Consider the following 57,671-nt stretch of genomic DNA (forward strand, 5'->3'; position numbering starts at 1 on the left):
GATCTTCAATCTTGCCCAGCAGCTGGACGGGATTACGTCGCTCGCTATCGGCGAGCCAGACGTCGCCGTCGCACCGCACATTGCAGCGGCCGCGCGGCAGGCGTGGGATGAGGACGAGACCAACTACACGGACAACGGCGGACTGCCCGCGCTGCGCACCGCGATCGTCGAGAAGCTCGCCCGCGAGAATTCCCTCAGGGTGGATGTCGAGCGAGTCTGGGTCACCGTGGGCGCGACCCAGGGCCTCCACCAGGCGATGCACCTGCTGCTGGCAGCCGGCGACGAGGTCTTGATTCCGGATCCCGGCTACACCACCTTCACGATGACGGCGCGCATGCTGAACGCGGTTCCGGTGCCGTACGCGCTGCGGGTAGAGAACGGCTTCCTGCCAAAAATCGCTGACCTCGAGCTGCTCGTCACGGCGCGAACCCGCGTGCTGATCGTGAACTCACCGTCCAATCCACTCGGTACCGTCATTCCCAAGGCCAACCTGGTCGAGCTGCTCGAGTTCGCGCGCCGCCACGACCTGTGGATCATCAGCGACGAGGTCTACGAATACTTCACCTGGGCAGAGCCGCACGTCAGCATCGCGAGCCTCGACCGTGACGGCCGCGTGTTCTCCGCGTTTTCCCTGTCCAAGACCTACGCGATGACCGGAATTCGGGTTGGCTATCTGGTGACCCCTCCCGGAATGGCCGAGACAATGCGCACGGTGCAGGAGGCGGCTATCAGCTGCGTCGACACCCCTGCGCAGTACGCCGCGATCGCCGCAATCACGGGCGATCACAGTCACGTCGTCGCGGCGCGGGAGCACTACCGTCAGAACATTGACCTCGCGACGGCAATCCTCGATGCCCGCGGCATCCGCTATCTGCAGCCGAATGGCGCGTTTTATCTCTGGATCGATGTCAGCCACGCGTCCGGGGGCGACGTCGCGTCCTGGGCCGAGACATTCCTCGTCTATAGCCGGGTTGCTGTGGCGCCCGGAAGTGCGTTCGGCAGGTCCGGCGAGGGCTGGATCCGGATCTGTCTCGCGGCCTCGCCCGAAGACATCACGACCGGGCTCAGCCGACTTCCGGCGCCAGCGGTCACCCAGTAGCCGACCGGTAGTAGTCGGCAGGAGGCCGAGCGATCAGACGAGAGCGGGCTCCAGATTGAGCAGGTCCACGCCGCGCGCCACGAGGGTGTCGAGCAGTTCGTCTGACGCGCTTGCCCGCATGACGAATTCGGCGAAGTAGATCGGGCCCACCACGGCCTCGAACTGCTCCGTTGATATGGGCGCAACGCGTTCGCGGAACTGGGCGATGCGCGCATCCACGGTCTCACCGAGCGAGTCCGCGGCGTTGTGGTCTTGCGGCGCCTGGCCCACGAGCGAGGCGAGCGCGACCGCGGTGACGGGATCGGCAAGGCTATCCCGCACGGTATACAGAAAACCCGACAGCCTCTCGCGGGGAGTCAGATCGGACTGGTCGGGAAGGACAACCGCATCGAGCGTTGTCACCGATGCACTGATGACCCGTTCGATCGTGCCCCAGTGCGTGTAGAGCGTGCGCCGCGAGACCTGCGCCTCCTTGGCCAGAATCGTGAAGTTCAGGGGTTCCCCGGAGCGCTCGACAAGGAGCCGTCTCGCCGTCGTAAGGACGTGGAGCTGGGTTCGGAGAACTCGAGGATCAGGCACATCGCGATTATAGACACGCCGTATGTTTTGATTCATCGGCTTGACAAAGGCCGCTGGTTGCCTCGTTCCTGGGGTCGCGCGCGGTCACAAGTTGGCCGACCTTCAACAGGCGTGCGCGCTCACTTCAGTGGATGTGTGCGGCTCCCGCGCGCCGCCGTGGGACAATTGCACAAATGTCTCCCCGCGCACTCCAGGCCCTCGCGCCTGCCTCGACAGACCCCGCGTTCATCCGCAACTTCTGCATCATCGCCCACATCGACCATGGCAAGTCGACTCTGGCCGACCGGATGCTGCAGATCACGGGGGCCGTCAGCGACCGCGATATGCGGGCGCAATACCTCGACCGGATGGACATCGAGCGTGAGCGCGGCATCACGATCAAGAGCCAGGCCGTGCGCATGCCGTGGGAGCTCGACGGCCAGACCTACGCACTGAACATGATCGACACACCCGGTCACGTCGACTTCACCTACGAGGTGTCGCGTTCGCTCGCCGCGTGTGAGGGCGCAATTCTTTTGGTGGATGCTGCGCAGGGTATCGAAGCCCAGACGCTCGCCAACCTGTACCTGGCGCTCGAGAACGACCTCACGATCATTCCGGTGCTCAACAAGATCGACCTCCCGGCTGCCGACCCGGAGAAGTACATCAAGGAGATCGTCGGACTCATCGGCTGCAAGCCGGAGGACATCCTGCTGGTCTCCGGCAAGACCGGTGTCGGTGTCCCCGAGCTGCTCGACCGTGCCACCCAGCTGATTCCCGCGCCGGTCGGTGACGCAGATGCTCCCGCGCGCGCCATGATCTTCGACTCCGTCTATGACGCCTACCGCGGCGTAATTACCTACGTTCGCATGATCGACGGGTCGCTGAAGCCCCGCGAGAAGATCATGATGATGAGCACCAAGAGTGCTCACGAGGTGCTCGAGATCGGTGTCAGCTCGCCCGAGCCGTCCCCGTCCAAGGGGCTCGGTGTTGGCGAGGTGGGATACCTGATCACCGGCGTGAAGGACGTGCGCCTGAGCAAGGTCGGCGACACGGTCACCAGCTTTGCGAAGCCGGCCACCGTTGCGCTCAAGGGCTACTCCGAGCCGATGCCCATGGTGTTCTCCGGTGTCTACCCGATCGATGGGTCGGATTACCCGGTTCTGCGCGAGGCGCTCGACAAGCTGAAGCTCAGCGACGCTGCACTGGTCTACGAGCCCGAGACGTCCGTTGCCCTCGGCTTTGGATTCCGCTGTGGGTTCCTTGGACTGCTGCACCTCGAGATTGTCACCGAGCGCCTCGAGCGTGAGTTCGGTCTCGACCTGATCGCCACCGCACCCTCGGTGATCTACGAAGTCACGACCGATGACAAGCGCACCACCACCGTCACCAACCCGAGCGAGTTCCCCGGCGGCAAGATCGCCAGCGTCAGTGAGCCGATTGTCAGCGCATCCATCCTCACTCCCAAGGACTTTGTCGGCACCGTGATGGAGCTCTGCCAGGGTCGTCGCGGCACCATGCTCGGTATGGAGTACGTCGGTGAAGACCGGGTCGACCTCAAATACACGATGCCCCTCGGCGAGATCGTGTTCGACTTCTTCGACCAGCTGAAGAGCCGCACTGCCGGATACGCCTCCCTCGACTACGAGCCGTCCGGCGACCAGGTCGCCGACCTGGTCAAGGTCGACATTCTCCTGCAGGGGGAGGCCGTGGACGCGTTCAGCGCCATCGTCCACCGCGACAAGGCCTACGCCTACGGTGTTCTGATGACCGAGCGACTGAAGAAGCTCATCCCGCGCCAGCAGTTCGAAGTTCCTATCCAGGCGGCCATTGGCGCCCGGATCATCGCACGAGAGAGCATCAGTGCCATGCGCAAGGACGTGCTCGCGAAGTGCTACGGCGGTGACATCACCCGCAAGCGCAAGCTCCTCGAAAAGCAGAAAGAGGGCAAAAAGCGCATGAAGATGGTCGGTCGCGTCGAGGTCCCGCAGGAGGCGTTCATCGCCGCGCTCTCGGGCGACACCGAAGCGAAAAAGGAAAAGAAATAGTGGCCGACCTTCCCCTCTGGGAACGCCCGGTCAGCTACGGCGCCGTGGGTGCAACCCTCGCCGCCGACCTGATGCATTACCCGCCTCGGGGGTTCCGGCCCGCGGCAAGCCGGGTTCGCCTCGGTTTCGGCGACGCCCGCTGGGCCTATGCCTGCACAGCGACTCTGAGTTGGGCCATCCAGCGCGGGAGCGGATTCGCGGTGGAGTTGGCGGAGTCCCCGACCGATGTCACCGACCGCAGCTACTCACCCGTGGGGTTCGATGCGGACGGCACGCCGGTGGATGCGGCGAGCATTGACGGCGGTGGAGACATCCACCTCGCCTCGGATGGAACGGTTCTGCTGAAGGCAGGCGACACGGCCAACCTCGTCTCGAAGCTCGGGCCCCTCACCATCAACGCCCCGGTGCGCGTCGTCTACGTCATCGACGAGCCCACCCGAAAGGGATTTGCCTACGGCACCCTGAGCGGCCATCCCGTCAGTGGCGAAGAAAGCTGGATCGTCGAGCGCGAGGACGACGGCTCGGTCTGGTTGACCATCCGCGCGTTTTCCCGGCCTGCCCGCTGGTACTGGTGGATTGCCTACCCGGCGGTGCGCGTGATGCAGCGGATCTCCACGCGGCGGTACCAGCGAGCCCTCACGGGCCCCATCCCCGAGTAGGTCCGACCGCCGTGCCCAGCGCTCTTCCGCTCGCCGACCCTGCACCGCTCGACGGACTCCTCCCGGCGTCCGCCGCCGAGGGCGCTTCGTCCCGCAACTTCGGCGTGTACCTGCACGTGCCCTACTGCCGCGTGCGGTGCGGGTATTGCGACTTCAACACCTACACGGCCGACGAGCTGCGCGGTGCCAAGCGCAGCGACTACGCCGGACAGGCGATCGAAGAGGTGCACCAGGCGCGCGCGGTGCTCGACGCGTCCGGACTACCCGACCGCGCCGTGTCCACCGTGTTCTTCGGCGGCGGCACCCCGACCCTGCTGCCGGTGACCGATCTGGCCGAGATGCTGCACGCCGTGGTCGGCACGTGGGGCCTGGTGCCCGGCGCTGAGGTCACGACAGAAGCGAACCCCGATTCGGTGGACCTCGACTACCTTCTCGCCCTCCGAGCCGCAGGCTTCACGCGCGTGTCCTTCGGGATGCAGTCTGCGGTGCCCCACGTGCTGGCGACGCTCGAGCGAACCCACGATCCGGCCCGGATTCCGCTCGTGGTGGAGTGGGCGAGGCAGGCGGGGCTGCAGGTCAGCCTCGACCTCATCTACGGCACCCCGGGTGAGACCCTGGCCGACTGGCGGGTGTCGGTGGAGCACGCTCTTGCGCAGCGCCCTGACCACATCTCGGCGTACGCCCTGATCGTCGAAGACGGAACCAAACTCGCCAGGCAGATTCGGCGCGGAGAGGTCGAGACGCCAGACGACGACACCCAGGCCGACATGTACGAGCTCGCCGACCGGCTTCTCGCTGCCGCCGGGTATTCCTGGTACGAGGTCAGCAACTGGGCACGCGTGGATGAAACGGATGCCGGGGGCCAGCGCCATCGGTCGCGGCACAACCTCGCGTACTGGCAGGGACATGACTGGTGGGGCGTCGGCCCCGGGGCGCACAGCCACGTCGGTGGTGTGCGGTGGTGGAACGTCAAACACCCCGCCGCGTACGCGGAACGAATCGCTGCCGGTCACTCTCCGGCAATCGGGCGGGAGACCCTGGACGACGAAACCCGCCGGGTCGAGCGTGTCTTGTTGCTCGTCCGGATCCGCGAGGGCATACCGACCAGCGAACTCACCCCCGCGGGGCGCCTCGCGGTTGCCGGGCTCATCGCGGACGAGCTGATCGTCCCGGCCGACGCGCTCCGCCGACGGGTGACCCTCACCCTGCGGGGGCGTCTGCTCGCCGACGCGGTCGTTCGTCGGCTCCTCGAGGCGTAGCTAAGCCGCTCGGCCCGTCGTTGTACGGCACGGCCGAGCACCGCGTGGGCTCCGAAGCGTCAGATGGCAGGTGACTGCGCCCGTGGCATCCGCCTGCCCATAAATGCCGCTATTTGATGAACTCGATGGTCAGAGGGTACTTGTAGGTCTGACCATTGTTTGCGGCGACGGCGGCGATGATGCTGAACACGAGTTCCACCACAACGACGGCGAGCAAAATGAATACACCGATCAGGATCACGCTCGTGACGATGCCGATCACGTAGGCGATCAGCATGGTGAGCTGGAAGTTGAGCGCGGCCGTGGTGTGCTGCCGCACGAACGGACCGCGGTCTTTCAGCAGCAGGTATCCGACAAGTGCGGGGATGAAGGAGAAGAAGATTCCCAGGATGTGCACGAGGGTAGCCCACAGCTTCTCGTCGCTCGGGCTGAGCTGCGCGGCGGACTGGTAGGGGTTCTGCGGGGGAGGTGTCTGTGACATGGGTCCATTAAAGCAACTGCCCCGCGATGTCTGGACCCCTTTTTCGATAAATCTTCGGGCAATGTTGTCCACGACGCGGGTCACGCGCGCAGTGGGGCAGTGGGATGCTACGAGATGAGGCGCAGGGCGACGGGGTAGCGATAGGCCCCACCCGCGTTGACGCGAATGCCGCCGAGAATCGAGAACACGGCGTTGACGATGTACAGCAGGTAGGGGAGGTAGCCGAGCAACTGAGCGAGCGGGAAGGCGCCGACCAGGACAAGCAGCGTGCCGATGACCGATATCGCGAGCGTGAGGGCGACAATCGCGATGCTGTAGGTGATCTGCCAGTTGAGCGCTTCTTTCGACTCCTGGCGGGTGAGCTGGCCCCGGTCTTTGTACACCAGGAAGATAATCAGCGCCGGCAGGAACCAGAGGACGCCACCGAAGTGAGCGAAGGACGCCCACTGCTTGTCTTCCGCAGGCGTCAGAGGCGCCGCGGGCTGCACCGGGGGAGCAGGGTTGGACACGCAGTACCGCCTTTCGATCGGAACACGAGGCCACGGTAGCCTGTCGCAATCCCGACGCGCAACGTTCTGGATTCTGGTTCGAGGGCCGCAGACCGCGCGATTTTCGATGCGGCGTCCCGGGTGAATTTGCGCGGTAGAATTGGCAGTCATAAACGGCGAGTGCTAAGTCAGGGGAGGCGGTTCGTATGGTTTCGGAACGCGGTCTCGAGGTTCTGCGCGTGATCGTGCAGGACTATGTCGCCTCGCGCGAGCCGGTCGGTTCGAAGTCGATCGTCGAGCGCCACTCATTTGGTGTCTCTGCTGCGACCATTCGCAACGACATGGCGCTGCTCGAAGAGGAACAGCTCATCGTCGCCCCGCACACCTCGTCCGGCCGTGTCCCCACGGACAAGGGGTACCGGGTTTTCGTCGACCAGCTCGCCGACCTGCGCCCGCTGACGTCCGCGCAGCGCCACGCGATCGAGGCGTTTATGGGCCAGTCTGTGGACTTAGACGACGTGCTCGGGCGCACCGTGCGATTGCTATCGCAACTGACGCATCAGGTGGCGCTCGTGCAGTACCCCTCCCTGTCCCGTTCCCGCGTTCGCCACATCGAGCTCGTCCCACTCAGCCAAACCCGCGTGATGACGGTGTTTATCACCGACAGCGGTCGGGTCGAGCAGCGAATCCTCGACATCGCAGTGCCCCTCGAGGACCACTTCCTCAGCGAGCTGCGGTCGCGATTGAACTCGACGCTCGGTGGCCTGGGGCTGGCTGAAGCTGCCACGATGCTCGTGGCGCTCCCCGAGACGTTTCCGCCCGCGCAGCAGGCGATGGTGCGGCAGATCGTCGCCAGCCTGGTGGAGCAGGTTGCGGCGAACCGCCAGGACAAATTGGTCATGGCTGGAACCGCTAACCTCGTGCGCACGGAGGACGATTTCTCCGGCAGTATCTTTCCTGTGCTCGAAGCAATCGAGGAACAGGTTACGCTGCTGAGGCTGTTTGGTGAGATGGCGGTAGACCAACACGGTGTCTCCGTCAGCATCGGACGAGAGAACGCAGAATTTGGACTGGGGGAGACCTCGGTTCTGACGAGCGGTTACGCGGCATCCGGTGGAAGCCTCGCGCGACTTGGCGTATTGGGACCAATACGCATGGACTATTCGAACAACATGGCCGCGGTGCGAGCAGTAGCTCGCTACCTGACGCGGCTGCTCGGTGAGGAATAAGTGGCAGACCATTACGAAGTACTCGGTGTCGCACGCGACGCGTCCGCGGACCAGATCAAGAAGGCTTATCGCCGTCTTGCGCGGGAGCTGCACCCCGATGTGAACCCGAACCCGGAAGCATCTGACCAGTTCAAGCTGGTCACCCACGCCTACGACGTGCTGAGCGATCCCCAGCAGCGCCAGCAGTACGACATCGGACCCCAGCCGGGCTTCGGTGGCGCGGGCGGAGCCGGCTTCGGCGGCTTCGGCGACATCTTCGAGACCTTCTTCGGCGGTGGCCAGCAGAGCCGTGGCCCCCGCTCGCGCCGCGAACGCGGCCAGGACGCACTCGTGCGGGTGGAGATGGACCTGGACGAGGTCGTGTTCGGGGCGACCCGCGACATCGAGGTGAACACCGCGGTTCTGTGCGAGACCTGCGACGGAAGCTGCTGTGCCCCCGGTACCTCACCCGCTACCTGTGACATCTGTCACGGAAGCGGTCAGATCCAGCGCGCCGTGCGCAGCCTGCTGGGCAACGTCATGACGTCGAGCCCGTGCGGTACGTGCCGCGGTTACGGAACGGTCATCCCGCACCCGTGCCCGACCTGCCAGGGCCAGGGGCGCGTTCGCGCTGCCCGCACCCTTTCTGTCGACATTCCGGCCGGTGTCGACACCGGTCTGCGTCTGCAGATGCCGTCGCAGGGCGAAGTTGGCCCCGCGGGCGGACCGCAGGGCGATCTCTACCTCGAAATCAAGGTGCGGCACCATGACACGTTCAGCCGCAACGGCGACGATCTCCTTGCCACGCTCGAGGTGCAGATGACCGACGCGATCCTGGGCGCCACGTCGGTGCTCAAGACCCTGGACGGCGACATCACCATTGAGGTCAAGCCGGGCACGCAGAGCGCCGAGGTGATCACCATTAAGGACCGTGGCATCACCCACCTGCGCGGCAGCGGTCGGGGCGACCTGAAGATCGGCATCCAGGTGGTGACGCCGACGAAGCTGAACCACAAGGAACAGAACCTGATCAAGGAACTCTCGAAGTCGCAGAAGAACGTGCCTCCGCACCTCGCGCAGTTCCAGCAGGGCCTGTTCTCGAAGCTGCGCGATCGCTTCCACGCGTAGCCAGCACGCGTAGGTAGCTGTCGCTCGGCACCCGCACCGGCACCGGCACCCGCACCGCACCGGCACCGGCACCGGCACCGGCGCGGGTGCGCGACGTGAGCGTTGTGCCTCCACCCTTCGGAAATTCAGGAACTCGCGCACGCGGGAGACACTGGTAGCCAGCGCTGCCGGGGTTCGCGCGAGCAGACGCTGCGCGAGTTCCTGAGTTTTCGAAAGGGTGGCGTCGCCGACGGCATCTACGGCAGCATCCGCAAGCATCGTGCCCAACCCGAGGAGGATCCACGTGGCGCATTTCTACCTGAATGAAGACCTGACGGATCTCTCCGTCGGTGCGACCGCGCAACTGACCGGTGGAGAGGCGCGCCACGCGGTGACCGTCAGCCGGCTGCAGCTCGGCGAGCGGGTGGAGATCGGCAACGGCGCTGGGCTCCGCGTTGTCGGACCCATTACCCGCGCGGAGCCCGCTCGTCTCGAAATCGAGATCGAGGAGTTGAGGGTCGATTCCCCGCCCACACCGGCTATTTGGCTCGCGCAAGCGCTGGCTAAGGGAGACCGCGATGAGCTTGCGGTTCAGGCCGCGACCGAGCTCGGAGTCGACGGCGTCATTCCGTGGTCAGCCCAGCGCAGCATCTCGCGGTGGGAGGGTGCGAAGGTGGCGAAGGGTCACACCCGCTGGGAGGCTGTTGTTCGCGAGGCCACAAAGCAGTCGATCCGGTCCTTTGTTCCCGAGGTCGGCGAACTTGTCAGTTCCAAGCAGCTCGGGGCGCTTGCTGCAACCACCCGGATGCTGGTTCTGGATCCCACGGGCGACACCGCGCTGACCGAACTCGAGCTGGACGGTCGGGACGTGGTTCTCGTAGTGGGTCCGGAGGGAGGAATCGCGCCGGCGGAGCTCGCCCTGCTCGGCTCGGCCGGAGCAACAGTTGTGCGCCTCGGTGACACCGTGCTGCGCACTTCGACCGCGGGTCCGGCTGCGATCGCTGTGCTCAACGCGAAACTCGGCCGCTGGTAGCGGACGATGGCTTAAGCTGGAAATATGCCTGAGTCCGAACCGTCGATCTTCACTCGAATTATCGCGCGTGAAATTCCCGCGGACATCGTCTTCGAAAACGAGACGCTCATCGCCTTCCGCGACATCAACCCGCAGGCCGCGGTGCACCTGCTCGTAGTGCCCAAAACCGGCGCGTATCCGAGCGTTGTGGAGTTGGCCGCAGCAGAACCGCAACTGCTCGCGGAGATCGTCGCGGTTGCTCGTGATCTCGCCACAGAACATTCGAACGGTGAGTTCCGTCTCGTGTTCAATACCGGAGCGACCGCCGGCCAGACCGTTCTTCACGCGCACGCCCATGTTCTCAGCGGCGCCCTCCCGGAAGGCACACTTGCCCAGTAGCAACAGGCCGGAAAAGTTCGATCCAGCCCAGTCGGCGCCGTCGGAGGCGGCTCCCGCGGCGCAGACAGAGCCCTCGGCAGACGCCGCTCGGCCGCGGCGGGTTGCTTCCGAGGACGACCATGTTGTCATCCTCGTGGATGGCGTCGCGATGGTGCGATTGCTTGGTCCCCAGGACCGGCTACTTAAGACGATTGAACGACAGCATCCGCGGGTCTCCGTGCTGGTGCGCGGAAACGAGATCTCCCTCGGGGGAGCCAGCGACGATGTGCAGGCAGCGCAGCGACTCGTTGAGGAGCTAGTACAAATGGTGCGAAACGGAGCAGATTTGGACACCACCGACGTCACGTCATCGGCCTCGATCCTGGACTCGCGGGCGGGCAGCCCATCTGACCTGCTTGGCCAGCCGATCCTGACAAGCCGCGGCAAAAGCCTGCGGCCGAAGACGCTCGGGCAGAAGGAGTACGTCGACGCCATCGACACCCACACCATCGTGGGGATTGGTCCCGCGGGTACCGGCAAGACGTATTTGGCGATGGCGAAGGCAGTGCAGGCCCTGCAGCGCAAAGAGGTCGAGCGCATCATCCTGACCCGTCCCGCGGTCGAGGCCGGCGAGCGACTCGGCTTCCTCCCGGGCACCCTCACCGACAAGATCGATCCGTACCTTCGCCCGTTGTACGACGCGCTCAACGAGATGATGGACCCGGAGATGGTGCCGAAGCTTCTCGCGGCGGGCACCGTCGAGGTGGCGCCCCTTGCGTACATGCGCGGCCGCACCCTCAACAACGCGTTCATCGTGCTCGATGAGGCCCAGAACACGAGTCCGGAACAGATGAAGATGTTCCTGACCCGCCTCGGATTCGGTTCCAAGATGGTGATTACGGGCGATGTGACCCAGGTCGACCTGCCGACGGGCGCCAGCGGACTCCAGCTCGTCACCCGGGTCCTCGACCAGATCGACGACATCCACTTCTCCCGACTGACGAGCGCCGACGTGGTGCGCCACACGCTGGTCGGCCAGATCGTCGACGCGTATACCCGGTTCGATGCCGAGCGACAGGTTGCGCGCTTCGAGCACCAGAGCCCCACGGGCGCTGAGCCCGTGAATCGCGCGGATCGCCGCGGAAACAATCCTGCGGACCACCAGCGTTCGACAAGACCAGACAAAAGGTGGGGTCGCTAAGTGTCGATCGAGATCAACAACGAATCCGGCGTTCCGGTAGACGAGCTCGCGATCCAGCGCCTCGTGACGTACAACCTCGACCAGCTTCATGTGCACCCCGACGCCGAGCTGGCGATCGTGTTGGTCGATGAGGCCGCGATGGAGCAACTTCACGTGCAGTGGATGGATGAGCCCGGCCCCACGGACGTGCTCAGCTTCCCTATGGACGAGCTGCGGCCCGGCACCGAAGACGCACCGACCCCCGCAGGTCTCCTCGGCGATATCGTTTTGTGCCCTCAGGTCGCGATCGGTCAGGCGGAGACCGCCGGCCACAGCATCATCGAAGAGCTCTTCCTCCTGACGACGCACGGCCTCCTGCACCTGCTCGGTTTCGATCACGCTGAGCCCGAGGACGAGAAAGAAATGTTTGGCCTTCAGCGCGACCTCCTCGTGGGGTTCGCGATGTCCGAACGACGCAGGTAACCGGCCATGGTCGCGACCTTCGTCGTAGTTGCCGCGGTCCTCGTTGTATTCGGCGGGCTGCTCGCCGCCTCGGATGCGGCACTTCAGGTGCTCAGCCGCACCGACCTCGTCGACCTCGCCGCGCACAGCCGCCGGCGTCGGTCGATCCTCGCCATCTCGGACGATTTCGGCGCCCACATCAATGCGCTGAACTTCATGCGCGTGGTCTCCGAGACGACCGCGGCGGTGCTGGTCTCGCTCGCATTCGCCTACTCGTTCGACGACTGGTGGTGGGCGTTCCTGTTCAGCGCCCTCATCATGACGGCGGTGTCGTTCGTATTGGTGGGCTCGAGTCCGCGCAGCGTCGGACGTGCCCATTCGCGCGCCATCATCAGATTCAGCGCGGGCACGATCCGCGCGGTACGCCTGTTCCTTGGCCCCCTCGCCAATGCTCTCGTCGCCATCGGAAACCGCGTCACTCCGGGACGGCCCAAGGGGGCAACCTTCTCTAGCGAGGAACAGTTGCTCAGCATGGTGGATGAAGCGACCGAACTAGACGTGCTCGAGGAGTACGACCGCGAGCTCATCCACTCGATCTTCGAATTCAACGAGACCGTGGTGCGCGAGGTCATGGTTCCGCGCACGGACATGGTCACGATCGACGGGGACGACTCAATTGGCACCGCCATGGGCCTGCTGCTCAGCCGCGGAATCTCCCGGATGCCGGTTCTCGGCGAGGACATCGATGAGGTCGTCGGCGTGCTGTATCTCCGTGATGTCGCGCGCCTCGCCTATGAGCAGTCGGATGGCAGTGAGACGGTGACGGCCGCGGAACTCGCCCGCCCTGCGTTGTTCGTTCCAGAATCCAAGAAGGCGGATGACACGTTGCGACAGATGCAGCTGGAATCCAACCACCTCGCCATGGTGGTCGACGAATACGGTGGCATCGCCGGGCTGGTCACTCTCGAGGATCTGATCGAGGAACTGGTCGGCGACATTTCCGACGAGTACGACCGCGAGGTCGCTGACTTCGAGGAGATCGAGGCGGGACGGTTCAGGGTCAGCGCGCGGATGCCCGTCGACGAACTGGGCGACCTGTTCGGGCTCGAACTCGAGGACGACGAGGTCGATTCGGTGGGCGGTCTGCTGAGCAAGGCGCTCGGTCGACTCCCGGTCGCTGGGTCGGTCGCGACCACGTCCGGCCTTGTGCTCACGGCCGAGCGCACGGAGGGCCGCCGCAAACGCGTGAGCACGGTGCTGGTCGAACGCGACCAAGCACTCGTCGAGGCGCAGGACGCCTTCCTGGGCGATTCCGACGCCGGATAACCGGCCACCCCATCTTTCCCCCACAGAACCTAGGACTTCACTTATGACGAGCCAAGAATCAGCTCACCCCTTCCGCGCCGGCTTCGTCAGTTTTGTCGGTCGCCCAAACGTCGGTAAATCCACGCTCACCAACGCGCTGGTCGGTGAGAAGGTTGCGATCACTTCATCGAAGCCGCAGACCACGCGCCGAGCCATCCGCGGCATTGTCCATCGCCCGCAGGGGCAGCTCATCATCGTCGACACCCCGGGCATGCACCGCCCGCGCACGCTGCTCGGGGAACGACTGAACAGCATCGTGCAGGACACCCTGAGCGACGTGGATGTCATCGGGTTCTGTGTTCCGGCGAACGAAAAGATCGGGCCAGGCGACAAGTACATCAGCGAGCAGCTCGACAGCTTTCCGCGTGCGAAGAAGGTTGCGATCGTGACAAAAATCGACGCAGCGAGCCGCCCCGCCGTGGCAGAACAGTTGCAGGCGGTGAGCGCTCTGCGCGAGTGGGACGCGATCATCCCGGTGTCTTCCACCGGCCAAATCCAGTTAGACATCATCACGGACGAACTGATCAAACTCATGCCGTTGTCGGAAGCGCTGTACCCCTCGGACGCGACGACTGACGAGGCGATGGAATCCCGGGTTGGCGAGCTCATTCGCGAAGCCGTGCTCGAAGGCGTTGAGGACGAGTTGCCCCACTCCATCGCGGTCACGATCGACGACATGATCGAGCGTGAAGACAAGGATCTGCTCGAAATCTACGCGAACCTCTTCGTCGAGCGTGACAGCCAAAAGGGGATCATTATCGGGCATAAGGGCGAGCGGTTGCAGGATGTCGGCGCGCGAGCCAGAGTGCAGATCGAGAAACTCGTGGGCAAGCAGGTCTTCTTGTCGATCAGGGTCAAGGTGGCGAAGGATTGGCAGCGCGACCCGAAGCAGCTGGGGCGACTCGGCTTCTAACGTCGACCTGCCCGGGCGTCTGGTCGAGGTTTCCGGGCACCGTACATCGCTGGGATGATCTTGCGCGGAGTGGACCGGCGGGTCAGGTTTGTGCCCGTACCGTGGAGACATGTTCCGATCATTGCGCCCGTACCAGGTGGCGGTCGACTGCCTGGTTGCCGCGGTTTTCTTCCTTGTCGCGGCCGTCACTGGTGACGGCTCAGGAGGCTACACCGCTCTGACGGTCGTCCTCACCTCGGCGCTGCTCCTGCGGAGACTGGCTCCCGGCCTCGCGCTCGCGCTGTCGTGGGTCGCGGCTGTCGCTCAGATGTACGCGATTGAGCTCGCACCGGTGGTTGCCGACTTCGCCATCCTGGCGGTGGTCTACTCCACGTCTGCTTACGGTGGACGGGTTGTCAAGTGGCTCGGCCTCGCCTCAGTTGGTCTTGGCGCGCTGCTCGGCAGCGTGTTCCTCACGTTCACCTCCATGTTCCTCTTCGGACCGAGCGCTACCGACAGCCTGGCCACCATCGTTCTCCAGTTCTTTTTCCAGCTGGTTGCGATGCTGGTCCTCCTCGGGCTGCCGTGGACGGTAGGACTGCTCGTTCGCACCCGGATAGCCGCGCGCGAGAGCAGAGAGGCCGAGCGCGCCGCCCTTGCCGAGGCCGAGCTGGCCGAACGGGAAGTCATTGTTGAGCAGGAGCGCAACCGGATTGCGCGCGACATGCACGACGTCGTCGCGCATTCCCTTGCCGTGGTCATCGCGCAATCGGACGGCGCGCGGTATGCCCGGGCTCAGGACCCCGCAGCCGTCGATGGTGCGCTGACCGCAATCTCAACCACCGCTCGCGAGGCGTTGGCGGATGTGCGCCTGCTTCTCAGTCAGCTCCGTCACAGCCAGAGCGCCGGACCCCAGCCCGCCCTCGCAGACCTGGAACGGCTGCTCGAGCAGATGCGCGGGTCGGGCCTCACCATCGTCGACGAGGTGAGAGGGCAGAGTACGACACTCGGCACCGGACACCAGCTGGCGGTGTACCGCATCGTGCAGGAAGCGCTCACCAACGTCCTCCGCCATGGCGATGTGACGCAGCCCGCCCGAATGCTCTTTACCTGGTCGGAAAATTACCTGGAGGTTTCCATCACAAGCACCCTGCTGTCATCCCCCCATACGGGAGAGTTGCGCATCGGACACGGCCTGGCGGGAATGCGCGAGCGCGCTGCACTCGTCGGCGGTTCCCTGACAGCTGAACCCCGGAACCGGGAATTCGTCGTGACGGCCCTCATTCCCGCGGCACGGGCGATACGCGCATGAGCGACAGGATCCGGGTCGCGCTCGTCGATGACCAGGCGCTGTTTCGCGCGGGCATTCGCATGCTTATTTCGTCGCAGCCCGACTTTCTCTTCGTGGGGGAGGCGGGTAACGGCGCGGAAGGAATAACGATGGCGGCGGAGGCCCTGCCGGACGTGATCCTCATGGACATCCGCATGCCGGTGATGGACGGGATCGACTCGACCCGCGAGATCCTCGCCGCGGCTGCCGCTCGCGGGCAAGCCCAGCCTCGCATCATCGTCCTCACCACCTTTGACCTCGACGAGGCGGCCACGCGCGCGATCCGCGGCGGCGCGAGCGGGTTCCTCCTGAAAGACACCGACCCCGAGTTCCTTCTCGCTTCGATCCGTACGGTCCACGCGGGGACGGCCGTCATCGCCGCCGCTGCGACGCGCGAGTTGTTCAGACACTTCGACTCCCAGGCGCCCGGTCCGACGGCGCCCGAATCGTTTAGTTCACTCACGGCCCGCGAGCACGATATTTTCCTCCTCGCGGCGCGGGGGCTGAGCAACTCAGAGATCGCTGCGGGGGAGTTCCTCAGCGAGGCAACGGTCAAGACGCACATCAGTCGGATACTAGGGAAGCTCGGGCTGCGCGACCGCGTGCAGCTGGTCGTGTTCGCTTTCGAACACCGCATCGTGGACTGACGATCGCGGCAGCACAGGGGGGCGAAAGCCGTCGCCTCGTGCGGTGAGGCCCGCCCGGATCATCCGCTCGGCGTATTGAATGCGCGACCAGCGCCCGATTCGAACCAGCCTCGGGATTCCTAGCGTGGAACCATGACAACTTTCCCTTCACCACCAACGGCGTCCGCGGCCAGCGGAACTGCGGCGCCACGAGCATTGGTCGCCCGCGTCGAACACCTCACGAAGTCGTACGGTTCCAGCGAAAGCGCCGTAGTCGCCTTAGCCGGGGTCACCTTCGCGCTGCACCGCGGCGAATTCACCGCGATTATGGGACCGAGCGGTTCCGGCAAGTCCACCTTGATGCACATCATGGCGGGCCTCGACACCCCGTCGAGTGGGCGGGCCTGGCTCGGCGATACCGATGTGACTGCCCTGAACGATACGGAATTGACGGTTCTGCGTCGTCGTCGGGTCGGGTTTGTGTTCCAGGCGTTCAATCTGGTGCCCACGCTCGACGTCGAGGGTAATATCCTGCTGCCCTTCGAACTCGACGGACGACGTCCCACTACGACCGAACGCGCGTGGATCGACGACCTCATCATCTCGTTGGGACTCACAGACCGGTTGCGGCACCGCCCGCACGAACTGTCCGGCGGGCAGCAGCAGCGAGTGGCGATAGCGCGGGCGCTGGGCAGCCGACCTGACCTCGTGTTCGCGGATGAACCGACAGGAAATCTGGACTCCCGATCGGGTAGGGAGGTTCTGGCGCTGCTGCGCACGGCCTGCGCCGAGTACGGGCAGAGCATCGCGATGGTGACGCATGACCCGGTCGCGGCCAGCTACGCGGATCGGATCGTGTTCCTGGCCGACGGCGAAGTCGTCCGCGAGCAGGGCCGCTCGACCCCCGAGCAGATCAGTTCACTCATGCTCGCAATGGAGCGCGCCTGATGTGGGTCGATCGTGTGCGTGATCACGGGTCGAGCGTGCTCGTGGCTGGGCTGAGCTCCGCGTTCGGTGTCACGCTCCTGCAGGTGAGCGACGCGATCGCGGCGATCGTGGCGGTGGACGACACCACCGGCTCGAGCGGTTCGGCCGCGGTGATGCTCCAGCTCGCATCGGCCGTGTTCATCGTGATTGCCGTGTACGTCGGAGCGGTGGTCACCACCAACACGTTCGCGACCATCATCGCCGGGCGGACGGGCACCATCGCGCTGATGCGTCTGCTCGGGTCGACCGCCTCAGCCCAGCGCGCGGCGGTAAGCCGGGAGGGGCTGTGGGTTGGTGTCATCGGGGGCGGTCTGGGTCTGCTCGCCGGAACGGCAGTCACGTGGATAGCGCTGTCGGCGGTTGAGGCTATCGGGGCCATCACGGTGCCCGCCTTCGCTCTGGTTTCGCCCGTGCTGGCCGCACCGATTGTCGCGGTGATCGTGACGACGTGGCTGGCGTCCTGGGTCGGTTCACGTCCGGTATTGGGGGTGTCGCCGATGCAGGCCACGGGAGCCGCCCAGGACAAGAGTTACGAAGAGACCGTGTCGCGCCGCTCCCGAAACGTGGTGGCGGTCATCGCGTTCGTGCTCGGGATCGGACTGCTCGTTGGCGGCGTGGTGGTCGGGCTCGTCACCCCCGCGGGTGTGCTGATCGGGGTAGCGGGTGGCGCGCTCTCGTTCGCGGGACTGGCGTTCGGAGCGCACCTGGTCATTCCGCGGGCGCTGCGAGTCGTCGGACGCCTGTTCGGTGGTGGCGCCACGGCCCGTCTTGCCGCCGAGAATGCCGTGCGCTATCCGGAACGCACGTCCCGCAACATGATCGGTGTTGTGATCGGCGTCACTCTGGTGACCATGTTCACTGTCGCGCTGTCGAGTTTCGCGGCTCTGATGGAAAGGGTCACTGATGCGGATCCCGCGGCCTATTCCGGCGCGGACGACGTGCTGCTGGCGATCACCGCGGTATTCGCGGCGCTCACCGGTTTCAGCGCGCTGATCGCTGCGGTGGGGCTGGTGAACAACCTCTCGCTGAGCGTCTTGCAACGGACGCGGGAGCTGGGCCTGCTCCGCGCGCTCGGGCTCACCGCCGGGCAGGTGCGCCGCATGGTCGTTCTGGAGAGCGCCCAGTTGACCGTGACTGCCGTTTTACTCGGGCTTGCGCTCGGCACCTTCTACGGCTGGGCGGGCGCTCAGTCGATGTTCGGGTCGCTCGATGGTGGGCAGTTTGTAACACCTGTTCTGCCTCTCGGCCTGGTCGTCGCGCTGGCGGTATGTGCTGCGGGACTGACCGCGATCTCCTCCGTCGTCGCCGCGGGCAAGGCCACGAGGGTCACGCCTGTGGCAGCGCTTGCCGCGATTTAGCCAAGGTTCCGGCGCGGTTCCGGCGCAGTTTCGGCGCAGTTCCGGCGCGGCGGCTCGTCGCCAACCGGCAGCCTTCGGAAACTCAGGAACTGGCGCACGGCGCCTCGGCTGCCGATGGCTACCGCGGCGGCGGGGCGCGGTGCACCCTCGCTGCGGCGTTGCCATCTCCTGAATTACCGAAGGCGACCGCGACCGCTGCCGAGTCCGCCAACCGCGACCGCGACCGCTGCCGAGTCCGCCAACCGCGACCGCGACCGCTTCCGCTCCCATTCCCGTGCGATCAATGCCGCACGGTGCTACCCTCGGAGGGTGTTGTTCGGTCTGCTTCTCCTTAGCTGCCGCGACGAGTCCTAGCCAGGCCTCCCTCGTCGCGGAGTTTGCTGTTGGCTGACCACTACGACCGGAAGAGATCCTGATGCGCAACGCACAAAAGCCGTCCGCCATGCCGACGCACAAGTACCGCCCCTACAACGAGCAGTTTTCCGTCGATCTGCCGGACCGCACCTGGCCCACGAAGCAGATCACGACCGCGCCGATCTGGTGCGCAGTCGACCTGCGAGACGGCAACCAGGCCCTCATCGATCCGATGAGCCCCGAGCGTAAGCGGATCATGTTCGACCTGCTTGTTCGGATGGGATACAAGCAGATTGAGGTCGGCTTCCCGAGCGCCAGCCAGACCGACTTCGACTTCGTCCGCTCCCTCATCGAAGAGAACCTCATCCCGGACGACGTCACCATCCAGGTGCTGACCCAGGCCCGCGAGCACCTGATCAACCGCACCTACGAGTCGATCCGCGGGGCCAAACAGGCGATCGTCCACCTCTACAACTCCACGAGCGTTTTGCAGCGGGATGTCGTCTTCCGCACCGGCAAGCAGGGCATCATAGACATCGCCCTCGAGGGGGCTCGCCTGTGCAAGGCCGCGGAGGCAACCGTTCCGGGCACGACGATCTACTACGAATACTCGCCAGAGAGCTACACGGGCACCGAGCTCGACTTCGCGCTGGAGATCTCGAACCAGGTCATCGAAGTATTCGAGCCGACCCCGGAGCGCAAGGTCATCATCAACCTGCCCGCGACCGTGGAGATGGCCACGCCCAACGTGTACGCCGATTCAATCGAATGGATGTCACGGCGCCTGGTCCACCGCGAGAACGTATTGCTCAGCCTCCACCCGCACAACGACCGCGGTACGGGTATCGCGGCAGCGGAGCTGGGCTACATGGCGGGCGCAGACCGCATCGAAGGATGCCTCTTCGGCAACGGCGAACGCACGGGAAACGTTGACCTGGTCGCGCTCGGCCTGAACCTCTTCACGCAGGGGATCGACCCTCAGATCGACTTCAGCGACCTCGACGAGGTACGGCGCACCGCGGAGTACTGCAACCAGCTCAAGGTGCACGAGCGCAGCCCATGGGCGGGGGACCTCGTGTACACGGCCTTCAGCGGCTCGCACCAGGACGCTATCAAAAAGGGTTTCGAAGCGATGGCCAAGGATGCCGCAGAGAAGAACGTCTCGGTAGACGAGCTGCTCTGGGCGGTTCCGTACCTTCCGATTGACCCGAAGGACGTGGGGCGCGGTTACGAAGCGGTTGTGCGGGTGAACTCGCAGTCCGGTAAGGGCGGCGTGGCCTACCTCCTGAAGACCGACCACAAGCTCGACCTGCCGCGCCGCCTGCAGATCGAGTTCAGTGGTGTCGTGCAGGGCAAGACGGACTCCGAGGGCGGCGAGGTCACAAGCGAGCAGATCTGGACCGTGTTCCAGGACGAGTACCTGCCGGCCCCCGCTGACCGTCCGGAAGACAAGTGGGGTCGGTTCGAGCTGACTCGCATGAATACCTCCAGCGATCTCTCGGGGAGCATCTCGCTCCAGACGCAGCTTCGGATCGGCGACGAAGTGATCGACGCCAACGCCACCGGCAACGGACCGATCGCCGCGTTCCTCGGCATCATGGCCGACCAGGGCATTGAGGTGGAGCTGTTCGACTACGTCGAGCACGCACTCAGTGCAGGTGGAGACGCGTATGCGGCCGCGTATGTAGAGCTTCGCGTGAACGGCAAGACCCTGTGGGGAGTCGGTATCGACGCAGACATCTCCACTGCGTCACTCAAGGCGGTGGTCTCGGCAGTCAATCGTGCGGTGCGCGCCGAGGCGGGCGATCGCGAGCTCGTCGCCGTTTAGTCGGCTCGTACCCTAACCGACGGGGGTATCCCGAACGGCGTGATTAGTCGATCTGTTCCGGTTGGCGTGGCCGGTCGGGGTATCCCCGACGGCACAGGCGCGTCCGGGCGTAGTGCTATGGCTTTCGCCGAAGTCCGCGCGGCAGACGGGCGGTGGACGCGGGGCGGGTGGCCGGCGCCTGTTTCGGGATGGACCCCGTGCGCGGCTGTGCGTTGGTGACGCGCGGTATCGAGCCTGTCGTCGGACCCGCACTCACGCGGGCGATCGATCCGGTTTGTGTGCTTGGACCCACCCGCGGTATGGCGCCGGTGCGGGGAGAGCCCGCGCGCGCTGCGGCGTTGCGATCCTTGCTGCTCCGCGGGAATCGAGCGATCCGTGGGATCCGCGGCAGCCGCGGTATCCGCTCCAGCCGCCGCTGTTCGGGCAGGCTCCAGTTGAACAGCACGGCGAGGATTCGCACGCCGAAAGTGACGACCACGGACGCGATCGCGGCGACGATAACGGGAACGCCCGCAATCGCGAGGCCGACCAGGGTGACGCATCCGAATAGCGCGGCTACGGCGTACAGGGATCCGACGTGCATAAGGGCGATGGGCGTGTTGAGCAGGATGTCACGGAGGATAGATCCGCCCACCGCAGACACCACGCCCACGAATACCGCCGGCACCTCCGGCACTCCCAGCGAGAGCGCTTTGGTCGTTCCGATTACGCCGAAGAGGCCAATGGTCAGCGCGTCGAGCGCTGTGATCAGCGCGTTCAGGCGCGAGAAAACCCGCTCGAGCAGCATGCCGAGCAGGGCCGCCGCCACCGCGACCGGGAGGTACCAGTTGCTCTGCATCGCGGCAGGAACCTCGGAGAGCAGGATGTCGCGGATCAAACCTCCACCGAAGCCCGAGGCGATCCCGACAATGGCAACGCCCAGCAGGTCGAGCCGCCGGTCACGATACTGGGCTGCGAACAGCGCTCCCTGCAGCGCACCGATTCCGATGGCGAGAATATCCGCCCAAAAAGGGATGACGAAGGCGGCGGAGATCACGCTCTGTTTCTACCACGTCCGCTGCGACAGCGTTCCCACCGCCCCACCACCGCACGCCCCACCATCGCACCGCCGCACGCCGCACGCCGCACGGCCGCACCGCCGCACGCCGCGCGCGCCCCGCGCCTGACCGACAATGTCTGCCGCGGGAGCGATACTGGAGCGGTGCCCCTTTATCGTGACGAAGCCGTGGTGCTGCGGACCCATAAATTGGGTGAAGCAGACCGCATCGTCACCATGCTCAGCAGGGAACACGGCAAGATCCGTGCGGTGGCCAAGGGTGTGCGCCGCACCGCCTCCAAGTTCGGTTCGAGGCTGGAGCCGTTCATGGTGGCCGATGTGCAGCTTTTCGAGGGCCGTAGTCTCGACATCATCACGCAGGCCGAGACGATCGGCCCCTACGGAGCAGCCATCGCCTCGGACTACTCCAGTTACACCGCGGCAGCCGTAATGGTTGAGACGGCAGACAAGGTCACGGACGACGACGGCAGTCTGCAGCAGTACCTGTTGCTCGTGGGCGCGCTGCGCTCGCTGTCGCGCCGCGAGCACCCCGCCGGACTCACCCTCGATTCCTACCTCCTGCGCTCGCTCTCGATCGCCGGATGGGCCCCGAGCTTCGTGGACTGCGCCGTCACAGGCGCGCCCGGACCGCATTCCGCGTTCGTTGTGCAGCTGGGCGGGGTAGTGGCGGATGGCGTCGCGCCGCCCGGCGCACCGCGTCTGGATGCCCCCACACTGCACCTGCTTGCATCGCTGTTGTCAGGGGACTGGGCAGTCGCTCAAGCCGCCGGTGAGCGCACGCGCAGCCAGGCCAGCGGTATTGTCGCTGCGTACACTCAGTTTCACCTGGAGCGGAGCCTTCGTTCCCTGCAGCACGTCGATCGAAGTCCCGATCTTCGGCCCGCCTTGCCTTCCCACACCGATACCGCTGCCGGAGCCGCTCAATGACACCCGTCGCCAAAACCCATCGCGATGCGGTCGATTTCAAGCCGCTCGACTGGACGGGTTTGTATCCACCGAGCATCCCGAAGCGTGCCGTACCGAATCATGTCGCAATCGTTATGGACGGCAACGGGCGCTGGGCGAACGGCAAGGGGCTCACGCGGATTGAGGGCCACAAGGCCGGGGAAGCGGCACTGCTCGACGTGGTCGCGGGCGCCATCCAGATGGGTGTGAAGCATCTCAGTGTCTACGCCTTCTCGACCGAGAACTGGCGGCGCTCACCCGACGAGGTGCGGTTCCTGATGGGCTTCAACCGTGACGTCCTGCACCGCCGGCGCGACCAGCTCAACGAGTGGGGCGTGCGCGTGCGCTGGGCCGGACGCAAGCCCCGCCTCTGGGCGTCGGTCATCTCCGAGCTGCAATTTGCTGAGAAACTGACCGAGAACAATGACGTTCTGACCTTGACGATGTGCGTCAACTACGGCGGCCGCACAGAGATCACCGACGCGGTGCGGCACCTCGCCGACGAGGTCGCGGCTGGCCGGCTGAAGCCTTCCGGAATCACTGAGAAGGCGATCGCTCGAGCCCTGTACCAGCCGCAGATGCCGGACGTCGACCTCTTCGTACGCAGCTCCGGCGAGCAACGCACCAGCAACTTTCTCCTCTGGCAGAGTGCGTACGCCGAGATGGTTTTTCTCGATACGCTGTGGCCAGACTTTTCGCGGACGCAACTGTGGGATGCCGTGTCCCTGTACGCTTCGAGGGATCGTCGTTTCGGTGCCGCAATTGATACACCGTCTACCTAGGGAATTCGCTTTATGAACCGCAAAGTCGTCCTGATCACCATCGTTGTGTTCCTGCTTTTCATTGGAGCCGGTGTCGTCGGCGTCCTTGCGTTGGGCACTTCGACGGGCTTGGCGATGGGCGGCACAACCACCGCGATGGCCGTCGCCAGCGCTGAGGCTCCACTGCGGTCGCAGGCCGGGTTCATCCGAAACAATTCGCCGTGGCCCGTCACAATTACCTCTATTGAGGTGGATGATGCGGGCGCAGCTGAGGCGCCCCTGATCTACCTCAGCGAGAACAACGACGAGCCGCCGCCCGCAGCTGGCGTGGTCCCGGTGTGGGCCACTACGCCCGTCACCCTTCCGTACACCCTGCCTGGCGGCGAGATTCGTTTTTTCGGGTTCGCGATGGTGCCCCAGCCGGCGGCGTTGGCCACGTTCGACACCATTACCGTGAAGTTCGAGGGTCCGGTCCCGTTCGAGTTTGAGTCCAGCTACTCCGGGGTGGCGCTGGCCGCCAGCGCCGGAGACTTTCCCGCGGATCTTGTTGCAGACGACCCGCGTGAGGACGAATCATCCGTCGACCTCTACCTCACGGTGTTGCGCGCGGCGATTCTCAGCCGCGACGTCGCCCAGATCCAGCGTGTGATCGGACCGGACGCAACGGAGGCAGACGCCACCGCCATCCGCGACTCGCAGGCCGCCTACGTCGCGGACATGCCCGTGGATTCTGAGAGCATCGACGACGATGCGCGTGCGTGGCGCGTGCAATTCTTCGCCACCGATGTTGCGGTCGACGCTCTGCCCGCGATGCGTCTCACCTGGAGCGACTTCCGCTGGAGCGCCGCCCTCGCGAACTAATCGGCGGCTTGAGCGGGTAGCCGTCGAAGCCACAGCTCGACCTCTCGCGGGGTTCGCAGGCGGACGACCTGGAGTCGAGGCGCGGCGTTCTCGAGTTCGAGGATGAGTGTGCGATAGTCGCGGTGGGTGCGGACAGTCCACGCGAGAACGTGATCGCGGCCCGTGAGCAGGTGCCAGAGGGGAGCCTCAACGTTGCCGGCCCAGAGCACTTCTGCGCCTCGCCGTCGCTGCACACGCCGGCGCACGAGCCGCGGCATCCACACCCTGATTGGAAAATCCAGCCACACTAGGATGTCCGCCCGCGCCGCCAAACGGGGACGCACGCTGCGGTATTGCCACTCGGTCACCCAGGCGGGGCCGCCGATCATCGCGTCGACGTCGGCGTAGAACTCCTCCCGCCGCGTCCAGTTCGGACCGTGATAGAGCGCGTCGATGTCGGTGTACGGAATGCCCAGGCGGGATGCGAGCTGGATCGCGAGAGTGCTCTTGCCCGCGCCGCTCACCCCGGCGATGAGAATTCGCCGCGGAGCGCGGGGGAGTGTGTCCGTCGGGCCCAACATCGGACCAGTCTAGGAAAGACCCGGCGCGCAATTTGCTGCGCGACGTTTGGGGGTCGATGCTGGACGTATGACTTCCGAACCGGACTCGTACTCGACCGCCGACGCGCACTCGGCCGCGGTGCCGACGACGGCAGGGGGTTCGGCGGCCTTTCGCGCCGCTGTTGAGCAGTTCCCGAACGGCCGCGGCTACCTGGCCGCAGCGTCGATGGGGCTGCCCAGTCTCGACACCGTCGCGGCCCTGACGGCCGACCTGCAGGCCTGGGCGGGGGTGAAGCGCAGCCCCGCGGGATACGGAGAGCTGGCCGAGCGAGTGCGCGCGCACTACGCCCGACTGGTCGCGGTTCCCGGAGATCGCGTCGCGATCGGCGCCCAGACCTCGGTCTTCGCGGGCGTGATCGCGCAGGCTGTGCCGCGCGGAGCCGAGGTACTGTGCGTCGACGGCGACTTCAGTTCGATGGTCTTTCCGTTCCTGCAGCGGTCGGACATCACGGTCAGGCACATCCCCCTCGCCGAACTGGCTGACTCTATAACGGATGCCACGTGGCTGGTGTCGTTCTCCCTCATCCAGTCCGCGACCGGCGAAGTGGCGGATGTCCCGGCGATCACCGCCGCCGCCGCGCACCACGGCGCCCGCACCTTCTGCGACACGACCCAGGCGGCCGGGGTGTACCCGATCGATGCGAGCCTCTTCGACTCGACCGTGTGCCACAGCTACAAGTGGCTCTGCGCACCGCGTGGCGTCGCCTTCCTCACCGTCTCGGACGAGTTTCAGCAGAGCCTCACGCCGACATTTGCGAGCTGGTACGGCGGAGAGAGCGTCTGGGAATCCTGTTACGGACCCACGATGCGGCTCGCCCGCGATGCGCGACAGTTTGACCTTTCCCCGGCCTGGCATGCCTGGGCGGGAGCGGAAGAATCAGTGCGCATGTTTGCCGATCTGGACGTGTCCGAGGTGTGGTCACACGCGGCCGGGCTGGGTAACCTCCTCTGCGACGAGTGGGACATTCCCCGAAAGAATCAGGCCATCGTGACACGGGCCGATCCGGGTGGTGCCGACCTCGCGCGGCTTGCGGCGGCCGGGATCGTCGCCTCGGGCCGCGCCGGCAGGCTCAGGGTCGCGTTCCACCTGTGGAACACCGCAGACGACGTGGAGCAATTGGCCAGCGTGCTGCGGGGGTAGACCGTGGCGCGGCGGGGAACCGTGCGGCGCGCGGCAGGACCACAGGACCGCAGGGCGCGCGGCAGGACCGCAGGGCGCGGCGTTCGCGCCTAGGCTGAGGTCATGGCTTCCAACGCAGTAATCCGCACCGGTCTCGTCGGCTTTGGGCTGGCGGGGCGTGTGTTCCACGAACCGTTCCTGGCGACTAACCCGGCCTTTCGCCTGGAGGTCATCGCCACCGGCAATCCAGAGCGCCAGGAAGAAGCGCGTGCACGAGGCGACTACGAGATCGTCAGAGCGCCGGACGCACTCCTCGGCCGCGACCTCGATCTGATCGTGCTCGCGTCCCCTCCGGCTGCTCACTTCGCCCAGGCAACCGCGGCGCTCGAGTCTGGGGCGGCGGTCGTGGTCGACAAACCGTTTGCGGCGTCGGTCGCGGAGGCGGAGCAGCTCATCGACACCGCAGAACGCGTCGGGCGACCGCTCATCGTGTTCCAGAATCGGCGGTGGGACGGCGATTTCCTCACGGCGAAGAAGCTGATCGAATCCGGCAGGCTCGGTCAGGTCTTCCGGTTTGAGAGCACGTTCGAGCGCTACGCGGGTGCGGCGCGCGACCGGTGGCACGACACAGCGACGGTAGCCCAGGGCGCAGGAATCACCTTCGATCTCGGCAGCCACCTCGTTGACCAGGCCCTCCACCTCTTCGGTCCCGCGACCCTTGAACGGGCAGAACTGCGCGTCGTTCGACCGGGAGGGCCTAGCGAAGACGATGCGTTCCTCTCGCTCGCTCACGTCAGCGGCGTGACATCCCACATCACTGTCAGCAGGATGGCCGCGCAGACGGGACCGCGTTTCCGCGTTCTCGGTACGGACAGCGCGTACATGGTCTACGGACTGGACAACCAGGAGGACGCGTTGAAGCTCGGCGCCCGCCCAACGGACGCGGGCTTCGGCGTTGTGCCGGAGGAGGATTGGGGGCTCGTCGGTGGGGAAAAGGGCGCTGCCCCCACACCGCATCCCACGGAGCGCGGAAATTACGCTGGCTTCTACGCGGGGGTTGCCAAGACGCTGACTACGGGGGCGCCGTCGCCCGTTGACCCCCGCGAGGCGCTGGCCACAATGCGCATCCTGGAGCTCGCACACCAACTGTCTGCCTGAGTTCACTTGCAGGTCGCGATTGTGGAGCGGGCGGCATCCCACCTCTTCGCATTCTGAGACCGTCTGTATTCTGAGACCGACGTATTCTCGGACCGTCTGAATTCTGAGACCGTCTACATTCTGAGACCGTCGCGGCTCCGCTGTGCCGTTGGGCCGATGGCCCCCGTTAGGCTGGGGGTTCGCATTTCACCGGGCATCCAGCTCGGCGTTCAACACAGGAGTTACACGTGGCCACGCCAAATCCCCTCGACGCCGTCATCGCACTCGCCAAAAGGCGAGGCTTCGTTTATCAGGCTGGTGAGATCTACGGGGGCTCTCGTTCCGCCTGGGACTACGGGCCGCTCGGTACCGCCCTGAAAGAGAACATCAAGCGCCAGTGGTGGCAGTTCATGGTCCAGGGTCGGGACGACATCGTCGGCATCGACTCGTCCGTCATCCTGCCGCGCAAGGTGTGGGAGGCTTCCGGGCACGTCGAGGTATTCTCCGACCCGCTGGTCGAATCTCTGCACACCCACAAGCGGTACCGCGCCGACCACCTGCTCGAGGCGTACGAAGAGAAGCACGGACATCCGCCGGTCAATGGGCTCGCGGACATTCGCGACCCCGACACCGGGCAGCCCGGCTCGTGGACCGAACCGCAGAACTTCTCGGGCCTCCTGAAGACCTTCCTTGGCCCGGTCGACAATGAAGAGGGCATGGCGTACCTGCGGCCCGAGACGGCGCAGGGGATCTTTGTGAACTTCGCGAACGTGCTCGGTTCCGCCCGAATGAAGCCTCCGTTCGGAATCGCCCAGATCGGCAAGAGCTTCCGCAATGAGATCACGCCCGGAAACTTCATCTTCCGCACCCGGGAGTTTGAGCAGATGGAGATGGAGTTCTTCGTCGAACCCGGCACGGACGCGGAATGGCACCAGTACTGGATCGATGCCTCGCACGATTGGTACGTGGGCCTCGGGATCAAGCCCGAGAACATCCGTCTGTACGAGCACCCGGCCGAGAAGCTGTCGCATTACTCCACCCGCACGGTTGACGTGGAGTACCGTTTCCGGTTCGCCGGCAGCGAGTGGGGCGAGCTGATGGGCATCGCCAACCGCACCGACTTCGACCTGAAGACGCACTCGGAGGCGTCCGGCGCCGATCTCTCCTACTTCGATCAGACCAAGGACGAGCGCTGGTTCCCCTACGTCATCGAGCCGGCGTTTGGGCTTACCCGCGCGCTGATGGCGTTCCTGGTGGACGCGTACTCTGAGGACGAGGCACCGAACACCAAGGGCGGCGTCGACAAGCGCACGGTTCTGCGACTGGACCGCCGTCTTGCGCCGATCAAGGTCGCCGTCCTTCCACTGTCGCGCAACGAGCGGCTGTCGCCGCTCGCGAAGCAGGTCGCGGCGGACCTGCGCAAGTACTGGAACATCGACTTCGACGATGCCGGCGCAATCGGCCGGCGCTACCGCCGCCAAGACGAGATCGGCACGCCCTTCTGTGTCACCGTCGACTTCGAGTCGCTGGATGACAACGCGGTGACCATCCGCGAGCGCGACACGATGGCGCAGGAGCGCGTGTCTCTCGATCGGCTGCGAGGCTATCTCGCGGAGCAGCTGATCGGAGCGTAGCGCTCGGGCTCTGCGCCGGGACCCGCGCGGGAGCCGCGCGGGAGCCGCGCGTTCGGAGGCCGCACCTCGCCTCGCACGACGTCCCGTCCCCGCACCCCATCCGTGCCCGTCCCCGCACCACATCCGTGCCCGCACCCGCACCACATCCGTCCCTACCTCCGCGCCCCGCATCCAGCACCACGCATCCGCATCCGCACCACGCACCTTCGGAAACTCAGGACTCGGCGCACTTCCACCGGCTCGGCCAACCGCCGAGCCGGGTCAGGGGCGTGCGCTCGCTCGCGAACTCCTGAGTTTCCGAAGGGTGACGCGGTCCAGCTCCCGCGGCGGCGTGTTTGGCCGATCCTCCACAGTTGATCCCGCGTCGAATCGGCCCACCTTTACCTGGACCAGCTGTCCCGCCAGCGTCATCGCCGGGACGATGGCTGCATGTCCGATATCGCAGCGCTCGTCGACGCAGTCGGCGGGGTGGCGCACAAGCGCCAGCTCGTTGCACTGGGAGCGCGCGATCACGAGCTCACCCGGGCGGTGCGCAACAAGGACGTGATCCGTGTCCGCCAAGGGTGGTACTCGACCCTTCCGCCAACCCTGCCAGAGCTCCGCGCTGTCCGTATCGGCGGTCGTCTGACGGGAATCTCCGCGATAGCCGCGGCAGGGGGCTGGGTGCTCGATACGCCAACGCTTCACGTCTCCGTCCCCAAGAACGCAGCGCGACTTCGCTCGCCCGTGAATAGATTTGCGTCCTTTGCGGCCGCGCGCACCCGTGGCGTAAGGCTGCACTGGGATGCCCCCCGCGTTGGGAGATTAGGCACGGTGATGCGCGTGGGGCTCCTCGATGCATTGGAACGCGTCGTGCTCGACGAAACACTGGAGGTTGCCGTCGCAGCCCTCGACTGGGCTTTGCATACGCGGCACATCGACTCAGGTGACCTCGACACTATTTTCGACCGATTGCCCGCGATCAAGAGTTCCCTCCGCGGGTGGATCGACCCGAAGTGCGAGTCTCTCCCCGAGAGTCTTGCCAGGACACGATTGCGACTCCGGGGGCATCACGTGATTTCTCAAGCAAGGGTGGGTGAGAACCAGCGCATCGACATGGTCGTTGACGGTGTGGTGGCGCTCGAGACAGATGGCGAGGAACACCATCGCGACCGCTTCCACGCCGATCGGGCGAAGGACCTCACCATGACCATCCACGGCTACCACGCATTGCGAGCGACGGCGGTGATGGTGTTCCGGGACTGGGGCAGGGTGGCCGCGGCGATCGAGAGCGCACTTCTCGGGCGCGGAGTGTCCCCGCCTCGCCCGCTCTCGATGGTGCGAGGCCGGGTCCCGCCACTCACCCAATGGGTACCCGTTTGATGAATGTTCGAGTGCTCGGGAATTCTCGCGGGGTGGCCCTCGTTGCGTCCAACGTGAGTGAACCTATCAAAGTAGACATCTGGTCCGACGTTCAGTGCCCCTGGTGCTACATCGGCAAGCGCAAGTTCGAGGCCGGCGTGGCCGAGTTTGACGGCGAGGTTGAGGTGGAGTACCACTCCTTCGAGCTCGCCCCGGACACCCCGGTCGACTTCGACGGAACTCCGGTCGACTACCTCAGCCAGCGCAAAGGCATCCCGCTCGATCAGGTCGAGAAAATGCTCGAGAACGTCACCGGCATCGCTGCCGATGTGGGTCTCGACTACCACTACGAAGACGTCCACCAAACGAACACGGTGAAGTCGCACGAGCTGCTGCACTATGCGAAGTCGCAGGGCCGCCAGCTCGACATGAAAGAGCGTCTACTGAAGGCCTACTTCGTCGATGGCCGCCACGTTGGACGCGTTGAGGACCTCGCTGACCTCGGGGCCGAGATTGGCCTGGACCGCGCTGAGATTGTGCGGGTGCTGACGGCAAACACTTACCTTGCTGATGTGAAGGCGGATGTCGCGCAAGCCCAGGCCTACGGAATTCAGGGCGTCCCGTTCTTCGTAATTGACGGCAAGTATGGTGTTTCCGGCGCTCAGGATCCGACGGCGTTCACGGGAGTCCTTGAGCAGGCACGGCTCGAGAAGGAAGAAGTCCGATGAGTGGGCCGTCCGCGGTTCCGCTTCAGATGGTTGGCGATTCGGGCGTCGTCTGCGTCGGTGACGTGTGCGAGGTCCCCGCGCCGAGCGATCAGCGGGTTGTCATCGACCTACTCGACTCTGGCGACATCTAGCGTCAGTCGCTACTGAATATCGCACCCGCAGCGGGGCGCCGCGGGGTGCTGCGCCTCACCGCGCTGCGGCCTAGCGTCAGTCGCTGATGTCCGCGACCGTGGCATCCAGACCTGAGATCAGCGCACCCGCATCGACGAAAGCGCTGAGGCCCTGTGCGCCGGCGCCCATCGCAATTCGCGTGCCCACTATGCGCGCGTCCGCGAACACCGGCCAGGGGGTACTGCTTCCGAGCGGGGTGATGGTGCCGCGCTCGTACCCCGTCGCTTCCAGCGCGATGGCGGCTTCTGGCAGCCGCAACTTGTTGACTCCGACGACCGACCGCAGCTTCGCCCAGGAGATCTGGCGGTCACCGGGAACCAGCGCAAAAAGAAACGTGCCGTCGTGCCGTTTGACCACGAGCGTCTTTACAATCGTGGAGGGCGCGATTCCGAGGAGCGCGGCCGCAGCCTCGAGCGAGTCGGCCGCGGGACGGTCAACAAACTCGATTGCGATTCCGCGGGCCGCGGCGTCTGCTGCAACCCGTGCTCGTCCGTCCGAAGTTGCTCCGACCGGACTCTCCGCAGTGGTTGTTTCTGTCATGGTCATTTCGCTCTCTGTACACGTGTGCGTCTTGTCCTCCCCAACGAAATTCGCCCGACTGACGAGGCCCATCGGGTAACGCGCCGGTGGTCGAGACGACTTTCTGGGAGAATTGGTGCAATGTCCACTCTCACTACCGTTACCGCTGCCAACGCTCCCGTCGCCGCACGCATTCCCGCGGCGACCACCGAGCCTCTTCGTATCGGAAATATCGAGCTGGACGTCCCCGTCGTACTAGCCCCTATGGCGGGCATCACCAACACCGCATTCCGCCGCCTGTGCCGTGAATATGGTGCTGGCCTCTACGTCAGCGAGATGATCACCAGCCGGGCTCTGGTCGAGCGCACGCCTGAAAGCATGCGGCTCATTCGCCACCATGAGTCCGAAACCACACGCAGCATCCAGCTTTACGGGGTCGACCCGAAGACCGTGTCCGAGGCGGTGACCATGCTTGTCGCTGAAGATCGAGCTGATCACATTGATCTGAATTTCGGATGCCCCGTTCCGAAAGTCACGCGCAAAGGCGGCGGTGCTGCGCTCCCATGGAAGCTTGGACTATTCCGCGAGATCGTCGAAGGTGCCGTCGCTGCGGCGGGAGACATCCCGCTGACGGTAAAGATGCGTAAGGGAATCGATTCTGATCACCTGACCTATCTCGAGGCGGGTAAGGCGGCAGAGGGTGCGGGCGTCGCGAGCATCGCGCTACACGCGCGAACCGCCGCCGAGTTTTACTCCGGAACGGCGGACTGGTCGGCAATCGCGACCCTCAAGGGCACGATTACCAGCGTGCCCGTTCTCGGCAATGGCGACATCTGGAGCGCACAGGACGCATTGCGGATGGTGGCAGAGACCGGATGCGACGGGGTCGTCGTTGGGCGCGGATGCCTCGGGCGCCCCTGGTTGTTCGGTGACCTGGCCGCTGCGTTCCGCGGCGAAGAGATGAAGGCGCAGCCGACGCTCGGCGAGGTGGCTCGCGCGTTCAAGCGTCATGCTGAATTGCTCGTCGAGTTTTTCGAGGAGGAGGACCGTGCCTGCCGTGACATTCGTAAGCATGTCGCCTGGTACTTCAAGGGATACTCCGTGGGCGGCGACCTGCGCGCACGTCTGGCCATGGTGCAGACGCTCGCGCAGCTGGATGACCTGCTGGGCACGCTCGACTGGGAGCAGCCTTACCCGGGTGCCGACGCCGAGGGGCAGCGGGGTCGCGCGGGTACGCCGAAGCGCCCGTCCCTGCCAGACCACTGGCTTGACAGTCGCGAGCTTCAGGAGACTCATCGTGCAGAACTCACCGAGGCGGAGCTGAACACCAGTGGTGGTTGACGACATGTCTCAGGGTCAAACTGGTCCGGGCGCCCTCGCTTCGGACCAACTGGTTCCGGATTCACACGCTCACGACCAGGTTTCTGCGCGGCGATACACCGTCGCGGATGCCGAGCGTTGGCTGCCCGAAGAACATTCCAGCCCCCGAAGCGACTTCGCGCGGGACCGCGCGCGGCTGCTGCACTCGAGCGCCCTGCGTCGACTGGCTGCCAAAACGCAGGTGTTGAGCCCCGCAGCGGGGTTAGATTTCGCCCGGAACCGGCTGACCCACTCCCTCGAGGTTGCTCAGGTGGGTCGGGAACTTGCGTCCAGCCTCGGGCTCGACCCGGACGTCGTCGACACGGCCTGCCTCGCGCACGATTTGGGACATCCGCCGTTCGGCCACAACGGTGAAAAGGCATTGAATGACTGGTCCGTCGACATCGGCGGATTTGAAGGAAACGCACAGACATTGCGCCTGCTCACTCGGATCGAGCCGAAGGTGTTCGGCGACGATGGCCAAAGCTACGGACTGAACCTGACACGGGCGAGTCTCGATGCGAGCTGCAAGTATCCGTGGCCAGCCTCGCAGGGGATTCCGGATCCGAGCGGTCGTAGCAAATTTGGTTTCTATGCCGAGGATTTAGCCGCGTTCGAATGGTTGCGGGCCGGCGCGCCTGACCGCCGACGTTGCGTGGAGGCGCAGGTGATGGACCTCAGCGATGACATTGCCTACTCTGTTCACGACTTCGAGGACGCGGTGGTGAGCGGCTTCATCGACGTCTCTGCGCTGGGAGCACGCGTGGACCACGACGAGCTCGTGGATTCCATGTTTTCCTGGATCGGCGGAGAGATCAGCCACGATGAACTCATCGCGGCGTTCGACCGGCTCGACAACCTTGCGATCTGGCTCGAGTCATACGACGGGAGCCCACGCGACCAGGGCCGCCTGAAGAATCTGACGAGCGAGCTCATCGGCCGCTTCGCCGCCGCCGCGACGGATGCCACGCGGGAAGCGTATCCGCAGACTTCGCTCATCCGCTTCCAGGCAAATGTAGTGGTGCCACGCGAGATCCAGGCTGAGATCGCGGTACTCAAGGGGATCGTTGCTACGTTCGTAATGTCGACCAACGCGCGCCGTCCTATCTATACGGAGCAACGTGAGGTCCTCACCAAGCTTGCGGATGTTCTCTACTCGAGCGGTCCGTCCGGGCTGGACCTCGGCTTCTCCGCAGAGTGGACTGCGGCGAACACAGACGCGGAGCGTAAGCGTGTCGTTGTCGACCAAGTTGCTTCGCTGACCGACCAGTCGGCGATCGCGTGGTACGGCCGCCTCGTGACGGGGTAGTCCCCACGCGGTAGATTCCTTCACCTGCTCGCCTGCTCGCGCGCTCGTACGTGTCGCCGCATGCCCGCGACCGGCGCGACCGGCGCGACCGGCGCGACCGCCGTGACCACCGTGACCGCCGCGAGTGCGCGTCGGCGTCCGCGGCGGCTACCGCTGGCGGCTCGTTCGGAGATATCGCATGCTCCACGTCCGTAATGGTCGGACCATGCCAACCCGTGTGCACGCGGTACCACGGGTCGGACGTTGCGCACGGCGTGGACCTCTCCCGGTTCGTGCAGCTGCTCAGGCGCGCTAAGGCGGCCCGTCGGCCATGCCAAACCGCGCCACCCGAGCTGAGCCGCGACGTGAGTCTGGAAACTCAGGAACTGAGAACGAACCGTCGCCGGAGCACGAGCGGTCTTCCCGTGATTCCGGCTATTGCCGCCGGACCGGCCCGTCGGTCGGTTGTGGTCTCCTGAATTGCCGAAGGGTGAGTGCAGGGTGCACGGGTGCCGTGGCGGCCGCGCGCGGTGTCCCCAGTTAGTGCGCACGGCGGGGCGAGCTGCGCTCACAAACGTAGACTTGGGGTGTGGCTGGCCTAATCCGACGAAATGACATCGACGAGGTCAGGTCGCGCACCAATTTGGCCGACATCGTGGGCGATTACGTCACCCTGAAGAACGCCGGCGTGGGTTCCATGAAGGGGTTGTGCCCGTTTCACGAGGAGCGTAGCCCGAGTTTCCACGTTCGACCGCAGGTCGGCTTCTACCACTGCTTCGGTTGCGGTGAAGGTGGGGACGTGTTCACGTTCCTGCAGAAGATGGACCACGTCACCTTCTCCGAGGCCGTCGAGCGCCTGGCGGGGCGGCTCGGCTACGAGCTGCACTACGAAGACGGCGGCCAGGCTACCGATCACGGAAACCGTGCTCGCATCCTCTCGGCGAACAAGGCCGCTGAGGACTTCTTCCAGGCCCAGCTGGCAACCAGCGAAGCCGAGCTTGGTCGGGTTTTCCTCGGCCAGCGCGGGTTTGACCAGGCGGCCGCGGAACGTTTTGGGGTCGGCTACGCTCCGCGCGGAGGCGCGCTGGGCAAGCACCTGAAAACGCTGGGTTACACCGAGGAAGAACTGGTCACCGCGGGGCTCCTGGGCCGCGGAGATCGCGGGGATGTCTACGATCGATTCCGTGGACGTCTGGTGTGGCCGATTCGGGATGTCACGGGGCAGACTCTCGGGTTCGGCGCACGAAAGCTCCGCGAGGACGACACGGGCCCGAAGTACCTGAACACACCTGAGACGCCGGTCTATCACAAGAGCCAGGTGCTGTACGGGCTCGATCTGGCCAAGCGCGATGTTGCGCGTGGCAAGCAGATTGTCGTTGTGGAGGGGTACACCGATGTCATGGCGTGTCATCTCGCCGGCGTGACGACGGCCGTGGCGACCTGCGGAACGGCATTCGGCGTTGACCACGTCAAGATCGTTCGACGTGTTCTCGGCGACTTCGACAACGCGGACACCACGGCTACCGGTGAGGTCATCTTCACGTTCGATCCCGACGAGGCCGGGCAGAAGGCGGCGAGCCGCGCTTTCAGCGAGGAGCAGCGATTTGCCGCACAGACGTTTGTCGCTGTCGCGCCCGATGGGCTTGATCCATGCGATCTCCGTCTTCATCGGGGGGATGACGCGGTCCGAAGGCTCGTGACGACGCGGAAACCAATGTTCGAGTTCATGATCCGGCGCACGCTCGCAGACCACGACCTCGAGACGGTAGAAGGGAGGGTCGCTGCGCTGCGAGCCTCCGCTCCGGTTGTGGCCGGGATCCGGGACCAGGCGATGGGTGTGGGCTACAGCCGCAACCTCGCGGGTTGGTTGGGCATGGACCCGAGCGAAGTAGCCCGAGCAGTGTCCACTGCGCGCAGTGCCGTCACCAAAAGCGCGGGGGACTCAGCGTCGTCGCGACCGCGGTCAGCAGCAGGGTCCCGCGCAGGCGATAGTCATGGCGCCTACGGCAGCCGGCCTGGCGCAGACCGCGGGGGAGACAGTCGGGACGGCAGGGACCGCGGGGGAGACAGTCGGGACGGCAGGGACCGCGGGGGAGACAGTCGGGACGGCAGGGACCGCGGGGGAGAGAGTCGGGACGGCAGGGACCGCGGGGGAGACAGCCGCGGCGGTGTGACGCAGGGTGCGAGCGCGGGAGCTGCGTCACCTGGCTATCCCGGAGCCGGATCGGTGGAATCCCGATCCAACCCATCTGGTGGGATAGACCGGGCTGTCGGTGGAGCGGGACCGAACGGAGACGAGCAGACGCGACTGACCGAGGATTCGGGTGGCGCGCAGTCCGGGCGTTCGCATGACTCTCGGGACAGAGAGTCGTGGCGCGCCCCGGATTCTCGGGATACGCACTGGGACCAGGAACCGCAGCAGGAGGCGGGCCCATCAATAGTTGACCTACCCACCGATCAGGCGACACGGCTCGAGCGGGACGCGCTTATGGCCATGCTGCAGCATCCGACCGACATCGGACGCGAGATGCTCGCCCGCGCGACCCAGGTGGGATTCTCGAACGCAACGCTCGGGGTGGTGCGGGACGCAATCGCGATCAGCTTGGATGCGATGGAGTCGCCGGAATGGGTCGCGACGATCATCCGGGAAGTGCCGCAATCGTTTGCGTCGCTCGTGCAGCAGCTGGCGATCGGGCCGATCCCGCAGCGGGCTGAGCAGATCGCGGTGTACTGCCAGGAGATCGCAGCCTCGCTGGTCGGCCTCGATCTGCTTCGGGCGAAGGCCGATCTGCTCGGGTCACTCCAGCGCACGGATCCCGTGGCGGACCCGGAGCGGTACGCCAGGATCCAGCGCGATCTCCTGAGCGTTGAACAGGAACGCCGCAGCTTGCGCAATGAATAGCGGATTAGCCCGCGCGTCACGCATCTAATCGCCAGTGTTTGACGGTCTGCGCAATAAACCGCCCAAAAGGTGCTCGTATATTTCGGTCAGGTTACCAAACAGGCCCACAGCGCTGGCGTGGCCCGATCTCCGCGCGGTCGTGTGTTAGACCTGTTTTACTGCAGAGTGGTCTGCGCCTTCGGCGTGGCCGCTTTTCGCTACATCACATTCCCTTTACAGCACTGAGGAAGAGGTAGGCGCACATGACGTCCACATCTAAAACAACCAAGCGCGCGCTTGGTGTAGTCGCCGGGGGTGCCGCGTTCGCGCTCGTGCTCGCTGGCTGCGCCACTGGCGGAACCGAAGGCGGAGACGGCGGCGAGGCGCTGATCGTCGGCACCACCGACAAGGTCACGTTCATCGACCCCGCTGGCTCCTACGACAACGGTTCTTTCGTTGTAATGAACCAGATCTACCCGTTCCTGATGAACTCGATGCCGGGCACTGCCGACGTCGTTCCCGACATCGCCGAGTCCGCTGAGTACACCGCGCCGAACGACTTCACCGTCGTCCTGAAGGAGGGGCTGACGTTCGCCAACGGCAACGAGCTCACCTCCTCTGACGTCAAGTTCAGCTTCGACCGCCAGACCGCGATTGCAGACGAGAACGGCCCCTCGGTGCTTCTGGGCAACCTGGAAAGCGTCGAGGCCGTGGATGACACCACCGTCGTGTTCCACCTCACTGCCGGTGACGACCAGACTTTCGCCCAGATCCTCTCCAGCCCAGCAGCGCCGATCGTCGACGAGGAAGTATTCTCCGCCGACTCGGTCACCCCTGACGACGACATCATCGCCGGGAACGCATTCGCTGGCCAGTACACGATCACCGACTACGACTTCAACAACCTCATCGCCTTCGAGGCCAACCCCGACTACGACGGTGTGCTTGGCGCCCCGGAGACCGATGTTGTGCAGATGAAGTACTACACCGAGGCCTCCAACCTGAAGCTCGACGTGCAGGAGGGCGGCGTTGACGTCGCGTACAAGAACCTCTCGGCAACCGACATCGCTGACCTCGAAAGCGACGAGAACGTCAATGTTGAGATCGGTCCCGGTGGAGAGATCCGCTACATCGTCTTCAACTTCGACACCCAGCCGTTCGGTGCTTCGACGCCGGAGGCCGACGAGGCGAAGGCACTCGCCGTTCGCCAGGCTGCGGCCAGCCTCGTTGACCGGGACGCCCTGTCCGAGCAGGTCTACAAGGGAACTTACCTGCCGCTGTACTCCTACGTTCCCGAGGGACTCACTGGTGCGACCGAGGTCTTCAAGGACCTCTACGGCACCGACGGTGCTCCGGACGCAACCAAGGCAGCCGAGATTCTGACCGCCGCAGGCATCACCGAGCCGGTCGCACTGAGCCTGCAGTACAACCCTGACCACTACGGCGAGTCCTCGGGTGACGAGTACGCGCTCGTGAAGAGCCAGCTCGAGGAGAGCGGCCTGTTCACGGTCAACCTGCAGTCGACGGAATGGGTCCAGTACTCGAAGGACCGCACGACCGATGTCTACCCCGCGTACCAGCTCGGCTGGTTCCCGGACTACTCCGACGCAGACAACTACCTGACACCGTTCTTCACGACGGACAACTTCCTGGCGAACCACTACGACAACCCGGAAGTCAACTCGATGATCACCGCGCAGGCGACCGAGACCGACCCCGACGCTCGCGTCACGATGATCGAAGAGATCCAGGCCGCTGTCGCCGCCGATGTCTCGACCATCCCGCTGCTCCAGGGTGCTCAGGTTGCAGTAACCGGAACCGATGTCAGCGGCACCACGCTCGACGGTTCATTCAAGTTCCGCTTCGGAACGATGTCGAAGGGCTAGCAGTAGCCAGCTAGAGTTTCTCTAGCAAGTTAACGGTCGGGGGCGTCTCGCACGAGTTTGCGGGCGCCTCCGATCGTTTTGCGCGTATCGACGCATCCCGCGCGCATCTCGACCGATCCGCGCGTCTCTCCAGGTTGCGCGCGCCCCACCAACGCACGTGGATTCATCCCCGCATCCCCGTATTCCCGTATCCCCGTACCCACGTATTCAAAGGCAGTCATGACTACGACCGCACCAGCCGCGGCATCCGCTTCGGATGCTCCGCACACGCCACCGTCGGCGGGTGGCGCCAGTAGCTCGAGCAAGGGCAAGAAGGCACCAAACGCTTTGGGCCGGTACATCATCGTCCGGTTCCTCCTCATCATTCCCACGGTTTTCATCCTGGTATCGATGGTGTTCCTGTTGATGCGGGTCATCGGCGACCCGATCACGGCCGCACTCGGCGGGCGGCTCACGGCTGACCAACTTGCGGAGCGCATCCACCAGGCCGGATACGACCGGCCGGTTTTCGTGCAGTACTTCGAGTACCTCGGTCAGGTGTTTACCGGCAACTTCGGCAACTCGATCACCGATGGACGCCCCATCGTCGAGATCCTGGCGACGTACGGACCAGCGACCTTTGAACTCGCGTTTTACGCGTTGACGGTCGCCCTGGTCGTGGGAATTCCCCTCGGGATGCTGGCAGCATACTTCCGCGACCGGTGGCCGGACGCGTTCCTGCGCATCATCGCGATCCTCTGGTACGCGACCCCGGTCTTCTTTGCCGGCCTCCTGCTCAAGCTGGTCTTCTCCGTCTGGCTCGGCTGGCTCCCGGTCGCGGGGCGAGCATCCACCCGGGTCGAACTGAACCTCTCGTCGATGGAGAACGGCACGGGCATCTACCTGCTGGACGCCATCCGGATCGGAAACAGCGCCGCCGTGGTCGACGTTCTGCAGCACGCCGTCCTGCCCGGCATCGCGCTGGGGCTGCTCACTGCCGGAGTCTTCCTCAGGCTTGTCCGCACCAACGTGATCGGCACGCTCTCGATGGACTACATCGACGCGGCCCGGTCACGGGGCGTCAGCGAGTTCCGTCTGGTTCGCCATCACGCTTTCAAGCCCGCACTCATCCCGATCATCACGGTAATCGGCCTGCAGATCGCGGTGCTGCTGGGCGGCGCGGTGCTGACCGAGACAACATTTGAGTGGAAGGGTCTGGGCTTCCAGCTCACCCAGTACCTCACCGCGCGGGACTTCGTCGCGGTGCAGGGCATTGTGGCCCTGCTCGCCGTGATCGTCGCGCTGACCAACTTCGTCGTCGACATCATTGCGGCGCTCATCGACCCGAGAGTGAGGTACTGATGACTTCGCTCAGTTCCGCCAGCGTTTCCCCGCCCAAGGTGGCGTGGTGGAAACGCCTGCCCGTCGTCCATCAGCTGCGCCAGAGTGTTGGCCTCCAGCGCGGCATGCTCATCGCCGGTCTGATCATCGTGGGTGTGTTCCTGCTCGTGGCCGCGTTCGCGCCGTGGCTCGCACCGTACGGCTACTCCCAGCTCAAGGACGCCGACGGCAACTTCGGCGCCCAGCAGCCCCCGGGCGGTGACCACATCCTCGGCACCACCGTCGGAGGCTACGACGTGCTGTCCCGGGTCATCTGGGGAGCACAGACCGCCCTGCTCGTGATTGTGGTCGCGGTTGTGCTGTCGATCTTCCTCGGCATCGCCCTCGGCGTGATCTCGGGATATATCGGCGGGTGGCTCGACCGCGTGTTGGTCGTCATCGCTGACGCGGTCTACGCGTTCCCGTCGTTGCTGCTTGCCATCGTCGCCGCGATCATCATCAGCGGAGGGCAATCCAACCTGTGGTCCGGGATCTTCTCCGCGGCGGTCTCGATCACCGTGGTGTTCATTCCGCAGTACTTCCGCGTGATTCGTGCAGAAACGGTGCGCATCAAGTCTGAGGCCTACGTCGAGTCCGCGAAGGTGGTCGGCACGAGTTCCGTGCGGATCATGTCCCGCCACGTGCTGCGCAACGCCACCCGGTCGCTCCCGCTGATCTTCACCCTCAACGCCTCCGAGGCGATCTTCACTCTCGCCGCACTCGGGTTCCTCGGATTTGGTATTGAACCGACATCCGCCGCCGAATGGGGATACGACCTCAACAAGTCGCTGTCCGACGTGACCAGCGGAATCTGGTGGACCTCGGTCTTCCCCGGATCCGCGATCGTTCTCGTGGTGCTGGGGATGACCCTGGTCGGCGAGAGCCTCAACGACCTCGCGGACCCCCGCCTGCGTACCCGAAAGCGGGCGAGTGGCACCCCCGCTCCCGCCGCTGAAACGACCGTTGTGCCCGGCGGAAGCATCGAATCGGCCGCGGACATCGCACACCTCGAGGGACGCCCATGAGCACCGTTGTAGACATCCAGAACCTCGCCGTCACCTTCGCCACGGATGGCACACCTGTGCGGGCCGTCGACGGCGTGAGCCTGAACGTTCAGGCTGGCGAAGTGCTCGCCATCGTCGGCGAATCCGGCAGTGGCAAGACCGTCACGGCGAAGACGATTCTCGGGCTGTTGCCGTCGACCGCCACGGTGTCCGGCGTGGTGATGCTCGGCACCAATGACGTCGTGCAGGTGAGCGGTAAGCGCCTGCGCGAAATTCGCGGCACGGACGTGGCCATGGTGTTCCAGGAGCCGTCGACCGCACTGAACCCGGTCTTCACCGTCGGCTGGCAGATCGCCGAGGGGCTGCGCGCGCACGGCAAGTACAGCAAGAAGGCGGCGCGGGCGAAGGCCATCGAGATCCTCGGCAAGGTCGGTATTCCCGAACCCGCGGAGCGCGTCGACTACTACCCGCACCAGTTCTCGGGTGGGCAAAAGCAGCGCGTGGTGATTGCGATGGCGCTCGTGCTTGAGCCCGGCGTTATCGTCGCAGACGAGCCGACGACCGCGCTCGACGTCACCGTGCAGGCCGAGATTCTTGACCTGCTTCGACGCTGTCGGGATGATTTCGGCGCGGCGATCGTGCTGATCACTCACAACATGGGTGTGGTCGCGGACCTCGCCGACCGTGTTGCCGTGATGTACAACGGCTCCGTTGTCGAAGAAGACAATGCACGAAGCCTGTTCGCGAACCCGAAGCACGAGTACACCCAGAAGTTGCTGGGCTCGGTACCGAAGCTCGGCACCGGTCTCGCGCAGACGCAGGCGCGTGCCGCCGCCCGCCCGATCGTGGAGAAGGACCCGGTCGTTGTCGCAGACAACCTCGTCATCGAGTACGCGGGCCGATTCGGTCGTCCGGGATTCCGGGCCGTCGACGGTGTCAGCTTCAAGATCCACGCGGGCGAGGTGCTCGGCCTGGTCGGCGAGAGCGGATCGGGAAAAACGACGATCGGCCGCACCATCGGCGGACTCACCAAGGCCACGGGCGGATCGCTCATGGTGTTGGGCCGCGAAATGCGTGGCATCCGCGAGCGCGACTTCAAGCCGCTGCGCAGTGATATCGGCTTTGTGTTTCAGGACCCGGCATCCAGCTTCAATCCGCTGCTCACAATTGCTGAAGCAGTAGCCGAACCCCTTCTGGTGCATAAGAAGGCGGGGGATGTCGCGGCCGCGCGTCCCCGTGTCAACGAGCTCCTCGAGGCCGTGCAGTTGCCCCGCGCGTTTGGTGATCGCTACCCGCACGAGCTCAGCGGCGGTCAGCGGCAGCGCGCCAGCCTTGCCCGTTCTCTCGCGCTCGACCCGACGCTGCTGATCGCCGACGAGCCGACGAGCGCCCTGGACGTCTCCGTGCAGGCGAAGGTGCTCGAGCTGTTCACCGAGCTCCAGCGCGACCTCGGCTTCGCGGCGCTGTTCATCAGCCACGACCTCGCGGTGGTCGACCTTCTCGCCGACCGCATCGCGGTGCTGTACCGCGGCAAGCTGGTCGAGGAGGGCACGGGCGCCGAGGTGCTCGGGGCCCCGCAGCATCCGTACACCCAGCGCTTGCTGGCGTCGCTGCCCGTGCCCGACCCGGTAGAACAGGCAGAGCGGCGCGAGGTGCTGCGCGCACTGCGAGAAGCCGAATAGCGTGGGCTCCACCGGAGCGGTGCGCGCCGAAGTGCTGGTTTCAGCCGACGACCTGTCGGTGGCCTACCGGGACCGCCGGGCCGCGCCCGGGGAGTTCGCCGTCGGCGGCGTAACGTTCACGCTGGGCGCCGGAGAGATACTGGCGGTCGTCGGTGAGACAGGTTCGGGTAAAAGCACGCTCGCGCGCACCGTGGCGGGGCGCGCGGGTGCCGAAGCGGGGAGTGCGGGAGCGGCACCGGCGGGAACACCCGGTGTCGCCGAGATCACCGGCGGTGCTCTGACGGTGACGGGAGTGGCCGTGCGCGGGATGCGCCGCCGTGCCCGCGACCGGCTCACGCTTCGGGTCGGCTACATCGCACAGGACGCGGGATCGCTGCTGTCCCCGAACCTGACGGTAACCGAGACGATTGCAGAACCGATCTTCGTGCGCGACCACCGCTTCGATTCCCGCGAGGCAACCGACGCCGTAGCCACCCTGCTCGACGCGGTGCGCCTACCCCTCGGCATCATGGACCAGTACCCCTACGAGCTCAGCCGCGGGCAGCGCCAGCGCGTGGCGATCGCCCGGGCGCTCGTGCTCGATCCCGTCGTCCTGGTGGCGGACGACCCCACCGCCGGGGTCGACGTGCTCTCGCGCGGGCCAATCGTCGACCTGCTGCACGACCTGCGGGTCTCCCGCGGGCTTGCCACCCTCCTGATCAGTAACCGCATCACCGAGGTGCGGCGGATCGCCGACCGCGTCGCTGTGATGCAACGCGGCACGTTTATTGGTTTCGGTACCGTCGACGAGGTGCTGAATGATCCCCGGCACCGCCACCTGGAGGAGCTCAGTGCACACTGACGACCTGTGCCGCCGACTGTGGGTCGGGGGATATACGGCTGAGATGGATGGCTCGGCCGCCGGTATTGGGCTGATCGAACGGGGCCCGCGGGGCGAACTCGAATACCGCGGCACGGCAGCAATCACCGAATCACCGTCGTTTCTGGGCCTCGCGGGCGGCGTCATCTACGCGACGGGCGAGAGCGGGCAGGTCGTGTCCGCGTTCCGTCGCGACGGTTCCGCGCTCACACCGCTGGGGCAGCAACCCGCCGCCGGCCCGTTTCCGTGCGCTCTTGCCGTGGTGAGCTCTGACCGGGGCGCGTCGCATCTCGTGGTCGCGTCCTATGGCGATGGCGCGATCGGGGTGTTTCCGCTGGACGACGCCGGCTCAGTACTCCCGCTCGCGCAGGCGCTACGAGCCGAAGCCGACGAGGCGCACGACGCGCAGCACGGCCCCCACGAAGCGCAGGACGGGCCGCACGCCCACGACGTGCTGCAGGTGGACGCCAGTACTGTGCTGACGACTGACCTCGGTACCGATTGCGTCTACGTGCACACGCTCGGGTCGGCGCCTGCGCTGACGCGCGTGCGAGACATCCGCCTCGCCCCCGGCACCGGCCCGCGTGACCTGCTGCTGCGCCCCTCAGGGGACGTCTGGGTGGTGGGGGAGCTCAGCTGCCAGGTCGTTGTGCTGCGCCCGCAGAACGGCGAGTACAGCGTCGTGGCGCAGGTGCAGCTACCGGGCGCAGCTGCGGGCGACCACGCCTCGGCGATTGCGGTGAACTCGGCGGGCACCCACGCCTACGTCGGGCTACGGGGGAGCAACCGCGTCGCCACCCTGCGTCTGAATGACTCGGGGGCGCTGGAGCCGGCGACGTTCACCTCGTGCGGCGGGGATTGGCCGCGCCACCTCGTGGTGGTGGGGGAGCACCTGTATGTCGCGAACCAGCGTTCGGGAACCGTCTCGTCATTCGCGGTCGCAGCCGATGGCGCCCTGATCGCCGAGGGCGCTATCGCCGTACCGTCGCCGACCTACCTTCTCGCCGACTGAGCGGAGTCTCGATCGGTGCGACGGGGTGGATTTGGAGATACCGGATTTCTTGATAAGGTTGCAGAGCTGTTTCAGCAGTTTCAGCAATCCTCGATAGCTCAATTGGCAGAGCATCGCACTGTTAATGCGGCGGTTCTTGGTTCGAGTCCAAGTCGGGGAGCTAAGCCCCCAGCCCTCCACGGCTGGGGGCTTTTTTCTGCCCCCGATCGGGGATATTTGCGCATGCTCGCAGGCGCGGTATCGTTCCGATGGGTCGCCCAGGCCCATGAGGAGGCCCTTATGTCCTGGCTCGAGACCCTTCCCGCCGACGCCCTCGGCGTTTTCGCCGTCGCTTCGGCGGTGCTTCTCCTGACCACCGTCGTGTTGCTGGTGGCGTGGCTGCGGTCGCGGTATCTGCGGAGGGTCGAGCAGCTCGATCGTCACGACACGCAGCTCGACGTCCGCGATCTGGAGTTGGCTCTCGCCGAGCAGACCGCACGATTGCGCATGATCCGTGAGTTGCACGACGTGGCGATCCACTCGATGTCGGTCAGGATCAGCCAGGCCGAGAGTGTGCGGTACTCGGCGGAATCCGATCCGGGCACCGCGCTGCGTTCGGCCGCGGCCATCGAAACCGCCGCGCGCAGCACCCTGGCCGACCTCCGCCGGGTGATGACGGTTGTGGGCGACGGCGACGCCGACCTCGACGGCCCGACCCGTCTCGAGGCGGCCACCCAGCTGTTCGCGGAGATGCGTAAGGCCGGGCTCACGATCGTGGTCTCGGAGTCTGGCGAGCGATTTGCGCTGGTTCCCGGCGCCGAATTGGCGGTGCTGCGCATTCTGAAGGTGTCGCTCGACAACGCGCTCGAACACGGCGGCGAGGGCACCGAGGTCGCGGTATCGCTCAACTGGAGCGGCGAAGGCTTGCGCGTGCAGGTCGATGACGACGGCACCCGCGCCACCGCGCGCCGCGCAGGACTGGACCCGAACCGCATCGCACGGGAGCGCACCTACAGCGTCGACGACGACCTGAACGCGTTGACCGAGGAGATCACCGGCGCGGGCATCACCGAGATGCGCGAGCGCGCGACCCTGTTCGGAGGGGTCTTCAACGCGTACTCCGTTCCGGGCGTTGGCTTCTCCGTCTCGGCGGTCTTTCCCGCGCTGCGGTTCCACAACGGTGTGCACGGGGTCAACCTCGACGCGTGAGCGTGAGCGTGAGCCCCCGCGTTAGTGAAACGTGCGTGCCTCGTCCCGCAGCGCCTCGAGCACAATCTGCACCGCTCGACGGGCGGCGCGATCCGGACGCAATAGCGCCTCAATCCGTCGCCCCGCGCGAAGATCGGACAGCGGTACAAGCCGGAAGTGCCCCTCGGCACGCTGCAGTGAGGTGTGGCGGGGGAGCAGGGCGATCCCGTGGCCGGCGGCAACAAGTTTCTCGGTGAGCGGCAGGTGGGTCGTGCGGTACACGATTCTGGCCGTGGTGGACTCGTGCGCCGCCATCGCCCCGAGCACCCGGTCGAGCGGGTAGTTCTCCGGTACGCCGATCCAGGCCTCGCCGATCACGTCGGCGGCGGACACGCTGGCGCGGTGACCGAGCGGGTGATCGAGTGGCAACGCGACATCCAGCGGCTCCCGCAGCAGGGGGACCACTCTCAGCGCGCTCCGCTCCGGCGGAAGCACGTCATCGGACCGGTGGGCGACGACGATGTCGTGGTCGGCGGTGAGGGCGGCGAAGTCGTCCTGCGAGACATCCTGATCCTCCACCTTGAGATCGATAGACGGATGCTCCTTCAGCCGAGTCATCAGGCCGGGTACGAGCAACTCGGCTGCTGAGTAGAACACGGTCAATCGCACCGTGCCGCTCGCCTCGCCCCGGTACGCGTCCCAGGTCGCCTCCGCCTCGGCCATAGCCGTCGCGATCTGGACGGAGCTGCGCGCGAGCGCGTGGCCCGCGTCGGTGAGCACAACACCCCGCCCGACCCGCTCGACGAGGGGCACGCCGGTCTGCCGCTGCAGCGTGCGCAGCTGCTGGGAGACCGCGCTGGGTGTCTTGTGCATCGCGGCGGCGACCGCGGTGATGCTTCCGCGCTCGGCCAGTTCGCGGAGCACCGCGAGCTGATCCACATCCATGAAGGGAGCCTACAAGAACAATTCAAAACAATGCAATTGTCCTTAGGTGCGCCATAGGCCACGATGGAGCAATGCCTCTCCGAGATCGATTCCTTGCCGCTTTCGTTGCGATCTGTTGGGGGATCAATTTTCCGGCAACTGCCCTCGCGCTCGAGCACTTCCCGCCGTTCTTTCTCGTCGCGCTGCGCTACACCCTGCTCGCGGTTCCCACCCTGCTGTTCATCCCGCGTCCGAAGGTGCCGCTGCGATGGCTGCTCGGCGTCGGTGTCGGTATCGGCATCCTGCAGTTCGCCTTCCTCTACCTCGGCATGGCGAGCGGAATGCCGAGCGGCCTCGCCTCGCTGGTGCTGCAGGCCTCTGCGCCATTCACGGTGCTCATCGCGGGCATCTGGCTGCACGAGCGCATCTCTCGCCGTGCCGCGATCGGGGTCGCAATCGCCGTACTCGGCCTGGCTGCGATCGCGGTCCACCGTGCGCAGGTGGCCGCGCTCCTGCCGGTCATCCTCACCCTCTGCGCCGCGCTTGGCTGGGCGATCGGCAACGTGTCCAGCCGCCAGGCGAAGGCGCCGAATCCGCTCCACCTGACGCTGTGGACGTCGGTGATTCCGCCGGTGCCGATGCTCATCCTGTCGCTCGCCGTGGAGGGTCCGGCGCGCATCGGCGAGTCTCTGGCGACGGCGTTCACGGTTGAGGCCCTTCCTGCGGTGCTGGGGCTGCTCTACGTCGTGCTGATCGCTACGGTCGTCGGCTACGGAATCTGGAACAGCCTGCTCGCGCGGCACCCGTCCAGTGTCGTGGCACCCTTTTCGATGCTCGTCCCGGTTGTGGGAGTGCTCGCGTCGTGGATCGCGTTCGCCGAAGCGATCGACCTGATCGAGCTGATCGCGGGACTCGCCGTGGTGGGCGGGGTGCTCTATGCCAGCAGTGGTCGGCGACCAGCAGCGAGTCCGCTGGCAGAGCCCGCCGGGCAGTCCCCGTCGGCGTCGGCGCCGCTGCCCGAACCGACGCGCCCGATCGTCGGCCGGTAGCTGGTTATACGGGTAGCCAGATAGCCCGGTCGCCCGGTAGCCGGGTACACGGGTAGCCCGGTATCAGCCGCCTAGGACGCGGGCGCCCGGGTCAGTCGTCCAGGTTGTCGACTCCGGGCATCCAGGACTCGCCCGGGCGGCCCCACCCGCTTTTGCGGATCGCCTTCGTCGCCGCCTTCGAGTGGAGGTGCTCGAGCCGGTCGGCGTAGAGGATTCCGTCCAGGTGGTCGAACTCGTGCTGGAAGATGCGCGCGAGCCAGCCTTCCGCGCGAATCTCGAACGGCACGTTGTTCGCGTCGACCGCGCGCAGAATGGCGAGCTCCGACCGGCGCAGCGGAAAGCGCTCACCCGGAATAGACAGGCACCCCTCCGAATCGTCGTCCTCGTCGGCCGCGCCGATCAAGGGCGGGCTGATCCACAGTTCGGGATTGATGGCTGCTCCACGCCAGAGTTTGCCCGAGTCATCCGCCCAATTAAAAACAAAGATGCGACGCCCAACGCCCACCTGCGGACCCGCGAGACCGACGCCGGGCGCCGCCTCCATGGTCTCGAACATGTCCTCAACGAGACTGCGCAGAGGTTCGTCGAAATCGGTGATGGGGGATGCGACGGTGTGAAGCACCGGATCGCCAGTAATGAGGATAGGAAGTACGGCCATTCACACAGGTTATCCGGCGCGCAGCGAGTAGATTCGACCCGTGACACCCGATCTAACCGACCTCGCTGATCAGATCTCCCTCTCCCCGTACCAGGCGATAGGCATCCCCATTGCGCTCGTGGGTGCAGTGTTCCTCGCGCTGGGAGCCCAGTTCCAGCATCGTGGGGTGGGAAAGGTGGATGCCGCAAGCGCGGCCACTGGCGAGCGCGGGCTGAGCCCCCGCCAACTGATTCTGCTCCTGCGACGCCCCTCGTGGGTGCTGGGCACTGTCATGCTCGGGCTGGCCGTCGTGCTTCAGCTCACCAGCCTCTATTTCGCACCGCTGATCGTGGTGCAGCCGCTCGGCGCCGTCGCGTTGGTCATCACGGCCATCGTCAACGCGCGGGTGAGTCACGTGAAGCTCGACGCGATCTCGATCCGCGCCATCACTCTGTGCGTGGGCGGTGTTGCGCTGTTCGTTACGGTTGCTGCATTTAACGCCAAGTCCAAGCCAGTTACCGAACGCGAGCTGGTCATCGTGCTCGTCATCCTTGCGGTGGTGCTCGTCGCGTTCGCCCTACTTTTCGCGTTGCTGCGAAACCGGATCACGCCGATTTTTTACATTGTCGGGGCAGGCGTGTTGTTCGGCTTCGTGGCGACTCTCGCCAAGGTGGTTATCGACCGGCTGAAGACCCTCGCCCTCACCGACTTTGACCTGACTCCCACGGAGTGGCTGACCGGCCTGTGCATCGCGGCACTTATCGCCGCGAGCGCGCTCGGGTCGTACTTCGTGCAGACCGCGTACTCGTCCGGGCCTCCGGATCTGGTGGTCGCCGGTCTCACGGTCATCGACCCCGTGGTCGCTGTATCCATCGGTGTTGTCGTGCTCGGCGAGGCCGCTGGAGCACCGGCCTGGTCCTTTTTCGCCTTCCTTATTGCCGGTGCGGTGGCTATTTACGGCGTGTTCCAGCTGGCAAAGCATCATCCTCAAACGAACCGTTAGGGTGGTTGCAGGTAGACATCCGCTCGGCTCTCACCGTCGTGAACCCTCGAGCGGACCGATCGCAAGGAACCCTGGAACTTGACTGAAACGCCGCAGGACGTAAGCCCCGTGAGCCAACCGTTGCGCATCGTAATCGGTGCAGACACTTTCGCCCCCGAGATCAATGGCGCGGCGAACTTCGCTGCGCGGCTGGCTGCTGGGCTCACTGAGCGCGGGCATGAGGTGCACATGGTTGCCCCGGCTGCGACCTACCGCGGCCACGGGGTGTTCTTGGAGACGCACGAGGGGCAGGAGTTCACCGTGCACCGCCTGTTCAGCGCACGCTGGTACCCACACCCGTGGTTGCGGTTTGCTATGCCCTGGCGGATCGAGCAGAACAGCGCGCGGATCCTCGACGCGGTGCAACCCGACGTCGTGCATTTCCAGTCCCACATCATCATCGGTCGTGGCCTGTCGCACCAGGCCGTCAAGCGCGGCATCCGCGTCATCGGCACCAACCACTTCATGCCCGAGAACATGCTCGAGTTCACCCTGCTCCCGAAGTGGGCGCAGGCCCGCGCGGTGGGGCTCGCATGGAAGGCGGCCGCCCGTTCGTTCGGTCGCGCAGAGGCTGTGACGTCGCCGACCCGCAAGGCGGCGGACTTCCTGGAGTCGAACACCCGACTGCGGGGTGTCTACGCGATCTCCTGCGGCATCGACGCACGCCACTACACTCCGAGCTTCGAGCCGCCCGCCGAAAAACTGATCACCTTCGTTGGCCGCATTACCGGGGAGAAGCAGCTCGACGTGCTGATGCGCGCCTTCGCTCAGCTCGACAAGTCGCTCGACGCAAAGCTCGAGCTGGTCGGCGGCGGCGATCAGGTGGCGCACCTCAAGTCGCTCGCAACCTCACTAGGAATCCGCCACCGGGTGAACTTCGCCGGCTACGTCGATGACGCGTACCTGCGCAACGCTCTGACACGGTCGACCGTATTCGCGATGCCGTCCATCGCCGAGCTGCAGAGCATCGCGACCATGGAGGCCATGGCCAGCGGACTGCCGATCGTTGCGGCCGACGCCATGGCCCTGCCGCACCTCGTTCATGACGGCGAGAACGGCTTCCTGTTTGAGCCCGGCAATGTCGTCGAACTCGCGGAGCGCCTCACCGATGTGCTCACCATGCCCGAGGGCGAACTGCACAGGATGAAGCGGGAGAGCCTCCGGATTGTGGAGGATCACGACATCCAACGCACCCTGACGACCTTCGAGGCTCTGTACCGGGGCGAACTGGTCAGCGACACCATTGTGGAGCCGATCCCGCCGCGTCCGCATCGCACGGCCTGGCGGGAACGCCTCGCCAAGCTGCGCGACAACAGCTGAGTGTTCGATCAGAGGTGCCCCCACTCGGACTTGAACCGAGGACTACCGAATTATGAGTTCGGGGCTCTAACCAGCTGAGCTATAGGGGCTTGCGCCTGACAAGCATATCGGTGCTGAAGCTATCCTCGACCAGGCTGGGTGCGACCACTCTGGCCGGATGAGGGCGGTTCGCTGGCAAAAATATCCTCAGGAGCGGGATGCTGGACTTGAGTTAATTTCGCTACTGGGTATGTCGGTGATGTCGGCACCGACATGACGTTCATCGCCAGCGAGTTCGAGAACGCCAATACCAACAGCGACACGGACGCCCAGCTGGCGCAGGCGATCACTGACGACAGCGGACCCACCATGGTGGCCACAAAGAGAGCCGTCTGATGCGCCACCGTGAGCCGTGCTTATCTGCGCTACTCCAAGGTGGGCAACGCGTTGATGGCGTATGCCCCCGCGCTCGAGTCGGCCCAGCGTGAGTCCGCTGACGCGCTGCTCAGCGCCCTTCGGCTTAGGCCCGCCCACGTGCGGCAGTACATTGTTGACATGCGCACCCCGGTACCCCAGCCCACACAAGGTATGACGATAAACCGTCTCTACGGTAACGGGGCACGACCAGACGGCCGGTCGTGGAGTAGCGGCGACCCGAGCGATCTCGTTAATCCCCGCATGCAGCTGGGCTTGCCGAACTACAACTTGATGGAACGCGTTGCGTTCGCCCGTATTGACGACATCAGCGTGGTGGAGAAAGCGCGCCACGCACTTCCCTATAACGGCAACCTGGGCGGTGCTCCCGAGTACCTCCTCGGGAAGGAGGCGGTCTCGTCGGGAGGAATCACGGTGATCGGCGACCTGCCGTTTGTTCTGCCATGATCTGGCCGAGAAGAAGGATCGCCGATCTGGAGTTTCCGGTGGTCGTCGGCGCGTACTCCAGCCAGCCCGAGTTTCAGGGGCGGCGGCTGTTCGCGTCGTCGGAATTCGGTGGGTGGCACGACGTATTCCTTCGCAGCGACGACTCCGCCGCGAGCTACTTCTATGCCGAGCAGTTCAATTTCAGCCCGGCCGATGCTACGGAGGCGGGTTCCTGGGAAATGGAGTGCACTCTTTACCCGGTCGACCCCGCGGTCACCCCGGCGGCGGCAAAACAGATCGCACTCGCGTCCGGCTCGAGCTCAGCCCGTGCGATCGGCACCGTGTTTTTCACCTCGAGCGTGGATCTCGCCCGTCAGCGCCAGGCCAGGACCGACGCCTGGCGCGCACAGATTGAAGCCACCGAACCGTGGCTCGTCAACCCGAACTACGCAGGCGAGTACGAGACCGCGATGTGGGCCCACGACGTGAGCGGTCGATACGGCAACTTTCCGGTGAAAATTTCCGACCGCGAGTTCCCGCCGTTTCTTCCGATCTTCATCGCGCTGCGGCCTCCCGAGGGCTGGCCGCGCGTGCACATCTTCCTGACCGGCCCGCGAGCGACTCCGGTGCCCAGCTTCGACGGCCCTGCAGCTACTGTGCTCGTGTACGAGAAACTCGCAGGAGAAGATGACTCCGCAGCCTCGGCTGCCATCATGCGGGGCGAGCGCGAACCGATCGCCGAACTGCTCGTCGGATCCCGCGACCTGATCAAAGAGATGTCCCATGACTGACCCCACCAACAGCACACCTGACAGCCAAAACCCCACCCCGGTGCCGGTCGCTGCGCTGCCGGAAGTGGGATCCGTACCGCTGCTCGCCGCGCTCATCGCCCGCGACGTCGAAGCCATCGGCCGCGCGCTGCGTATGGACTACGTTGTCGTGCCGCTCTTGCGTCGCGAGGACGGCACGGTTGACACTCGCGTCTTCGGCAGAGCAAGTTCAACGCCGGACAACCCCGAATGGGCGCTCTGCCTCTTCTCGTCGACCGAGACACTTGCCGCTTTCATCGGGGAGGTGCCCGACCGTGAGTTCGCCCTCCAGCGGGGCAGCTCACTTGCGCCGTTCCTCGCCGAACAGGTCGAGTCGCTCAGCGCGGTCAGTTTCGACCCCGCAAGCCCCCACGCCATGACCGCATCCCCGGCCGACGTGCTGGAGATCCTCCAGCCACGACCGGAGGACGACGAAGTCGCTTGGGCCACCTCGGGGGCGGACGACGCACGGAGTCTCCCCGACTTCCCGGCTGACGGCGACGCCACGGCATCCCGAGTTGCTGGCTTCGACCTTGCGCTGTCCGGCGACTGGTTCCTGGTCAACCTGCTCGACGAGGTCGAGCGGGAGAAGCAGATTGCCGCCCTCATCGACCGCCAGCTCAAGAAGGTCAAGGCGGCACCCGTGCTGCGTGCCGAGCTCGCCGCCTGGCTCACCGAGTCGTGTGTGCGGGCCGCGGCCGGTGGCGCACAGTTCCTCGCGTACCTGCTCCAACGATCAAAAAAGGGCGCGCTTGCCCTCAACGTGGTGCTCTACTGGCAAGAACTCGGCCCCGCGGTGTCAACCATCAGCCACCTCGACCGCATGGGCGACAAACTGCACAGAAGCCTGACCGAAGGCGCGCAGCTAGTCGGGGCCGATACCCCCGGCGGGCCACTGTTGCGTCACAGCCGCACCATCGCCGGACCCGGGGAGCTGGGAGCTGGGAACGTACCGCTGCTGCTGACCGACTATTGGCTCGAGTTTCCCGACCACCGCGGGCTTTGCCTCGTCGCCTTCTCCAGCCCCGTGATCGCGCAGGCAGACCTGCTGCTCACCCTGACCGACAACATCGTGCTGTCCGGAGCGTGGGTAGTGGACACCCCGGCCGAGGAGTTGCCGGAGTAACCGGCAACAGGAGCAGACGCAGGTGTCCGTCGTCTCCTCCTGCACATCGCGGCTTATCGGATGAGTGTGCGGTGGGCGTCGCTCTGGCTGCTCACCGAGTGGTAGAAGTCCCGACGGCCAGCTTCGGTTGTCGGGACCTTCGACACTAACGGTGAGAGTGTCGCGGGGCGATCGTTGCCTCATGGCCACAGCGGCCTGAAATCAAACGAGGGGTCACGATGTCAACCACCATTCGCCAAACCGCCGCTCCGACGGCGACCGCACCACCACTTGCAACAGAGGAATCGATCGTGGCAACGAAAGCCGCCCGCCGAAGCCTCGCCGTTCTCCGCCTTGCCACGGGCTTCATTTTCCTGTGGGCATTCTTGGACAAGACCTTCGGCCTAGGATTCTCGACGCCAACCGAACGAGCCTGGATCAACGGAGGCACTCCCGCGCAGGGCTTTTTGAACAGCGAAGCCGTCTCCGGGCCGCTCCAGCCGTTCTTCACAGCTATCGCAACGCCGGCCGTCGACGCGCTCTTCATGCTCGGCATGATCGCTGTCGGCCTCGCCGTAATGCTCGGCGTCGGGATCAGGATCAGTGCTGTTGCAGGGAGCCTCATCATGGTCTTCATGTATCTTGCCGAGTGGCCTTTCGCGGCGAACCTCGCTTCGACCAACCCGATTGTCGACTACCACATCATTTACGCTCTCGCGCTGATCACCATCGCGTACACGTCGGCCGGCGACACCTGGGGCCTGGGTCGCACGTGGAAGTCGCTGACCTTCGTTCGCAAGCACAGCTGGCTGGTCTGAGGACACAGCACACAGCGGTCCAGCAGAACCAGCGGATCCGTTCACGCCGCCCTGTGTAGCCGCAATCGCGGTTGTGCTCGCCTGCTTCTCTCACGCACCGCCTGCTACTGCAGCTGCCCGAAAGCCTCCGCGCGCGCGGTAGGGCCCGCGACCAGCATCACGTCGCCGTCGCGTAGCACGGTGTCCAGGTCGGTGTTCCTCCAGTTTTCATCGCCGCGCTTGTAGGCAAGTACGGTGACGCCATACGTCGCGCGGATGGTGGTGTCACCGAGGCGGATATCGCGCACGAGGCTGTTCGGGCTCGTTTTGACGATCGCGAAGTCCTTGTCCACCTCGATGTAGTCCAGCGCCGCGCCGCGAACCAGGTGCGCCACGCGCCGGCCCATGTCTTTCTCGGGGTAGATGACGTGCTGAACGCCGAGTTGGTCGAAGATCTGACCGTGCGCGTCGGTGACCGCCTTAGCCCAGATATTCGGGATTCCGAAACGCAGGAGGAGCGAGGTGGTGAGGATGCTGGCCTGGATGTCGCTGCCAATGGCGACGACCGCCCGGTCAAACTCATGCACGGCCAGCTGCTGCAGCGCCTCCTCGTTGGTGGAGTCGGTGCGCACCACCTGGGTGAGTCGGCCATTGAGCGACTGGACGATTTCTTCGCTCACGTCGATTCCGAGAACTTCGGTGCCCGCCGCCATCAGCTCCAGAGCGAGAGCGGTGCCGAAGCGACCGAGTCCGATCACGACGACGGAGTCGGCTTCTGCGATGCGTGCGGTGCGGGGCGACTTAGCCAATGACTGGCCTCTCCTTCGGGAATTCGTACAGGGTGCGGCGCTGCTTGAGGGCGATGGCGGTTCCGAGGGTGAGGGGACCGAGCCGACCGAGAAACATTAGCGCGACAAGGATGAGTTGCGCGGGAACGGGAAGATCCGCGGTGATGCCGGTGGACAGGCCGACCGTGGCGAACGCGGAGATGACTTCAAAAAGTACCCGGTCGAGCTCGAAGTCGGTGAGCAGCATGATCGCCCCGGTCGCGACGACCACCGCCGCAACCGAGGCGAGAACGATCGTGATCGCCTGGCGGTGCACCGCCCGCGAGAGCCGCTTGCCGAAGATGTTGACCGCTCCTTCACCTCGAAGCTCGGTGTACATGATGAAGAACAGCACGAGAAAGGTCGTGACCTTGATGCCGCCGGCCGTTCCCGCGGGGCCTGCTCCGATGAACATCAGGATGTCGCTGACGAACCAGGTTTCGGAGTTCATCTCGCCGATCGGCAGACTGTTGAACCCGGCCGTGCGCGTCTGCACGGTGTGGAAAAATCCGGCGAGAATGCGATCGGCCGGGCTCATCTCGCCCAGCGTCGCCGTGTTGGACCACTCGATCCAGCAGGTAAGCGCCGTGCCTATGGCAAGCAACGACCCGGTACCGACGAGCACCAGCTTGGTGTTCATCGACCAGTGCAGCGGGCGTCTGAACTCCTTGCGGAGCTGCATGATGACGGGGAACCCGAGCCCGCCGAGGATGATCGCGAGCGCAATCGGGAGACAGATCCAGGGGTCGGTGGCAAATCCGACGAGGTTGTCGCTGAAGGTGGAGAACCCGGCGTTGTTAAAGGCGGACACCGCGTGGAACAGGCCGTACCACACCGAATCACCGAGCTGATAGCCGTACCCGAGCCAGAAACGCAGCGTGAGCGCGAGGAACACGGCGGCTTCGATGACGACGGTGATGACCACGATGCCGCGGATCATTCCGGCGATGTCGGCCATGCCCACGCTTCGCGCTTCGGCGGCCGCGGTCACCCGACCACGGATGCTCATTTTGCGGGCAAGCGTGATGCCGATCAATGACGCGAAGATCATGATCCCCAAGCCGCCCACCTGAATGAGCGCGAGAATCACCACCTGGCCGAAGCTGCTCCAGTAGACGGGGGTGTCGACGATGATGTGCCCGGTGACGCAGACGGCGGATGTCGCGGTGAACAGCGCCTCGATGAAGCTGGCACCGCCGGGGCCCGACTTCGAAATCGGCAGCAACAAGAGCACGGTTCCGATGAGCACCGCGGCGGCGAAGCCGGTCACCACCAGCTGTGCGGCGTGCAGCCCGGACGATTTCACGCGCTGCAGCGGGACCAGGGGGGTGTGCGGCACGGCGCAACATTACACCAGCGACACCTCGACCCGATAAAGTGGCCGACTGACCGTCCCGCCCCTTCGAGCATTGGTTCCCATGACGCCCGCACGCCGCCCCGCGCCCAAGCGACCGGCAGCCGGATCGCGGGCCGCTGGGGCTAAGCGCACCGCTCCCTCCAGCGGGAAGAGCACCGCTCCCTCCAGCGGGAAGCGCACCGCTCCCTCCAGCGGGAAGCGCCGCGCGACGGTATCTGCTGCGACCCAACCGTCCGCGCGTGGCCCGCGTCGATCTGCGCGGGTGTTCTCGGTCGCCATGAGCCTGATTCCGGTCGTCGGATTGCTAGGTGCGGTGGTCTGGATTGCACAGATCAGTTCGGTACGGGACGATCTCGGCGGCAGCGATTTTTCGACCACGCCCACCACGGACGTGCTGACCGACAATCCCATCTCGTCGCCCGGCACGGTGACCGCCCCCGCGGGCCAGCCCGCTGGCGCGACGGGGCTCGCGGAGAGTGTGGACGGCGCGTGGCTCGACACCGTCGCGGCATCCACCTCAATCCCGCGTCGGGCTCTCGCGGCCTACGCGGGCGCCTCGTTGCAACTGGCGCAGGAGAACCCGGCCTGCAATCTCGGTTGGACCACGCTCGCCGGCATCGGCCAGATAGAGTCCGGCCACGCCAGTCACGGAGGTGCCTCGCTGCAGGGCGACGGCTCGACGGATCTGCCGATTCGAGGCCCTGCTCTCGATGGTGTGAGGTTCATGGCGATCGCCGATACCGACGGGGGAGCATGGGACGGCGACAGCCAGTGGGACCGCGCGGTGGGTCCGTTGCAGTTCGTCCCGGGAACGTGGAGTACCTGGGGCGCCGACGGCAATGGCGATGGAGCGTCTGACCCAAACCAGATCGACGATGCCGTGTTGGCTGCCGGCCGCTACCTCTGCCACTCCGG

The 57,671-nt window shown here is 65.4% G+C and carries 53 protein-coding genes, 2 tRNA genes and 2 pseudogenes (2 of these 57 running past the window's edge); 46 read left to right on the forward strand and 11 right to left on the reverse strand.

The features are described 5' to 3' along the window. Positions 1-1,099, forward strand: partial view of a pyridoxal phosphate-dependent aminotransferase gene (locus B0I08_RS01675; protein WP_106209174.1) — the 3' portion only. It extends 53 nt beyond the left edge of the window; 1,099 of the gene's 1,152 nt are visible here — the last part of the coding sequence; its start codon lies off the left edge, out of view; the stop codon is at positions 1,097-1,099. A gap of 33 nt (positions 1,100-1,132) precedes the next feature. On the opposite strand, the gene B0I08_RS01680 is transcribed toward B0I08_RS01675, so the two are convergent. After that, on the reverse strand, positions 1,133-1,678 hold the full coding sequence (locus tag B0I08_RS01680) for a TetR/AcrR family transcriptional regulator (RefSeq protein WP_181243128.1): 546 nt from the start codon (positions 1,676-1,678) through the stop codon (positions 1,133-1,135). Between the two features lie 173 nt (positions 1,679-1,851). On the opposite strand from B0I08_RS01680, the gene lepA reads away from it, so the two are divergent. From lepA to hemW, 3 genes are read left to right on the forward strand one after another with little or no spacing between them, the layout of a single operon-like run. Next, entirely contained in the window at positions 1,852-3,705 is a 1,854-nt protein-coding gene (lepA, locus tag B0I08_RS01685) for a translation elongation factor 4 (protein WP_106209178.1), read from the forward strand. Continuing rightward, complete coding sequence (locus B0I08_RS01690; RefSeq protein WP_106209180.1) at positions 3,705-4,364, forward strand: DUF1990 domain-containing protein; 660 nt, start codon at positions 3,705-3,707, stop codon at positions 4,362-4,364. Before lepA ends, B0I08_RS01690 begins: the two co-directional genes overlap by 1 nt. 11 nt (positions 4,365-4,375) lie before the next feature. Next, the gene (gene hemW, locus B0I08_RS01695; RefSeq protein ID WP_106209182.1) at positions 4,376-5,623 is read left to right on the forward strand and encodes a radical SAM family heme chaperone HemW; all 1,248 of its coding nucleotides are present in this window, start codon (positions 4,376-4,378) and stop codon (positions 5,621-5,623) included. 109 nt (positions 5,624-5,732) lie between these two features. Here the strand turns inward: hemW and B0I08_RS01700 are convergent, their stop codons facing one another. Both B0I08_RS01700 and B0I08_RS01705 read right to left on the reverse strand, forming a co-directional pair. After that, positions 5,733-6,104, reverse strand: coding sequence for a DUF4870 domain-containing protein (locus tag B0I08_RS01700; RefSeq protein WP_106209184.1), 372 nt, complete (start codon positions 6,102-6,104; stop codon positions 5,733-5,735). 107 nt (positions 6,105-6,211) lie between these two features. Next, on the reverse strand, positions 6,212-6,613 hold the full coding sequence (locus B0I08_RS01705) for a DUF4870 domain-containing protein (protein ID WP_245884447.1): 402 nt from the start codon (positions 6,611-6,613) through the stop codon (positions 6,212-6,214). A gap of 185 nt (positions 6,614-6,798) precedes the next feature. On the opposite strand from B0I08_RS01705, the gene hrcA reads away from it, so the two are divergent. The 13 genes from hrcA (at position 6,799) to leuA (ending at position 20,679) form a co-directional block, all read left to right on the forward strand. Continuing rightward, positions 6,799-7,821, forward strand: coding sequence for a heat-inducible transcriptional repressor HrcA (hrcA, locus tag B0I08_RS01710; RefSeq protein ID WP_106209188.1), 1,023 nt, complete (start codon positions 6,799-6,801; stop codon positions 7,819-7,821). Beyond that, on the forward strand, positions 7,822-8,928 hold the full coding sequence (gene dnaJ / locus B0I08_RS01715) for a molecular chaperone DnaJ (RefSeq protein WP_106209190.1): 1,107 nt from the start codon (positions 7,822-7,824) through the stop codon (positions 8,926-8,928). Between the two features lie 283 nt (positions 8,929-9,211). Further along, positions 9,212-9,940, forward strand: coding sequence for a 16S rRNA (uracil(1498)-N(3))-methyltransferase (locus tag B0I08_RS01720; RefSeq protein ID WP_106209192.1), 729 nt, complete (start codon positions 9,212-9,214; stop codon positions 9,938-9,940). 24 nt (positions 9,941-9,964) lie between these two features. After that, positions 9,965-10,318 carry an HIT domain-containing protein gene (locus B0I08_RS01725; protein ID WP_106209194.1) on the forward strand — a complete coding sequence of 118 codons (354 nt, stop codon included), beginning with the start codon at positions 9,965-9,967 and terminating at the stop codon, positions 10,316-10,318. A 148-nt stretch (positions 10,319-10,466) separates the two neighbouring features. Continuing rightward, positions 10,467-11,498, forward strand: a complete 1,032-nt coding sequence (locus B0I08_RS01730) for a PhoH family protein (protein WP_245884486.1) — start codon at positions 10,467-10,469, stop codon at positions 11,496-11,498. Then, positions 11,499-11,960, forward strand: a complete 462-nt coding sequence (gene ybeY, locus B0I08_RS01735; RefSeq protein WP_106209198.1) for an rRNA maturation RNase YbeY — start codon at positions 11,499-11,501, stop codon at positions 11,958-11,960. It abuts the gene before it with no gap. 6 nt (positions 11,961-11,966) lie between these two features. Then, positions 11,967-13,265, forward strand: a complete 1,299-nt coding sequence (locus tag B0I08_RS01740; protein WP_106209200.1) for a hemolysin family protein — start codon at positions 11,967-11,969, stop codon at positions 13,263-13,265. Between the two features lie 43 nt (positions 13,266-13,308). Beyond that, the gene (era, locus tag B0I08_RS01745) at positions 13,309-14,217 is read left to right on the forward strand and encodes a GTPase Era (protein WP_106209202.1); all 909 of its coding nucleotides are present in this window, start codon (positions 13,309-13,311) and stop codon (positions 14,215-14,217) included. A gap of 109 nt (positions 14,218-14,326) precedes the next feature. Beyond that, positions 14,327-15,508 carry a sensor histidine kinase gene (locus B0I08_RS01750; RefSeq protein ID WP_106209204.1) on the forward strand — a complete coding sequence of 394 codons (1,182 nt, stop codon included), beginning with the start codon at positions 14,327-14,329 and terminating at the stop codon, positions 15,506-15,508. Then, complete coding sequence (locus B0I08_RS01755; protein ID WP_106209206.1) at positions 15,505-16,173, forward strand: response regulator; 669 nt, start codon at positions 15,505-15,507, stop codon at positions 16,171-16,173. The genes B0I08_RS01750 and B0I08_RS01755 overlap by 4 nt, the downstream gene beginning before the upstream one ends. A 132-nt stretch (positions 16,174-16,305) precedes the next feature. Further along, positions 16,306-17,100: an ABC transporter ATP-binding protein gene (locus B0I08_RS01760; RefSeq protein ID WP_106209208.1), complete on the forward strand. Its 795-nt coding sequence runs from the start codon at positions 16,306-16,308 to the stop codon at positions 17,098-17,100. Beyond that, the gene (locus B0I08_RS01765; protein WP_106209210.1) at positions 17,100-18,497 is read left to right on the forward strand and encodes an ABC transporter permease; all 1,398 of its coding nucleotides are present in this window, start codon (positions 17,100-17,102) and stop codon (positions 18,495-18,497) included. The genes B0I08_RS01760 and B0I08_RS01765 overlap by 1 nt, the downstream gene beginning before the upstream one ends. A gap of 415 nt (positions 18,498-18,912) precedes the next feature. Then, complete coding sequence (gene leuA, locus B0I08_RS01770; protein ID WP_106209212.1) at positions 18,913-20,679, forward strand: 2-isopropylmalate synthase; 1,767 nt, start codon at positions 18,913-18,915, stop codon at positions 20,677-20,679. Between the two features lie 397 nt (positions 20,680-21,076). Here the strand turns inward: leuA and B0I08_RS01775 are convergent. Then, a pseudogene (locus tag B0I08_RS01775) lies at positions 21,077-21,715 on the reverse strand (trimeric intracellular cation channel family protein); the annotation flags it as partial. Between the two features lie 165 nt (positions 21,716-21,880). Here B0I08_RS01775 and recO point away from each other — a divergent pair. The 3 genes from recO to B0I08_RS01790 are packed head-to-tail and all read left to right on the forward strand — an operon-like array spanning position 21,881 to position 24,303. Next, the gene (gene recO / locus B0I08_RS01780; RefSeq protein ID WP_106209214.1) at positions 21,881-22,663 is read left to right on the forward strand and encodes a DNA repair protein RecO; all 783 of its coding nucleotides are present in this window, start codon (positions 21,881-21,883) and stop codon (positions 22,661-22,663) included. Continuing rightward, on the forward strand, positions 22,660-23,463 hold the full coding sequence (locus B0I08_RS01785; RefSeq protein ID WP_106209216.1) for an isoprenyl transferase: 804 nt from the start codon (positions 22,660-22,662) through the stop codon (positions 23,461-23,463). Before recO ends, B0I08_RS01785 begins: the two co-directional genes overlap by 4 nt. A gap of 12 nt (positions 23,464-23,475) precedes the next feature. Beyond that, positions 23,476-24,303, forward strand: a complete 828-nt coding sequence (locus B0I08_RS01790) for a hypothetical protein (RefSeq protein ID WP_106209218.1) — start codon at positions 23,476-23,478, stop codon at positions 24,301-24,303. Here B0I08_RS01790 and B0I08_RS01795 read toward each other — a convergent pair. Next, positions 24,300-24,863 carry a P-loop NTPase family protein gene (locus tag B0I08_RS01795; protein ID WP_106209220.1) on the reverse strand — a complete coding sequence of 188 codons (564 nt, stop codon included), beginning with the start codon at positions 24,861-24,863 and terminating at the stop codon, positions 24,300-24,302. The two genes, B0I08_RS01790 and B0I08_RS01795, sit on opposite strands and share 4 nt — an antisense overlap. A 67-nt stretch (positions 24,864-24,930) precedes the next feature. On the opposite strand from B0I08_RS01795, the gene B0I08_RS01800 reads away from it, so the two are divergent. The 6 genes from B0I08_RS01800 (at position 24,931) to B0I08_RS18140 (ending at position 30,993) form a co-directional block, all read left to right on the forward strand. After that, positions 24,931-26,043 (forward strand): aminotransferase class V-fold PLP-dependent enzyme, encoded by a 1,113-nt coding sequence (locus tag B0I08_RS01800; protein WP_106209222.1) that lies wholly within the window; start codon positions 24,931-24,933, stop codon positions 26,041-26,043. 102 nt (positions 26,044-26,145) lie between these two features. Then, positions 26,146-27,180, forward strand: coding sequence for a Gfo/Idh/MocA family protein (locus B0I08_RS01805; RefSeq protein WP_106209223.1), 1,035 nt, complete (start codon positions 26,146-26,148; stop codon positions 27,178-27,180). Positions 27,181-27,407: 227 nt separating this feature from the next. After that, positions 27,408-28,793 (forward strand): glycine--tRNA ligase, encoded by a 1,386-nt coding sequence (locus B0I08_RS01810; RefSeq protein ID WP_106209225.1) that lies wholly within the window; start codon positions 27,408-27,410, stop codon positions 28,791-28,793. A gap of 429 nt (positions 28,794-29,222) precedes the next feature. Then, a complete protein-coding gene (locus tag B0I08_RS01815) occupies positions 29,223-30,155 on the forward strand; it encodes a glycyl-tRNA synthetase (RefSeq protein ID WP_106209227.1) in 933 nt (310 codons plus the stop codon). 53 nt (positions 30,156-30,208) lie between these two features. Continuing rightward, positions 30,209-30,862 (forward strand): DsbA family oxidoreductase, encoded by a 654-nt coding sequence (locus tag B0I08_RS01820; RefSeq protein WP_106209969.1) that lies wholly within the window; start codon positions 30,209-30,211, stop codon positions 30,860-30,862. Next, positions 30,859-30,993, forward strand: coding sequence for a hypothetical protein (locus B0I08_RS18140; RefSeq protein ID WP_281260190.1), 135 nt, complete (start codon positions 30,859-30,861; stop codon positions 30,991-30,993). The genes B0I08_RS01820 and B0I08_RS18140 overlap by 4 nt, the downstream gene beginning before the upstream one ends. A gap of 76 nt (positions 30,994-31,069) precedes the next feature. Here the strand turns inward: B0I08_RS18140 and B0I08_RS01825 are convergent, their stop codons facing one another. Then, entirely contained in the window at positions 31,070-31,573 is a 504-nt protein-coding gene (locus B0I08_RS01825; RefSeq protein ID WP_106209971.1) for an aminoacyl-tRNA deacylase, read from the reverse strand. A gap of 120 nt (positions 31,574-31,693) precedes the next feature. On the opposite strand from B0I08_RS01825, the gene dusB reads away from it, so the two are divergent. From dusB to B0I08_RS01880, 11 genes and pseudogenes are all read left to right on the forward strand, one after another. Next, positions 31,694-32,893 (forward strand): tRNA dihydrouridine synthase DusB, encoded by a 1,200-nt coding sequence (dusB, locus tag B0I08_RS01830; protein ID WP_106209229.1) that lies wholly within the window; start codon positions 31,694-31,696, stop codon positions 32,891-32,893. 4 nt (positions 32,894-32,897) lie between these two features. Beyond that, a complete protein-coding gene (locus B0I08_RS01835; protein ID WP_181243132.1) occupies positions 32,898-34,220 on the forward strand; it encodes a deoxyguanosinetriphosphate triphosphohydrolase in 1,323 nt (440 codons plus the stop codon). 568 nt (positions 34,221-34,788) lie between these two features. After that, positions 34,789-36,201, forward strand: a pseudogene (gene dnaG / locus B0I08_RS18260) (DNA primase); the annotation flags it as partial. Positions 36,202-37,343: 1,142 nt separating this feature from the next. After that, complete coding sequence (locus B0I08_RS01845) at positions 37,344-38,966, forward strand: ABC transporter substrate-binding protein (RefSeq protein ID WP_106209231.1); 1,623 nt, start codon at positions 37,344-37,346, stop codon at positions 38,964-38,966. 219 nt (positions 38,967-39,185) lie between these two features. Beyond that, complete coding sequence (locus tag B0I08_RS01850) at positions 39,186-40,307, forward strand: ABC transporter permease (protein WP_106209233.1); 1,122 nt, start codon at positions 39,186-39,188, stop codon at positions 40,305-40,307. Beyond that, the gene (locus tag B0I08_RS01855) at positions 40,307-41,350 is read left to right on the forward strand and encodes an ABC transporter permease (RefSeq protein WP_106209235.1); all 1,044 of its coding nucleotides are present in this window, start codon (positions 40,307-40,309) and stop codon (positions 41,348-41,350) included. Before B0I08_RS01850 ends, B0I08_RS01855 begins: the two co-directional genes overlap by 1 nt. Further along, entirely contained in the window at positions 41,347-43,011 is a 1,665-nt protein-coding gene (locus tag B0I08_RS01860) for a dipeptide ABC transporter ATP-binding protein (protein ID WP_106209237.1), read from the forward strand. The genes B0I08_RS01855 and B0I08_RS01860 overlap by 4 nt, the downstream gene beginning before the upstream one ends. Before the next feature lies 1 nt (position 43,012). After that, the gene (locus B0I08_RS01865) at positions 43,013-43,852 is read left to right on the forward strand and encodes an ATP-binding cassette domain-containing protein (RefSeq protein WP_245884448.1); all 840 of its coding nucleotides are present in this window, start codon (positions 43,013-43,015) and stop codon (positions 43,850-43,852) included. Continuing rightward, complete coding sequence (locus B0I08_RS01870) at positions 43,842-44,882, forward strand: lactonase family protein (RefSeq protein ID WP_181243134.1); 1,041 nt, start codon at positions 43,842-43,844, stop codon at positions 44,880-44,882. The genes B0I08_RS01865 and B0I08_RS01870 overlap by 11 nt, the downstream gene beginning before the upstream one ends. A gap of 87 nt (positions 44,883-44,969) precedes the next feature. Beyond that, positions 44,970-45,042, forward strand: a tRNA-Asn gene (locus B0I08_RS01875). 119 nt (positions 45,043-45,161) lie between these two features. Next, complete coding sequence (locus B0I08_RS01880) at positions 45,162-46,070, forward strand: sensor histidine kinase (protein ID WP_181243136.1); 909 nt, start codon at positions 45,162-45,164, stop codon at positions 46,068-46,070. A 21-nt stretch (positions 46,071-46,091) separates the two neighbouring features. Here B0I08_RS01880 and B0I08_RS01885 read toward each other — a convergent pair whose 3' ends face one another. After that, the gene (locus tag B0I08_RS01885; protein ID WP_106209243.1) at positions 46,092-46,994 is read right to left on the reverse strand and encodes a LysR family transcriptional regulator; all 903 of its coding nucleotides are present in this window, start codon (positions 46,992-46,994) and stop codon (positions 46,092-46,094) included. Positions 46,995-47,065: 71 nt separating this feature from the next. Between B0I08_RS01885 and B0I08_RS01890 the strand changes: the two genes are divergently transcribed. Continuing rightward, entirely contained in the window at positions 47,066-48,022 is a 957-nt protein-coding gene (locus tag B0I08_RS01890) for an EamA family transporter (RefSeq protein WP_106209245.1), read from the forward strand. A 91-nt stretch (positions 48,023-48,113) separates the two neighbouring features. Here B0I08_RS01890 and def read toward each other — a convergent pair whose 3' ends face one another. Beyond that, positions 48,114-48,680, reverse strand: a complete 567-nt coding sequence (def, locus tag B0I08_RS01895) for a peptide deformylase (RefSeq protein WP_106209247.1) — start codon at positions 48,678-48,680, stop codon at positions 48,114-48,116. 40 nt (positions 48,681-48,720) lie between these two features. On the opposite strand from def, the gene B0I08_RS01900 reads away from it, so the two are divergent. After that, positions 48,721-49,662 carry a DMT family transporter gene (locus tag B0I08_RS01900; protein ID WP_106209249.1) on the forward strand — a complete coding sequence of 314 codons (942 nt, stop codon included), beginning with the start codon at positions 48,721-48,723 and terminating at the stop codon, positions 49,660-49,662. 78 nt (positions 49,663-49,740) lie between these two features. Next, a complete protein-coding gene (locus tag B0I08_RS01905; protein WP_245884449.1) occupies positions 49,741-51,021 on the forward strand; it encodes a glycosyltransferase in 1,281 nt (426 codons plus the stop codon). A gap of 15 nt (positions 51,022-51,036) precedes the next feature. Here the strand turns inward: B0I08_RS01905 and B0I08_RS01910 are convergent. After that, a tRNA-Ile gene (locus B0I08_RS01910) sits at positions 51,037-51,110 on the reverse strand. A 163-nt stretch (positions 51,111-51,273) separates the two neighbouring features. Here B0I08_RS01910 and B0I08_RS18145 point away from each other — a divergent pair. The 5 genes from B0I08_RS18145 to B0I08_RS01930 all read left to right on the forward strand — a co-directional run bounded on the left by B0I08_RS18145 (position 51,274) and on the right by B0I08_RS01930 (position 54,593). Continuing rightward, entirely contained in the window at positions 51,274-51,396 is a 123-nt protein-coding gene (locus B0I08_RS18145) for a hypothetical protein (protein WP_281260191.1), read from the forward strand. Positions 51,397-51,405: 9 nt separating this feature from the next. Further along, positions 51,406-51,882, forward strand: a complete 477-nt coding sequence (locus B0I08_RS17510; protein WP_146134293.1) for a hypothetical protein — start codon at positions 51,406-51,408, stop codon at positions 51,880-51,882. Then, complete coding sequence (locus B0I08_RS01920; protein ID WP_106209253.1) at positions 51,879-52,652, forward strand: hypothetical protein; 774 nt, start codon at positions 51,879-51,881, stop codon at positions 52,650-52,652. The genes B0I08_RS17510 and B0I08_RS01920 overlap by 4 nt, the downstream gene beginning before the upstream one ends. Beyond that, on the forward strand, positions 52,645-53,796 hold the full coding sequence (locus B0I08_RS01925) for a hypothetical protein (RefSeq protein WP_106209255.1): 1,152 nt from the start codon (positions 52,645-52,647) through the stop codon (positions 53,794-53,796). The genes B0I08_RS01920 and B0I08_RS01925 overlap by 8 nt, the downstream gene beginning before the upstream one ends. A 218-nt stretch (positions 53,797-54,014) precedes the next feature. Beyond that, on the forward strand, positions 54,015-54,593 hold the full coding sequence (locus tag B0I08_RS01930) for a DoxX family protein (RefSeq protein WP_106209257.1): 579 nt from the start codon (positions 54,015-54,017) through the stop codon (positions 54,591-54,593). A 104-nt stretch (positions 54,594-54,697) separates the two neighbouring features. Here B0I08_RS01930 and B0I08_RS01935 read toward each other — a convergent pair whose 3' ends face one another. Further along, positions 54,698-55,381 carry a potassium channel family protein gene (locus B0I08_RS01935; RefSeq protein ID WP_219905592.1) on the reverse strand — a complete coding sequence of 228 codons (684 nt, stop codon included), beginning with the start codon at positions 55,379-55,381 and terminating at the stop codon, positions 54,698-54,700. Then, positions 55,374-56,738: a TrkH family potassium uptake protein gene (locus B0I08_RS01940; RefSeq protein WP_245884451.1), complete on the reverse strand. Its 1,365-nt coding sequence runs from the start codon at positions 56,736-56,738 to the stop codon at positions 55,374-55,376. The genes B0I08_RS01935 and B0I08_RS01940 overlap by 8 nt, the downstream gene beginning before the upstream one ends. 295 nt (positions 56,739-57,033) lie before the next feature. Between B0I08_RS01940 and B0I08_RS01945 the strand changes: the two genes are divergently transcribed. Then, positions 57,034-57,671: the 5' portion of a lytic transglycosylase domain-containing protein gene (locus B0I08_RS01945; protein WP_106209984.1), read on the forward strand. Its footprint extends 112 nt past the window's final position; only the first 638 of its 750 coding nucleotides appear in the window; the start codon lies at positions 57,034-57,036; its stop codon lies off the right edge, out of view.

This window comes from Glaciihabitans tibetensis (genome assembly GCF_003003265.1).
GTDB lineage: Bacteria > Actinomycetota > Actinomycetes > Actinomycetales > Microbacteriaceae > Glaciihabitans > Glaciihabitans tibetensis.

Coding starts and splice junctions, on each gene's coding strand:
- lepA (WP_106209178.1), top strand. CDS start 1,852: ATGTCTCCCCGCGCACTCCAGGCCCTCGCGCCTGCCTCGACAGACCCC.
- B0I08_RS01700 (WP_106209184.1), bottom strand. CDS start 6,104: ATGTCACAGACACCTCCCCCGCAGAACCCCTACCAGTCCGCCGCGCAG.
- hrcA (WP_106209188.1), top strand. CDS start 6,799: ATGGTTTCGGAACGCGGTCTCGAGGTTCTGCGCGTGATCGTGCAGGAC.
- B0I08_RS01725 (WP_106209194.1), top strand. CDS start 9,965: ATGCCTGAGTCCGAACCGTCGATCTTCACTCGAATTATCGCGCGTGAA.
- B0I08_RS01730 (WP_245884486.1), top strand. CDS start 10,467: ATGGTGCGATTGCTTGGTCCCCAGGACCGGCTACTTAAGACGATTGAA.
- B0I08_RS01740 (WP_106209200.1), top strand. CDS start 11,967: ATGGTCGCGACCTTCGTCGTAGTTGCCGCGGTCCTCGTTGTATTCGGC.
- era (WP_106209202.1), top strand. CDS start 13,309: ATGACGAGCCAAGAATCAGCTCACCCCTTCCGCGCCGGCTTCGTCAGT.
- B0I08_RS01750 (WP_106209204.1), top strand. CDS start 14,327: ATGTTCCGATCATTGCGCCCGTACCAGGTGGCGGTCGACTGCCTGGTT.
- B0I08_RS01755 (WP_106209206.1), top strand. CDS start 15,505: ATGAGCGACAGGATCCGGGTCGCGCTCGTCGATGACCAGGCGCTGTTT.
- B0I08_RS01760 (WP_106209208.1), top strand. CDS start 16,306: ATGACAACTTTCCCTTCACCACCAACGGCGTCCGCGGCCAGCGGAACT.
- B0I08_RS01765 (WP_106209210.1), top strand. CDS start 17,100: ATGTGGGTCGATCGTGTGCGTGATCACGGGTCGAGCGTGCTCGTGGCT.
- leuA (WP_106209212.1), top strand. CDS start 18,913: ATGCGCAACGCACAAAAGCCGTCCGCCATGCCGACGCACAAGTACCGC.
- B0I08_RS01785 (WP_106209216.1), top strand. CDS start 22,660: ATGACACCCGTCGCCAAAACCCATCGCGATGCGGTCGATTTCAAGCCG.
- B0I08_RS01790 (WP_106209218.1), top strand. CDS start 23,476: ATGAACCGCAAAGTCGTCCTGATCACCATCGTTGTGTTCCTGCTTTTC.
- B0I08_RS01795 (WP_106209220.1), bottom strand. CDS start 24,863: ATGTTGGGCCCGACGGACACACTCCCCCGCGCTCCGCGGCGAATTCTC.
- B0I08_RS01800 (WP_106209222.1), top strand. CDS start 24,931: ATGACTTCCGAACCGGACTCGTACTCGACCGCCGACGCGCACTCGGCC.
- B0I08_RS01805 (WP_106209223.1), top strand. CDS start 26,146: ATGGCTTCCAACGCAGTAATCCGCACCGGTCTCGTCGGCTTTGGGCTG.
- B0I08_RS01815 (WP_106209227.1), top strand. CDS start 29,223: ATGTCCGATATCGCAGCGCTCGTCGACGCAGTCGGCGGGGTGGCGCAC.
- B0I08_RS18140 (WP_281260190.1), top strand. CDS start 30,859: ATGAGTGGGCCGTCCGCGGTTCCGCTTCAGATGGTTGGCGATTCGGGC.
- B0I08_RS01825 (WP_106209971.1), bottom strand. CDS start 31,573: ATGACAGAAACAACCACTGCGGAGAGTCCGGTCGGAGCAACTTCGGAC.
- dusB (WP_106209229.1), top strand. CDS start 31,694: ATGTCCACTCTCACTACCGTTACCGCTGCCAACGCTCCCGTCGCCGCA.
- B0I08_RS01835 (WP_181243132.1), top strand. CDS start 32,898: ATGTCTCAGGGTCAAACTGGTCCGGGCGCCCTCGCTTCGGACCAACTG.
- B0I08_RS01845 (WP_106209231.1), top strand. CDS start 37,344: ATGACGTCCACATCTAAAACAACCAAGCGCGCGCTTGGTGTAGTCGCC.
- B0I08_RS01850 (WP_106209233.1), top strand. CDS start 39,186: ATGACTACGACCGCACCAGCCGCGGCATCCGCTTCGGATGCTCCGCAC.
- B0I08_RS01855 (WP_106209235.1), top strand. CDS start 40,307: ATGACTTCGCTCAGTTCCGCCAGCGTTTCCCCGCCCAAGGTGGCGTGG.
- B0I08_RS01860 (WP_106209237.1), top strand. CDS start 41,347: ATGAGCACCGTTGTAGACATCCAGAACCTCGCCGTCACCTTCGCCACG.
- B0I08_RS01880 (WP_181243136.1), top strand. CDS start 45,162: ATGTCCTGGCTCGAGACCCTTCCCGCCGACGCCCTCGGCGTTTTCGCC.
- B0I08_RS01885 (WP_106209243.1), bottom strand. CDS start 46,994: ATGGATGTGGATCAGCTCGCGGTGCTCCGCGAACTGGCCGAGCGCGGA.
- B0I08_RS01890 (WP_106209245.1), top strand. CDS start 47,066: ATGCCTCTCCGAGATCGATTCCTTGCCGCTTTCGTTGCGATCTGTTGG.
- def (WP_106209247.1), bottom strand. CDS start 48,680: ATGGCCGTACTTCCTATCCTCATTACTGGCGATCCGGTGCTTCACACC.
- B0I08_RS18145 (WP_281260191.1), top strand. CDS start 51,274: ATGACGTTCATCGCCAGCGAGTTCGAGAACGCCAATACCAACAGCGAC.
- B0I08_RS01920 (WP_106209253.1), top strand. CDS start 51,879: ATGATCTGGCCGAGAAGAAGGATCGCCGATCTGGAGTTTCCGGTGGTC.
- B0I08_RS01925 (WP_106209255.1), top strand. CDS start 52,645: ATGACTGACCCCACCAACAGCACACCTGACAGCCAAAACCCCACCCCG.
- B0I08_RS01930 (WP_106209257.1), top strand. CDS start 54,015: ATGTCAACCACCATTCGCCAAACCGCCGCTCCGACGGCGACCGCACCA.